This is a genomic window from Aliidongia dinghuensis (assembly GCF_014643535.1).
In the GTDB taxonomy this organism is placed as follows: Bacteria; Pseudomonadota; Alphaproteobacteria; order ATCC43930; family CGMCC-115725; genus Aliidongia; species Aliidongia dinghuensis.
In genome coordinates this window covers 390,852-448,522 of the sequence record NZ_BMJQ01000003.1, presented here as the reverse complement: position 1 = coordinate 448,522, position 57,671 = coordinate 390,852, and the positions used below count along the sequence as shown (strand labels likewise).

General features: G+C 67.6%; 38 protein-coding genes (2 of these 38 cut by a window edge). 11 read left to right on the top strand and 27 right to left on the bottom strand.

The window, feature by feature from the left end; translation table 11 throughout:
• Positions 1 to 10,472: the 3' portion of a two-partner secretion domain-containing protein gene (locus IEY58_RS07950; protein ID WP_189044329.1), read on the top strand. 2,923 nt of this gene lie to the left of the window's left edge; the window shows 10,472 of its 13,395 coding nt (coding positions 2,924–13,395); the start codon falls outside the window, past its left edge; it ends in the stop codon at positions 10,470 to 10,472.
• Entirely contained in the window at positions 10,469 to 13,645 is a 3,177-nt protein-coding gene (locus tag IEY58_RS07945) for a CHAT domain-containing protein (RefSeq protein ID WP_189044327.1), read from the top strand. The genes IEY58_RS07950 and IEY58_RS07945 overlap by 4 nt, the downstream gene beginning before the upstream one ends.
• Before the next feature lie 41 nt (positions 13,646 to 13,686).
• Here IEY58_RS07945 and IEY58_RS07940 read toward each other — a convergent pair whose 3' ends face one another.
• Positions 13,687 to 14,907 carry a tetratricopeptide repeat protein gene (locus tag IEY58_RS07940; RefSeq protein WP_407648382.1) on the bottom strand — a complete coding sequence of 407 codons (1,221 nt, stop codon included), beginning with the start codon at positions 14,905 to 14,907 and terminating at the stop codon, positions 13,687 to 13,689.
• On the opposite strand from IEY58_RS07940, the gene IEY58_RS34320 reads away from it, so the two are divergent.
• The 5 genes from IEY58_RS34320 (at position 14,851) to IEY58_RS07920 (ending at position 18,800) form a co-directional block, all read left to right on the top strand.
• A complete protein-coding gene (locus IEY58_RS34320) occupies positions 14,851 to 15,195 on the top strand; it encodes a hypothetical protein (RefSeq protein WP_229743566.1) in 345 nt (114 codons plus the stop codon). The two genes, IEY58_RS07940 and IEY58_RS34320, sit on opposite strands and share 57 nt — an antisense overlap.
• Before the next feature lie 30 nt (positions 15,196 to 15,225).
• Complete coding sequence (locus IEY58_RS07935; RefSeq protein WP_189044323.1) at positions 15,226 to 17,172, top strand: type VI secretion system Vgr family protein; 1,947 nt, start codon at positions 15,226 to 15,228, stop codon at positions 17,170 to 17,172.
• 37 nt (positions 17,173 to 17,209) lie between these two features.
• Entirely contained in the window at positions 17,210 to 17,794 is a 585-nt protein-coding gene (locus tag IEY58_RS07930; RefSeq protein ID WP_189044322.1) for a DUF6931 family protein, read from the top strand.
• A 17-nt stretch (positions 17,795 to 17,811) separates the two neighbouring features.
• On the top strand, positions 17,812 to 18,102 hold the full coding sequence (locus tag IEY58_RS07925; protein WP_189044320.1) for a PAAR domain-containing protein: 291 nt from the start codon (positions 17,812 to 17,814) through the stop codon (positions 18,100 to 18,102).
• A 125-nt stretch (positions 18,103 to 18,227) separates the two neighbouring features.
• Positions 18,228 to 18,800 carry an OmpA family protein gene (locus IEY58_RS07920; RefSeq protein ID WP_189044318.1) on the top strand — a complete coding sequence of 191 codons (573 nt, stop codon included), beginning with the start codon at positions 18,228 to 18,230 and terminating at the stop codon, positions 18,798 to 18,800.
• Between the two features lie 52 nt (positions 18,801 to 18,852).
• Here the strand turns inward: IEY58_RS07920 and IEY58_RS07915 are convergent, their stop codons facing one another.
• The 11 genes from IEY58_RS07915 to gtdA all read right to left on the bottom strand — a co-directional run bounded on the left by IEY58_RS07915 (position 18,853) and on the right by gtdA (position 31,553).
• On the bottom strand, positions 18,853 to 20,919 hold the full coding sequence (locus IEY58_RS07915; RefSeq protein WP_189044316.1) for a serine/threonine-protein kinase: 2,067 nt from the start codon (positions 20,917 to 20,919) through the stop codon (positions 18,853 to 18,855).
• Positions 20,920 to 21,106: 187 nt separating this feature from the next.
• Positions 21,107 to 21,835: a class II aldolase/adducin family protein gene (locus tag IEY58_RS07910; protein WP_189044314.1), complete on the bottom strand. Its 729-nt coding sequence runs from the start codon at positions 21,833 to 21,835 to the stop codon at positions 21,107 to 21,109.
• A gap of 16 nt (positions 21,836 to 21,851) precedes the next feature.
• Complete coding sequence (locus IEY58_RS07905) at positions 21,852 to 23,480, bottom strand: GMC family oxidoreductase (RefSeq protein ID WP_189044312.1); 1,629 nt, start codon at positions 23,478 to 23,480, stop codon at positions 21,852 to 21,854.
• 6 nt (positions 23,481 to 23,486) lie between these two features.
• A complete protein-coding gene (locus IEY58_RS07900) occupies positions 23,487 to 24,965 on the bottom strand; it encodes an aldehyde dehydrogenase family protein (protein WP_189044310.1) in 1,479 nt (492 codons plus the stop codon).
• A 14-nt stretch (positions 24,966 to 24,979) separates the two neighbouring features.
• Positions 24,980 to 25,987, bottom strand: a complete 1,008-nt coding sequence (locus IEY58_RS07895; RefSeq protein ID WP_189044308.1) for a TRAP transporter substrate-binding protein — start codon at positions 25,985 to 25,987, stop codon at positions 24,980 to 24,982.
• Between the two features lie 29 nt (positions 25,988 to 26,016).
• A complete protein-coding gene (locus tag IEY58_RS07890) occupies positions 26,017 to 27,294 on the bottom strand; it encodes a TRAP transporter large permease (protein ID WP_189044306.1) in 1,278 nt (425 codons plus the stop codon).
• Positions 27,291 to 27,830, bottom strand: a complete 540-nt coding sequence (locus IEY58_RS07885; protein ID WP_189044304.1) for a TRAP transporter small permease — start codon at positions 27,828 to 27,830, stop codon at positions 27,291 to 27,293. The genes IEY58_RS07890 and IEY58_RS07885 overlap by 4 nt, the downstream gene beginning before the upstream one ends.
• A gap of 54 nt (positions 27,831 to 27,884) precedes the next feature.
• Positions 27,885 to 29,069: a 3-hydroxybenzoate 6-monooxygenase gene (locus IEY58_RS07880; protein ID WP_189044302.1), complete on the bottom strand. Its 1,185-nt coding sequence runs from the start codon at positions 29,067 to 29,069 to the stop codon at positions 27,885 to 27,887.
• 41 nt (positions 29,070 to 29,110) lie between these two features.
• Positions 29,111 to 29,755 carry a maleylacetoacetate isomerase gene (maiA, locus tag IEY58_RS07875; protein ID WP_189044300.1) on the bottom strand — a complete coding sequence of 215 codons (645 nt, stop codon included), beginning with the start codon at positions 29,753 to 29,755 and terminating at the stop codon, positions 29,111 to 29,113.
• Positions 29,756 to 29,760: 5 nt separating this feature from the next.
• Positions 29,761 to 30,465: a fumarylacetoacetate hydrolase family protein gene (locus IEY58_RS07870; protein ID WP_189044298.1), complete on the bottom strand. Its 705-nt coding sequence runs from the start codon at positions 30,463 to 30,465 to the stop codon at positions 29,761 to 29,763.
• A gap of 41 nt (positions 30,466 to 30,506) precedes the next feature.
• Entirely contained in the window at positions 30,507 to 31,553 is a 1,047-nt protein-coding gene (gtdA, locus tag IEY58_RS07865; protein ID WP_189044296.1) for a gentisate 1,2-dioxygenase, read from the bottom strand.
• A 134-nt stretch (positions 31,554 to 31,687) separates the two neighbouring features.
• Here gtdA and IEY58_RS07860 point away from each other — a divergent pair, with 134 nt between their 5' ends.
• Together IEY58_RS07860 and IEY58_RS07855 are read left to right on the top strand one after the other, a co-directional pair.
• Positions 31,688 to 32,620 carry a LysR substrate-binding domain-containing protein gene (locus tag IEY58_RS07860; protein ID WP_189044294.1) on the top strand — a complete coding sequence of 311 codons (933 nt, stop codon included), beginning with the start codon at positions 31,688 to 31,690 and terminating at the stop codon, positions 32,618 to 32,620.
• A gap of 66 nt (positions 32,621 to 32,686) precedes the next feature.
• Positions 32,687 to 34,231 (top strand): FAD-dependent oxidoreductase, encoded by a 1,545-nt coding sequence (locus tag IEY58_RS07855; RefSeq protein WP_189044292.1) that lies wholly within the window; start codon positions 32,687 to 32,689, stop codon positions 34,229 to 34,231.
• 40 nt (positions 34,232 to 34,271) lie between these two features.
• Here IEY58_RS07855 and IEY58_RS07850 read toward each other — a convergent pair whose 3' ends face one another.
• Together IEY58_RS07850 and IEY58_RS07845 are read right to left on the bottom strand one after the other, a co-directional pair.
• Entirely contained in the window at positions 34,272 to 36,185 is a 1,914-nt protein-coding gene (locus IEY58_RS07850; RefSeq protein WP_189044290.1) for a PAS domain S-box protein, read from the bottom strand.
• A 493-nt stretch (positions 36,186 to 36,678) separates the two neighbouring features.
• A complete protein-coding gene (locus IEY58_RS07845) occupies positions 36,679 to 37,869 on the bottom strand; it encodes a glycosyltransferase family 4 protein (protein ID WP_189044288.1) in 1,191 nt (396 codons plus the stop codon).
• Positions 37,870 to 38,264: 395 nt separating this feature from the next.
• On the opposite strand from IEY58_RS07845, the gene IEY58_RS07840 reads away from it, so the two are divergent.
• Positions 38,265 to 39,152, top strand: a complete 888-nt coding sequence (locus IEY58_RS07840) for an FkbM family methyltransferase (protein ID WP_189044286.1) — start codon at positions 38,265 to 38,267, stop codon at positions 39,150 to 39,152.
• Positions 39,153 to 39,169: 17 nt separating this feature from the next.
• Here IEY58_RS07840 and IEY58_RS07835 read toward each other — a convergent pair whose 3' ends face one another.
• Positions 39,170 to 40,312 (bottom strand): glycosyltransferase family 4 protein, encoded by a 1,143-nt coding sequence (locus IEY58_RS07835; protein ID WP_189044284.1) that lies wholly within the window; start codon positions 40,310 to 40,312, stop codon positions 39,170 to 39,172.
• A gap of 162 nt (positions 40,313 to 40,474) precedes the next feature.
• Here IEY58_RS07835 and IEY58_RS07830 point away from each other — a divergent pair, with 162 nt between their 5' ends.
• Complete coding sequence (locus IEY58_RS07830) at positions 40,475 to 41,500, top strand: right-handed parallel beta-helix repeat-containing protein (RefSeq protein ID WP_189044282.1); 1,026 nt, start codon at positions 40,475 to 40,477, stop codon at positions 41,498 to 41,500.
• 45 nt (positions 41,501 to 41,545) lie between these two features.
• Here IEY58_RS07830 and IEY58_RS07825 read toward each other — a convergent pair whose 3' ends face one another.
• From IEY58_RS07825 to IEY58_RS07770, 12 genes are all read right to left on the bottom strand, one after another.
• Positions 41,546 to 42,838, bottom strand: a complete 1,293-nt coding sequence (locus IEY58_RS07825; RefSeq protein ID WP_268237554.1) for an acyltransferase family protein — start codon at positions 42,836 to 42,838, stop codon at positions 41,546 to 41,548.
• Positions 42,839 to 42,909: 71 nt separating this feature from the next.
• Positions 42,910 to 44,304, bottom strand: a complete 1,395-nt coding sequence (locus tag IEY58_RS07820; protein ID WP_189044278.1) for a TIGR03013 family XrtA/PEP-CTERM system glycosyltransferase — start codon at positions 44,302 to 44,304, stop codon at positions 42,910 to 42,912.
• Positions 44,305 to 44,767: 463 nt separating this feature from the next.
• The gene (locus IEY58_RS07815) at positions 44,768 to 45,991 is read right to left on the bottom strand and encodes a TIGR03087 family PEP-CTERM/XrtA system glycosyltransferase (protein WP_189044276.1); all 1,224 of its coding nucleotides are present in this window, start codon (positions 45,989 to 45,991) and stop codon (positions 44,768 to 44,770) included.
• Positions 45,992 to 46,015: 24 nt separating this feature from the next.
• The gene (gene prsR / locus IEY58_RS07810; protein ID WP_189044274.1) at positions 46,016 to 47,368 is read right to left on the bottom strand and encodes a PEP-CTERM-box response regulator transcription factor; all 1,353 of its coding nucleotides are present in this window, start codon (positions 47,366 to 47,368) and stop codon (positions 46,016 to 46,018) included.
• 121 nt (positions 47,369 to 47,489) lie between these two features.
• The gene (gene prsK / locus IEY58_RS07805) at positions 47,490 to 49,571 is read right to left on the bottom strand and encodes an XrtA/PEP-CTERM system histidine kinase PrsK (protein WP_189044273.1); all 2,082 of its coding nucleotides are present in this window, start codon (positions 49,569 to 49,571) and stop codon (positions 47,490 to 47,492) included.
• A gap of 106 nt (positions 49,572 to 49,677) precedes the next feature.
• Positions 49,678 to 50,721: a nucleotidyltransferase domain-containing protein gene (locus tag IEY58_RS07800; protein WP_189044271.1), complete on the bottom strand. Its 1,044-nt coding sequence runs from the start codon at positions 50,719 to 50,721 to the stop codon at positions 49,678 to 49,680.
• 47 nt (positions 50,722 to 50,768) lie between these two features.
• The gene (locus IEY58_RS07795; protein ID WP_189044269.1) at positions 50,769 to 51,698 is read right to left on the bottom strand and encodes an HprK-related kinase A; all 930 of its coding nucleotides are present in this window, start codon (positions 51,696 to 51,698) and stop codon (positions 50,769 to 50,771) included.
• A complete protein-coding gene (locus IEY58_RS07790; RefSeq protein WP_189044267.1) occupies positions 51,695 to 51,988 on the bottom strand; it encodes an HPr-rel-A system PqqD family peptide chaperone in 294 nt (97 codons plus the stop codon). Before IEY58_RS07790 ends, IEY58_RS07795 begins: the two co-directional genes overlap by 4 nt.
• 21 nt (positions 51,989 to 52,009) lie before the next feature.
• Positions 52,010 to 52,675 (bottom strand): hypothetical protein, encoded by a 666-nt coding sequence (locus IEY58_RS07785; protein ID WP_189044265.1) that lies wholly within the window; start codon positions 52,673 to 52,675, stop codon positions 52,010 to 52,012.
• Positions 52,676 to 52,814: 139 nt separating this feature from the next.
• Positions 52,815 to 55,628 carry an XrtA/PEP-CTERM system TPR-repeat protein PrsT gene (prsT, locus tag IEY58_RS07780; RefSeq protein ID WP_189044263.1) on the bottom strand — a complete coding sequence of 938 codons (2,814 nt, stop codon included), beginning with the start codon at positions 55,626 to 55,628 and terminating at the stop codon, positions 52,815 to 52,817.
• Positions 55,629 to 55,779: 151 nt separating this feature from the next.
• The gene (locus IEY58_RS07775; RefSeq protein WP_189044261.1) at positions 55,780 to 57,015 is read right to left on the bottom strand and encodes a glycosyltransferase family 4 protein; all 1,236 of its coding nucleotides are present in this window, start codon (positions 57,013 to 57,015) and stop codon (positions 55,780 to 55,782) included.
• 19 nt (positions 57,016 to 57,034) lie between these two features.
• On the bottom strand, positions 57,035 to 57,671 hold the 3' end of the coding sequence (locus IEY58_RS07770; RefSeq protein WP_229743564.1) for a glycosyltransferase family 4 protein. 668 nt of this gene lie beyond the right edge of the window; 637 of the gene's 1,305 nt are visible here — the last part of the coding sequence; its start codon lies off the right edge, out of view — the gene reads right to left on this strand; its stop codon occupies positions 57,035 to 57,037.

Genomic DNA, 57,671 nt, shown 5'->3' with positions numbered 1-57,671 from the left:
CGGTGACCTTGTCGGGCACAATCGCCGGTGCGGGCTTGAGCTTCGGCGCCGTGACGCTCGGTGGCAATACCACGCTCAACGCCGGCAGCGGTGCGCTGAGCTTCGGCACGCTCACGACCGCCGGCCATCTTCTGGCGCTGGCGGGGTCGCATGACCTGACGCTCGGTTCCCTGTCGCTCGGCACCGGGTCGCTCGACGTGTCGGGCATTACCGGCACGGTGACCGTGTCAGGCACGATCGCCGGTGCAGGCCTCACTCTCGGGGCCGTGACGCTCGGCGGCGATACCATCCTCAACGCCGGCTCGGGGGCGCTCACGCTGGGCGCGGTCGCCGGCGGCGGCCACAATCTGACGCTCGAGGGGGCCGGCACTGACGTCGGAGCCACGGTGTCGAACGTCGCGGCGCTGACGCTGACCAAGACCGGTGGCGGCATTACGTTCGGCGGCGCGGTCGACACGACCGGCGCGCTCACGGCCACGGCCGGCGCCTACAATGTCGAGTTCAACGGCGGCGGCACGGTGCAGGGGGCGGCAAGCTTCGCCAACACCGGCACGCTGACGATCCCGATCGGGTTCAATTTCGATGGTGGCGTGACGGCGACGGCGCCGTTGTCGGTGAGCCTCGCCGGCACGATCGCCACGACGAACGCGGCGCTCGACTTCGGCACGGTGACGCTCACGGGCAACACGAGGCTCAGCGCCGGCAGCGGGCTCATCACGCTGGGTGCGGTCGCCGGCACGAGCGACCTGACGCTGCAGGGATCGGGCGGCGCGACCTTGGCGTCGATCACCCTGCCCAGCAATAAGCTCGATGTGTCGGGGCTGACCGGCGGCACCTTGACGGCGAGCGGGTCGTTCACGGTCGGGACGCTGAGCGGCGCGAGCACCGTGCCGAACCTGGCGCTTAACGGCGGTGGCACGATCGGCAATGCGCAGACGCTGACCAACAGCGGCACCGTGACGCTTAACGGCGTGACGTTCACGGGCGGGCTCGACACGACCGGCGTCGGCGGCACGGTGACCTTGTCGGGCACGATCGCCGGCGCCGGGCTCAGCCTCGGGGCGGTGACGCTCGGCGGTGATACGACGCTCAACGCCGGGTCGGGCGCGCTGACGCTGGGTGCGGTCGCGGGCGGCGGGCACAACCTGACGCTCGACGGTTCGGGCACCGATACCGGAACATCGGTCTCGAATGTCGCGGTGCTGACGCTCGGCAAGACGGGCGGCGGCATCACGTTCAGCGGCGCGGTCGGCACGACCGGTGCGCTCACCGCCTCGGCCGGCGCCTACAATGTCGAGTTCGACGGCGGCGGCACGGTGCAGGGGGCGGCGAGCTTCGCCAATACCGGCACGCTCACCATCCCGAGCGGCTTCAATTTCGCCGGCGGCATCACGGCGACGGCGCCGTCGTCGGCGAGCCTCGGCGGCACGATCGCCACGACGAACGCGGCGCTCGATTTCGGCGCCGTGGCGCTCAGCGCCAACACCACGCTCAGCGCCGGCACCGGGCTCATCAGCTTGGGCGCGGTTACCGGCTCCAAAGACCTGACGCTGCAGGGATCGGGCGGCGCGACCTTGGCGTCGATCACCCTGCCCAGCAATAAGCTCGATGTGTCGGGGCTGACCGGCGGCACCTTGACGGCGAGCGGGTCGTTCACCGTCCACAGGCTGAACGGCGCGAGCACCGTGCCGAACCTGGCGCTCGATGGCGGCGGCACGATCGATAACGCGCAGACGCTGACCAACAGCGGCACCGTGACGCTCGACGGCATGACGTTCACGGGCGGCCTCACCACGACCGGCGTCGGCGGCACGGTGACCGTGTCAGGCACGATCGCCGGTGCGGGCTTGAGCTTCGGCGCCGTGACGCTCGGTGGCAATACCACACTCAACGCCGGCAGCGGCGCGCTGAGCTTCGGCACGCTCACGACCGCCGGCCATCTTCTGGCGCTGGCGGGGTCGCATGACCTGACGCTCGGTTCCCTGTCGCTCGGCACCGGGTCGCTCGACGTGTCGGGCATTACCGGCACAGTGACCGTGTCGGGCACCATCTCGGCGACCGGCCTGCACTTCGGCGCGGTGACGCTCGGCAACGATACGACGCTCGATGCCGGCTCGGGCGCGCTGATGCTGGGCGCGGTGACCGGCGGCGGGCACAACTTGACGCTCGATGGTTCGGGCACCGATACCGGAACGTCGATCTCGAACGTTGCGGCGCTGACGCTCTCGAAGACCGGCGGCGGCATCACGTTCAGCGGCGCGGTCGACACGACCGGCGCGCTCACCGCCTCGGCCGGTGAAAGCGCCTACAATGTGGCGTTCAACGGCGGCGGCACGGTGCAGGGCGCGGCGAGCTTCGCCAACACCGGCACGCTCACCATCCCGAGCGGCTTCAATTTCGATGGTGGCGTCACGGCGACGGCGCCGTCGTTGGCGAGCCTCGGCGGCCCGATCACCGCGACGAATGCGGCGCTCTATTTCGGCAGCGTGACCCTGACGAGCAACACCACGCTCAGCGCCGGCAGCGGGCTCATCACGCTGGGATCCGCTACCGGCAACGGCAACTTGACGCTCGTGGGCACCGGCGGGGCGACTGTGAGCGCGGTCGGCCTCACCACAGGCGCGTTCGACGCGACCGGTGTCACCGGCAGCACGGTGACGCTCGCGGGCACGATCTCGGCGACCGGCGTCAGCCTTGGCGCCGTGACGCTCGGCAACGATACAACGCTCAACGCCGGCTCGGGCGCGCTGACGCTGGGGGCGGTGACCGGCGGCGGCCATAACCTGACGCTCGGGGGCTCGGGCACGGATAGTGCAGCGTCGATCTCGAATGTCGCGGCGCTGACGCTCACCAAGACCGGCGGCGGCATCACGTTCAGCGGGGCGGTCGACACGACCGGCGCGCTCACCGCCTTGGCCGGTGCCTACAACGTGGCGCTCGACGGCGGCGGCACGGTGCAGGGGGCGGCGAGCTTCGCCAATACCGGCACGCTCACGATCCCGAGCGGCTTCAATTTCGATGGTGGTGTCACGGCGACGGCGCCGTCGTCGGTGAGCTTCGCCGGCCCGATCGCCACGACGAACGCGGCGCTCGATTTCGGCAACGTGACCCTGACGGGCGACACCAGCCTCAGCGCCGGCAGCGGGCTCATCACGCTCGCGGGCGCCACCGGCAACGGCCACGCGCTGACCTTGGCCGGCACGGGCGGGGCGAGCCTGAGTGCGATCAACCTGGGCTCGATGCCGCTCAGCCTTACCGGCATCACCGGCGGCACGGTCACGCTCGCGGGCACGGTCGCGGCGACCGGGCTCGGCTTCGGCGCCGTGACGCTCGGCAGCGATACGACGCTGAATGCTGGTTCGGGTGCGCTCACGCTCGGTGCGGTCACGGGCGGTGGTCATAACCTGACGCTCGGGGGCTCGGGCGCGGATACAGCGACGTCGATCTCGAACGTCGCGGCGCTGACGCTCTCGAAGACCGGCGGCGGCATCACGTTCAGCGGCGCCGTCAATACGACCGGTGCGCTCACCGCCTCGGCCGGTGCCTACAACGTGGCGCTCAACGGCGGCGGCACGGTGCAGGGGGCGGCGAGCTTCGCCAACACCGGCACGCTGACGATCCCGAGCGGCTTCAATTTCGATGGTGGCGTGACGGCGACGGCGCCGTCGTCGGCGAGCCTCGCCGGCACGATCGCCACGACGAATGCGGCGCTCGATTTCAGCAACGTGACCCTGACGGGCGACACGAGCCTCAGCGCCGGCAGCGGGCTCATCACGCTCGCGGGCGCCACCGGCAACAACCACGCGCTGACCTTGACCGGCACGGGTGGGGCGAGCCTGAGTGCGATCAACCTGGGCTTAATGCCGCTCAGCCTTGCCGGCATCACCGGTGGCACGGTCACGCTCGCGGGCACGATCTCGGCGACCGGGCTCGGCTTCGGCGCCGTGACGCTCGGCAGCGATACGACGCTGAATGCTGGTTCGGGTGCGCTCACGCTGGGCTCGGTCGGTGGCGCCGGCAACCTGACGCTCACGGGCACCGGCGGGGCGACTGTGAGCGCGGTCAGCCTCAGCACGGGCGCATTCGACGCGACCGGCGTCACTGGTGGCACGGTGATGCTCGCGGGCACGATCTCGGCGACCGGCCTCAGCCTTGGCGCCGTGACGCTCGGCAACGATACGACGCTCAACGCCGGCTCGGGGGCGCTGACGCTGGGGGCGGTCTCCGGTGGCGGCCACAACCTGACGCTCGGGGGTTCGGGCACCGATACCGGAACGTCGATCTCGAACGTCGCGGCGCTGACGCTCTCGAAGACCGGCGGCGGCATCACGTTCAGCGGCGCGGTCAATACGACAGGCGCGCTCACCGCCTCGGCGGGTGAGAGCGCCTACAACGTGGCGCTCGACGGTGGCGGCACGGTGCAAGGCGCGGCGAGCTTCGCCAACACTGGCACACTCGCGATCCCGAGCGGCTTCAATTTCATCGGCGGCATCACGGCCACGGCGCCGTCATTGGTCAGCCTCGCCGGCACGATCGCCACGACGAACGCGGCGCTCGACTTCGGCAACGTGACCCTGACGGGCAACACGAACCTCACCGCCGGCTCCGGGCTCATCACGCTCGCGGGCGCCACCGGCAACAATCACGCGCTGACCCTGATCGGCACGGGCGGGGCGAGCCTGAGTGCCGTCGACCTGGGCTCGATGCCGCTCAGCCTTGCCGGCATCACCGGCGGCACGGTGACGCTCGCGGGCACGATCTCGGCGACCGGCATCAACGTTGGCGCGGTAACGCTCGGCGGCGATGCCACGCTCAACGCCGGGTCGGGTGCATTGACGATGGGCGCGGTGACGGGCGCGGGGCACAACCTGACGCTCGAGGGCGCGGGCACCGATACCGGGACATCGGTGTCGAACGTCGCGGCACTGACGCTCACGAAGACCGGCGGCGGCATCACGTTCAGCGGCGCGGTCGGCACGACCGGCGCGCTCACCGCCTCGGCCGGCGCCTACAATGTCGAGTTCGACGGCGGCGGCACGGTGCAGGGCGCGGCGAGCTTCGCCAACACCGGCACGCTCACCATCCCGAGCGGCTTCAATTTCGATGGTGGCGTCACGGCGACGGCGCCGTCGTTGGCGAGCCTCGGCGGCCCGATCACCGCGACGAATGCGGCGCTCTATTTCGGCAGCGTGACCCTGACGAGCAACACCACGCTCAGCGCCGGCAGCGGGCTCATCACGCTGGGATCCGCTACCGGCAACGGCAACTTGACGCTCGTGGGCACCGGCGGGGCGACTGTGAGCGCGGTCGGCCTCACCACAGGCGCGTTCGACGCGACCGGTGTCACCGGCAGCACGGTGACGCTCGCGGGCACGATCTCGGCGACCGGCGTCAGCCTTGGCGCCGTGACGCTCGGCAACGATACAACGCTCAACGCCGGCTCGGGCGCGCTGACGCTGGGGGCGGTGACCGGCGGCGGCCATAACCTGACGCTCGGGGGCTCGGGCACGGATAGTGCAGCGTCGATCTCGAATGTCGCGGCGCTGACGCTCACCAAGACCGGCGGCGGCATCACGTTCAGCGGGGCGGTCGACACGACCGGCGCGCTCACCGCCTTGGCCGGTGCCTACAACGTGGCGCTCGACGGCGGCGGCACGGTGCAGGGGGCGGCGAGCTTCGCCAATACCGGCACGCTCACGATCCCGATCGGCTTCAATTTCGACGGTGGCGTTACGGCGACGGCGCCGTCGTCGGCGAGCCTAGGCGGCCCGATCGCCGCGACGAACGCGGCGCTCGATTTCGGCGCGGTGACGCTCAGCGGCGATGCTACATTCAATGCCGGCTCGGGCGCGTTGACCCTGGGAGCGGTGACGGGTGGCGGCCACAATCTGACGCTCGCGGGTGCTGGCACCGACAACGCCACCTCGGTCTTGGGCGTCGCGACGCTGACGCTCGCCAAGACCGGCGGCGGCATCACGTTCAGCGGCGCGGTCGATCCGACCGTCGGGCTCACGGTCGGCGAAAGCGCCTACAACGTGGCGCTCGACGGCGGCGGCACGGCGCCGGGCGCGACCCTGTTCCACAATACCGGCACGCTCACCATCACCAACGGCTTCACCTTTACCGGCGGCATGACGGCGACGGCGCCGTCGTCGGCGAGCCTCGCCGGCCCGATCACCACGACCAACGCGGCGCTCGACTTCGGCGCCGTCGCACTCAGCAGCGACACTACGCTCGGCGCCGGCACCGGTGCCATCACGCTGGGCGCGGTCAGCGGCAACAGCAGCCTGCACTTGGCGGGTTCGGGCGGCGTCACGATCGCTTCGGCCTCACTTGGCGCCGGCACGCTCGACCTCTTCGGCATCACCGGCGGCACCGTGACCGTCAATGGGACGCTGAGCGCGAACGGGCTCACGACGACGAACGCCGCCTACAACCTGGCGCTCGACAACGGTGGCACGATCGGCAGCGCGGTCACGTTGAATAATGCCGGCACCTTGACGCTCAACGGCGTCTTCACCTTCACCCACGGACTCGATGCGACCGCCGTGGGCGGCACGGTTTCGCTGGACGGTTCGATCCAGGCGACCGACAACCCGCTCCGCTTCGGCGCGGTGACGCTCGCCGGCGGCACGACATTCGATGCGGGCGCCGGTGCGCTGACGCTGGGCGCGGTCACGGGCAACGCCTCGCTCTTCCTCGACGGTTCGGGCGGGGCGACCATCGCGTCCGCCAATCTCGGCGGCGGCACGCTCGACCTCAGGGGCGTGACCGGCGGCGCGATCACCTTGAGCGGTCCACTGGTGGCCCAAGGGCTCCTCACCGCCAACGCGCCCTATGACGTGGCGCTCGACGGCGGCGGCACCATCACCAACGCCGTGGATTTCACGAACGGCGGCTCCGTCACGCTCAACAGCGTCAATTTCCTCGACGGCTTCAGCACGGCGCATCTCGGCGGCAGCCTGTTCCTGCTGGGCACGATCACCGGCCATGGCGGCACCGTGACGATCGGCTCGGCGACGCTTGCGGGGGCGACGATCGTCGACGCTGGCGCCGGGGCGATCTCGCTCGGGCCGATCACGACGACGGGCAGCGGCCAGGACCTGACCCTGCGCGGCACGGGCGGCGCCACGATGGCTTCGGTCGCCCTTGGGACCGGCACGCTCGACCTGGCAGGACTTACGGCGGGCACCGTGACGCTCACCGGCCCCCTCGTGGCACAAGCGCTCAACCTGCCGACAGGGGCAGTCAATCTCGCGCTCGACGGCGGCGGGACCATTGCGGACCCAGTGTCCTTCGCCAATACCGGCACGCTCACGATTACCAACGGCTTCACCTTCACCGGCGGCGCCATCGCGACCACGCCGTCGGCGAAAATCCTGGCCGGCACGATCGCCTCGAGCAACGCGGCGCTGGATTTCGGCACCACCGGGGTGACCCTCGCCGGCGACACGGGGTTCAGCGCCGGCAGCGGAGCGATCACGCTCGGGCCGGTGACGGTCGGTGACAGCAGCCACAGCTTGACGCTCCAAGGCTCGGGCGGCGCGGCGATTGCGTCTGCGGCGCTTGGCTCCGGCACGCTCGATCTGACCAGCATGACCGGCGGCACCGTGACGGTCGCAGGTCCGCTCACGGCCGGCGGGCTCGCCTCCGGCACCGGCGCCTATGCGTTGGCGCTCGACGGCGGCGGCAGCGTGACCAGTGCCGTCACGTTCGCCAATGCCGGCGGCCTTGCGATCGGCGACGGGTTCGGTTTCACCGGCGGCGCCGATACCACGCGCGCCGGCGGCACCGTCAGCCTCGCCGGCACCATCTCGGCAACGAACGGCGCCCTCAATTTCGGCGCGGTGGCCCTTGGCGGCACCACGACGCTCGAGACCGCCGGTCAGTCGGTTGGCTTCGATGCGGTGGGCACGATCGCCGGCAACGGCAGAGGCCTGACGATCTCGACGGGCACCGGCGCGGTCAGCCTGGGTGCTGCCGCGTCGAACCTCGCGGCGCTGACGATCAGCGGCGGTCCGGTCACGCTCGCCTCCGTCGCGACCTCGGGCGCGCTGAACGTGACCTCGAACGGGGCGATCACCGAGAGCGCCGGTAGCGGGATCACGGCCGCCGGCACGACACTTGCCGCCGGCGGGGCGATCACGCTCGCCGGTGCCAGCAATAATCTCACCAACGGTCCGGGGACGATCCTCGTCGCGAGCGGAACGGCGATCACGGTGCAGAACGCCAGTGCGTTGACGTTGGGCAACGTCACCGCCTCGGGAGGCCTGTCGCTGACCGCCGGTGGCGACATCAGCCAGACGGCGGGTGCGAGCGTGAGGGCGGCCGGCGCCACGCTTGCATCGACCGGGGCCATCACCCTCGTCAACGCCGGCAACCATTTCGGCCTCGGCGGCACCGCTCTCGCGGCGAGCGGCACGTTGGTCCAACTGCGCGACAGCGGCGCCTTGACGCTGGGTTCCGTCACGGCGACGAGCGGACTCGTCGTCACGACCGGCGGCGCCCTGTCGGAGGCCGGCGGCACGAGCATTACGACGCCCAGCCTCAGCGTGGCGGCTTCGGGCGGCGTGACACTCGACCAGGCGAACCGGATCGGCCAGCTCGCCGGGCTTACCAATGTCGGCGGCGACGTCGTCCTGACCGACACGACCGGTCTTGCCGTCACCGGGACGGTCGATGCGGGGGCCGGCCATTTGGCGCTCAAGGTCGAGGGCGCCGGCCACGGCCTGACGCTCGGCGCGGCGCTTACGGCCGGCAGCGAAATCACGCTCAACGCCGGCGGCGACGTCACACAGAGCGCAGGCACGCTCACGACCACGCTCCTGATCGGCAGCGCCAATGGAACGGTGACGCTCGATCAGGCGAACCGGGTTGCAAACCTGGCGAACTTCACGAACGCCGGGGCCGGCGGCACGAGCATGACCAACGTCGGGGCCTTGAGCGTCGGAGGTACGGTCGACGGCGGGTCGGGCGGGCTGGCGTTGACGACGGTCGGCACCGGCGGCGACCTGACGCTCGACGCTACGATCCTCGCCGGCAGCACGCTGGCGCTCAATGCGTCCGGCCGAATCGTCCAGACCGGCGGGCTGGTCGATCCGCCGGTCCTGACCGGCTCGGCGGTCGGCGGCGTCGACCTCATCAATGTCGAGGCGGCATCGATCGGCTCGTTCACCAATATCGGCGGCGGCGGGATCACGATCGTCAACAACGGCACGCTCTCCGTGACGGGGGCGATCGACGCCGGCAGCGGCGCGCTCTCGCTGTCCACGATTGGCGCCGGCGGCAATCTCATCCTGGCGGCGAACCTGACGACTGGGTCCGACCTGTCGCTGAGCGCGTCGGGTGCGATCCAGCAGACCGCGGGCCAACTGACGGCGACGACGCTCACCAGTGCCGCCGTGGGTGGCGCCAGCTTTGGCCAGACGAACCAGATCCAGAACCTGGGCGGCGTCACCAACCAGGGCGGCGGCGGTTTCCAGTTCACGACCAGCGGCCCGCTCACCGTCACGGGCGCGATCGACGCGGGCAGCGGCGATCTCGATCTTACGACCGGCGGCGGGCTCACGGTCACCGCAGCGCTGACGAGTGGCGGGACGGTCGCGCTGCGCAGCGGCGGCACCATCACGGTGACCGGCGCGCTCACGGCGGGGCAGCTGATGGCGAGTTCGGCCGGTGGCACGCGCTTCTCGGGCGCCAACCAGATCGGGACGCTCGCCGGCATCGTGAACAGCGGCGGTGGCGCCGTGACCGTCGACGACGGCATCGGTCTCACGGTGATGGGTCAGCTCAGCAACGGCGGCGCCGATATCACCGTCGCGAGCGCTGGCGGCATGCAGTTGAGCAATGTCCAGGCGAATGGCCGGACGCTTGCCTTCATTTCCGGCGGGTCCATGTCTGATCAAGGCGGCACGTACACGGCAACCGACCGGCTGCTCATGAACCTGCGCGGCAATTTCACCCAGACCGGCTTCATGACGGTCCGCTCGCCGTTCATCATCATCGACGCGGCCGGCCTGGCACCGTCGACCGATCTCCAACTGCCGCTCGAACCGCCCAAGCAGCTGGTGCTGACCGTCGGTTCCGGCAACTCGAGCGGCGATGTCAGTCTCGCCAACCTGTCGGCGCCGACCTCCGCGCTGCTGGTCAGCCTCGGCAACGGCAAATTCACCGGAACCGTCGACCTCGACGCGCTTGCGATCAACGGCAGCGCCGGCGTGACCAGCCTGGTCGGCCAACTGCAAGGCATCGGCGGCGAGGCGGCAGCACAGCTCGCGGCCAAGTCGGGCGAACGCGACAACGCCTACCGCCTCAACAATTGCGCGATCGGGAACGCGAGCTGCATCGTGCTGCCGCTCCTGGTCCCGACCGTGCCGCAGCAGATCGAGACTATCCAATTGTCGAAGGAGCGCCGGGATTTCGACGATCCGACCCTGGAGCGCCTCGACTACGGCAACGAGGACGAAGATTGAGCGCCGCCCGCATCCTCGCCAGCGTCGTCCGCGGCGCAACCCTGCCTATGGGCCTGCTGTCCCTGGGCCTGTTGCTCGCGGCATGCGACCGGCTGCCGCCGGACGCCGTCGCGTCGGCCACCAGCGGTTCCCTCAAGGTGACGGCGAAGCCGGTCGGCAAGAATACCGTCGGCGAAGCCTGCAGCTATCAGCCGGGCAATCAAAGCGAGCTCGCCGGTGCGGCGGCCGCCTACGAGGTCCGCTGCGGCACCTGGGTCCAGCCGAGCGGCCACCTGTTCCAGCTCGGCGGCGCGGGGGGAGACCCGGCCGCGCTGGCGGCGGCGGGGCCGTGGCGCACCTATCTCGACCAGCAGCTCGATTGCCAGGCGCCGCAGTCGGCCCGCATTCTCGACGGCATCCAGGCCCAGGTCATGCGCTGCACCCGCCACAACGGCGGCTGGCCCCATGTCGCAATTGCCGCGTCGATCGATGGCGCGCTCTACGCCATGGACGGCGTGCCGTCGGCCGAGCCGGCGCTCGAGGCCACGGTCGCGGCGGTCACCGGCCGGCGCGTGCCTGATCAAGGCGGGGCCCAATCCTCGCGTGAGGGGCTCGCGGCCCTCCTCGGCGGCCAGGCGTTCGGCAGCGGCGATCTCGACCGCTATTACGGCCTGATGCGATTGGCGACCGAGCAGAATGCGGTCGACAATTTCGTCGGTGCCGAGGACGCGCTGCGCGACGCGCTCGCGGTCCAGCAGCGCGTGCTGGGGCCGGACAACCCGGGGCTCGGCGTCACGCAGATCAACCTCGCGCTGCAGCTCAGCAACCAGAACCGGTTCGACGAGGCGGACGGCTGGTTCGCGCAGGCCGCCCGGCTCAACGCCCGCGCACCCAACGCGCTGTTCCAGGCACGTTACGATTTCTACAGGGGCTTGCATCTCCTCAACCAGTCCAAGGCGGAGGAGGCACAGGTGTCGCTCGCGAGAGCGGAGCAGGGCTTTGGCGCCTACGTGCCGGCCGGCCTCAAGGATGCGGCCATCCGCGGGTCGAGCGCGCAGCCGAGCTTGGCCAACCTCGGCGATTCCCTGCTGATCGATCCCGACACCCAATTGGCGATCAGCGGTCTCGCCGCGGTCTGGCGCACCCAGGCGCTGGCGGATTATCAGCAGAACCGGCCGGAATTGGCGGTCGAGCAGGCCCAGCGCAGCCGCAAGCTCGCCGAGCTTGGCGGCAACAGCCAGCCGGGCTTCGTGCCGCGCACGCTCCTGGTCGAGGGCCTCGGGCAATCGGAGGCGGGCCGTGCGGACGACTCGACCGATACGCTCCGCGAATCGGCCCAACTCTTCTCCAAGGCCCTGCCCAACGAGCGGCCGACGGCGATCGCCTATTTCTTGACAGGCCGCACGCTCGCCCGCGCGGGCGATCAGCCAGGCGCGCTCAGGAACTTCCGTGAGGGAGCCCGGATCGTGCGCCAGCGCCACCTGGGCGTGCCCGAACCGCTGGTCGCCCCGTATCTCGACACGCTCTATGAGACCGCGAAGTCGGACCCGGCGAACGCATCGGCGCTCGACGCCGAGATGTTCGAGGCTGCGCAGATGACCCAGAGCAGCCTGACCGCGCAATATATCGCGAAGGCGGCGGCACGCCTCGCCGCGGGCGACCAGAAGGTGTCGGGCGCGCTGCGGCAGCTGCAGCAGATCGATCTGGAGCTGAAGCAGCTGTTCGCCGATCGCGACGCCGTGGCGCAGCAGAAGGGCGGGGATGCCGACGCGGAGGCGAACCTCAAGAAGGCGGACGCGGCGATTGCTGACGCCTTGAAGCGCCGCGCCGACGCGGAATCGACGGCCCAGGCCGCGGCACCGGCCTATGGCCAGCTGCTGCAGACCGGCACGGGGATCAAGACCGTGCAGGAGCTGTTGCGGCCGAAGGAGGCGCTGATCGCCTTCTTCTCCGGCACCGAGCACAGCTATGGCTTCGTCGTGCAGCGGGACAACGTCGGCGCCTTCGAGGTGCCGCTGACGCGCCGGCGGACGCTCGAGCTGGTAACGGCACTGCGCACCAGCGCGCAGCTGGACCTGAGCGGGCCGGACGTCAAGATCCCGCCCTACGACCTGGCCGGCGCCAACACGCTCTATGCCGACCTGCTGAAGCCGGCGGAGCCGATGCTGAAGGATATCCGCAACCTCGTCATCGCGCCGAGCGTGCCGCTCCTGAGCCTGCCGTTCGAGATGCTGGTGACGGCGCCGGGCGTCACGGTCACCGACGGCGACTACGGCAAGGTGCCGTTCCTCGTCCGGCGGTTCGAGGTGAGCTACGTCCCGGCCGTGCAGACTTTCGTCGACCTGCGCCGCATCAAGTCGGGGTCTCACGCCGACCGGCCGTTCCTGGGCTTCGGCGATTTCCGGCCGGCAACGCACGACCAGCTCGCGGCGAGCTTCCCGCCCGACCGCTGCAAGACCGATCTCGAGGGCGTCTCATCGCTCGGCCCCCTGCCGGGCACGCGCGACGAGATCCTGTCGGTCGGCGGGCTGCTGGGCGCGCGGCCCGACGAAATGGTGCTGGGTGCCGACTTCACCAAGGAGAAGTTCCTGGGCTACGACCTCAGGCACTATCGCGTGCTGCATCTCGCGACGCATGCGCTCTTGCCTTCGGAGCTGCATTGCCGGACCGAGCCGTCGATCCTGATGTCCGACCCGCCGTCGGCGCCGGATGCCTCGCCAGCGTTCCTCGGCGTCGACGAGGTGCTGAAGCTGCAGCTCGACGCCGACCTGGTCGTGCTCTCGGCCTGCAACACGGCGGGCCCGAGCGGCAGCGGCGCCGGCGAGAGCCTGTCGGGCCTGGCGCGAGCGTTCTTCTTCGCCGGCACGCGCGGCCTGCTCGTCACCCACTGGTCGGTGGAGGACAATTCGGCGAAGCTGATCGTGACCCACACGATGGCCTCGTTCGCCGGCGGGCGCCGGGCCGGCACGTCGGGGGCGCTCCGGGCCGCGAAGCTCGAAATGCTGGACGGCGACAACGGCCGCTACGGCAAGCTGTTCACGCACCCGTTCGCCTGGGCGCCGTTCGTGCTGATCGGCGACGGTGCCCGCGGCGATATCGACGCGCCGCCGGCGCCGACTGGGCTGATCAGCACCGGGCCGATCAGCACCGGGCCGATCGCCCAGGCCGACGGGACGCCGGCCGCCCTGCCATGACGACCCCCGCCATGGCGCTGGCGGAAACGACGGGCCTCGGGTCAGTCGAGTGGCTTGCGGGCAGCCATGACCCAGCCGTTCACCGGCTTGTGGCGCTCGCTGCGGAGCGCGCCGGCTTCGAGGCTGGCGATGTCGAGCCCGGCCGCGCCCATGGCCTCGACCAGATGGTGGCGGGCATGGGCGAAGCGGCCGTTATAGTGCAGGACGAAGGGCGCGCCCGTCCCGTCGTCATCGAGCTGCTCGACCGTAAAGGCGAACAAGCCGCCCGCGCGAAGCGCGTCGGCCGCTGCCCGGGTGACCAGGCCCAGGTCGCCGAAATAGACGAGCGTGTCGGCAGAAAACACCAGGTCGAACGCGCGTGGATGCGCCGCCAGATAGGCGGTGAGCTCCGCTTCCTCGAGCCGGTCGTAGCCGCGGTTGCGCCGCGCCTGTTCCAGCATGCCGCCCGACAGGTCGACGCCGACGAGCTCGCGGGCGAAGGGCCTGAGGAGCTCGGCCCACCGGCCCGTGCCACAGCCGGCGTCGAGCACGCTCAATTGGCCGCCGGGTGCGCCCAGTGCGCGGCCGACGGCTGCCGCAAGCAGCCGCGGCGCCACGTAGTCGAGGTGCTCCAGATGCTCGTCGAAGCTCGTGGCATACCCGTCGAACAGGCGCTTGATGTAGCGGTCCGACGCGCGCGGCTCGATACCCTCGCCGGTCAGCGCCGACAGGATATGGCGGGCGCCCGCATGGTCGGGATCGCGCGCCAGCCATTCCTTCAGCGTCGCGATCGTGTCCGCCGGGGTCCGGCTGTGGCGGTACTGGGCCTGGATCATCGCCTCGAACGATCGGCTGCGGCCAGGATCGAGCGTGAGCGCCGCCCGGAAGGTGGCGATCGCCCGGGCGAGCGCGCCGCGCCGGCGCAGCAGCAGGCCCAGGTTGTGATGGAAATCGGCCCGGCGTGGCTCGAGGGCGATCGCGCGTTCGAGCGCCGCCTCGGCCTCTTCCGGCCGATCCAGCATGCCCAGCACCAGGCCAAGATTGTTGTGGCCGTCGGCGAAGTCCGGCCGCAAGGCGAGTGCCTTGCGATAGGCCCCCTCGGCGTCGGCGAGTGCGGCCCGTTCGAGATGGATGTTGCCGAGGTTGTTGAGGGCGGCGACGTCGTCGGGCGCGAGCGCCAGGGCACGGCGCATCAGCTCGAGCGCCGCCGCGTCATCGCCTCGTTGATGGCTGAGGACGCCCAGGAAATGAAGCGCGCTGGCGTTTTCCGGATTTTGGGCAATGAGGGCCCGATAAGCGGCTTCGGCCGCATCGAGCTCGCCCGCGCGATGCCGGGCGACCGCCGATCTCAACAGCTCATCCAGATCGGACACTCCCGCACCTCGCGAACTTCTCGACGGACGTTGAAATTTCTGGTGGGCTCACAGCCGAGCGGAATCGATTTCCTGCAAGCAAAGGCGATCAGGATCATAGGGAACCGGCGGCGGGCCGCCAACAGGTCATCCGAACTCGTCGCGGCCGATGCTTCGATCGGCAAGAGCAGGCTCGGCGGCGAGGGACAAATCCGCTAATTTGCAGCGGTGCGAACAGAGGCGAGCGAAATGCCCTTCAGCCAGACGCAACGACAATTCTCCGTATCTTCGCCGCTCGGCGAGGATGTGCTGCTGCTTCACCGAATGAGCGGCATGGAACAGCTGAGCGGCTTGTTCGAATTCACGCTCGACCTGCTGAGCGAGAAGCACACGATCACGTCCAAAGACCTGCTTGGCGAGCGGATGACCATCACGGCCGACCTGCCGGACGACACCAAGCGCTACTTCAACGGCGTCGTAACACAGTTTGCCCATACGGGAGGCGATCTCAGGCTGTCGTCCTACCGGGTGACGCTCCGGCCGTGGCTCTGGTTCCTGACGCGGGTGGCCGATTGCCGGATCTTTCAGGACAAGGCGGCACCGGACATCATCCTGTCCGTGTTTCGTGATCTGGGCTTCTCCGACTTCACCAACTCGCTGTCGAAGACCTATCCGTCGCGCGACTATTGCGTCCAATACCGCGAGACGGACTTCGATTTCGTCAGCCGGCTGATGGAGGCGGAGGGCATCTACTATTACTTCACCCACGAGGACGGCAAGCACACGCTGGTGCTGGCCGACGGCGTCGGCGCGCACAGCACGGCGCCCGGCTATGCGAAGGTGCCCTACTATCCGCCCGATGACGCCGACCGCCGGGAGGCCGACTGCCTCGAGGATTGGTCGGTCTCGACCGAGATCCGCAGCGGCAAATACACTCATACGGACTTCGACTTCACGGCGCCGCGTAGCCGCCTGCTGTCGGAGAAGCCCAGCGCTCTGCCGAAAGCCCGAACCGACCTCGAGATCTATGACTATCCGGGCGGCTACGATGTGGGCCAGGGCGGTGCCAGGCTGGCTGGCGTCCGCATCGAGGAACTGGAGTCGCAGTATGAGCTCTATCACGGGCATGGCGACGTGCGTGGCATCGGCGCCGGCCGGCTCTTCACGCTGACGGGGCATCCGGTTTCCGCCCTTTACGACCAGCAATATCTCATCGTCGCCTCGTCCTATTCGGCGCAGTCCGCCGAATTCGTATCGGGTGCCCCGAGCGGGGACGCGTTCATCTGTTCGATCGTGGCGACCAAATCCAGCCTGCCGTTCCGGCCTGCGCGGGCGACGCCGCGCCCGATCGTGCGCGGGCCGCAGACCGCCATGGTCGTGGGCAAGGCCGGCGAGGAGATCTGGACCGATTCCTATGGCCGGGTGAAGGTCCAGTTCCATTGGGATCGGCTGGGCAAGAAAGACGAGACCAGCTCCTGCTGGCTGCGCGTATCGCAGCTTTGGGCTGGCGAGAAATGGGGGGCGATGTTCCTGCCGCGCATCGGCCAGGAGGTCATCGTCGATTTCCTGGAGGGCGATCCGGATCGTCCGATCGTGACCGGACGGGTCTACAACGGCACCAGCATGCCGCCCTATGCGCTGCCGGCGAACCAGACCCAGTCGACGATCAAGAGCAACTCGAGCAAGGGCGGCGGCGGCTCGAACGAGATCCGCTTCGAGGACAAGAAGGGGTCCGAAGAGGTCTATATGCACGCGCAGAAGGACTTCAACACGGTCGTCGAGAACGACGACACGTTGAAGGTGCTGCACGACCAGACCATCAGTATCAAGAACAACCGGACCGAGACGGTCGAAGAGGGCAACGAGACTGTCACGATCAAGCAGGGCAAGCGGGCGATCACGGTATCGCAGGGTGATAACAGCACGACCGTGTCGCAGGGCAACGAGAGCCTGACCGTCACCGCCGGCAACTATACGATCAGCGTCAACGCCGGGAAGATCTCGGTCACGGCGGCGCAGGCGATCGAGCTCACCGTCGGCGGCAGCTCGGTCAAGATCGAGCCGGCGCAGATCACGCTGTCGAGCGTCATGATCAAGGTCGCGGGCAGCGCCCAGACCCAGGTTTCCGGCGCCATGGTTCAGGTATCCGCCGACGGCATGCTACAGTTGAAGGGCGGGCTCACGATGATCGGCTGACGGCCGACGAGGACGCGACCACAAGAGGAGAGAGGGCTTGTCTCTGCCGTTCAAGAAAGTGACGCTCCCCGTGCCGGACATCTGCCAGGGCCTGGCGCTGACGCCGGAGGCGCAGGCGCTGAACGCGCCCGGCACCGCGGCGCAGACGCTATTCGAGGCGTTGGTGGCACAGGAGCTTTTTGCCGATGCGGTGCGCTTCCTCGCGCGCGGGCTGCCGAAGCGCGAGGCGGTATGGTGGGCCTGTCTCTGCGCCCGCGACCGGTTGCCGCCTGATGCGCGGCCCGAGATCGAGGCGGCGCTCAAGGCTGCCGAGGACTGGGTCTATCGCCCGACCGAGGAGAACCGCCGCGCGGCGATGGCGAAGGCCGAGGCCGCCCAGTTCGACACGCCGTCCAGCTGGGCCGCGGTCGGTGCCTTCTGGTCGGGCGGCAGCCTGTCGCCGGCCGGTAATCCGGTGGTGCCGCCGGCCGAGCATCTGACCGGCCTTGCGGTGTCCGGGTCGATCATGCTGTCGGCTCTGCAGACCGAGCCGCAACAGGCACCGGACCGCTATCGCCAGTTCCTCGCCTACGGCGCCAATATCGCCGGCGGCGGGCGCGGCCGCGACACGGCGCCGGCATAAGCGGGGAGGGCTAAGCCATGGGCCAACCGGCCGCACGCATCAGCGACATGCATGTCTGCCCGATGACCACCGGCCCCGTGCCCCATGTCGGCGGGCCGATCCTGCCGCCGGGCGCGCCGACCGTGCTGATCGGCGGCCTGCCGGCCGCGCGCGTCAGCGACATGTGCACCTGCGTCGGGCCACCTGACGCGATCGCCATGGGCGCGCAGACCGTGCTGATCGGCGGCCTGCCGGCTGCGCGGATGGGCGATTCGACGGCGCACGGCGGCATGATCGTCATCGGCTGCCCGACCGTTCTGGTCGGTTGAGCGAACGGGTGGTGCCGGTTCAGCCGGTGATGGAGATCACCGGTCCGTTCCGGTAAAATGCTGTAGGACTCTCAAGGGTATTGCGGGGGACGTCCCGGCCCGGTCTTGACCAGAGGGGATCGTTCATGACTCCGAATTTTCGCCGGCTGCATTTTAGTCGGCTGCCGGTCATGGTGGCGTTGGGGCTGTTCGTGGCGCTCGGCTGGGACGGCGCCGCCTCGGCCCAGGCCACCAACAGCACGAAATGCGCCGGCTCGCTCAACGCAACGCAGATCGTCGACTGCCTGAAGGCCTCGCCGCCGGTGACGCGCGGCCTGCGTGTCAGCAACGCGCCGCCGGCCCCGCCGGCTGCCTCGGCCGGGGCCAACCTCAAGGTCGAGTTCGGCTTCAATTCCGCCGCGCTCACCGGCCCGGCCACCAAGGCGCTCGATAATCTCGGCCATGCGCTGACCGATCCCTCGCTCAAGGACGCGAGCTTCCAGATCGCCGGCCATACGGACGCGGTCGGCTCCGACGAGGCCAATCTCGCGCTGTCGGAGCGCCGGGCGGCGGCGGTCAAGGATTACCTCGTGGCGAAGTACGGCATCGACCAGAACCGGCTCAAGACCGTCGGCTACGGCAAGACCCAGCTGCTCGACCCGGCCAACCCGACGAGCGGGGTCAATCGCCGCGTCCAAGTCACGATCGCGGGCGAGTAGCGATCCGGCAAGCTCCCGGCCTTTATAGCCGGGAGCTTGGGGCCGGGAGCGCCTACTTGTGCGTCTCGAACAGGCTGTAGCTCGAGATGACGCCGGGACCGGTGCGCCGGAGTGCTGCGTCGAGCGCGTCGCCGTATTGATCGAACGATTCCTGCTCCGGCCGGCTCTTGTCGAACAGCGGCTTCGGCGAGACGAAGGTCACGATCATGTTCGCGCCGAACGGCTCGCTTACTTCGTAGATCTTCTCGTTGGGCTTCGGCGTCGGCGACGCGGTGCCGAGCGTCACGCGGGTCCCGGCCTTGATGAGAGCTGCGGGTTTGCCCGGCAGCGGCAGCATGTGGACCACGCTGCCGGTATTGTCGATGTAGTCGACATAGAGATAGCCGTCGCGGTCGCCGGTCCGCGCGTTCAGCACCAGCTTGTCGCCGTCGTGATAGATCTTGGTCGAGCGGTTGAACTCGACCGCCGGGGCGTCTTCCGTCGTGTTCGTGTCGAGCAGCTGAGCCACGGTGCAGAACGGCCGTTCCAGCACCTGGACGCCGCTCGCCGCAATCTCGGCGCCGCGCACGCCGACCAGGTTCGCCCGCAGGCTCGAGAGGTCGAGCTGGCTCGCGACATAGCCCGACACGGTGCCTTTGAGGTCGTCGCCGAGCGAGACGGTGAGATGCGCGCATTGGTAGCCCGCCGTCACCTGCTGGGCCGCGGCGAGCACGTCCTCGCGCTGCGGCGCCGGACCGGGAGCGGTTGCGGTCTGGGTCGGCGTCGTTTGGCTTGGCGGCGTCTGGGGCTGCTGCTGGACCTGGGGCTGGGTCGCATCAGTCTGGGCGGTCGGCGTGACCGGCCTGGCAATCGGCGGAGCAGCCGGGGGCGTCGGGCGCAGGAAGTACCAGCCGGCGCCGGCGATCGCTGCGACGGCGACGACGGCGGCGCCTGCGACCGGAGCCATCGAGCGGCGCTTGGCGGGCGCTGCCTCTACCGGACGCGGGGGCGGCAGTGCCGTCTCGTGCTTGGCCGGTTCCGCCGGCGCCAGGAAGTCGAAATCGGGCGGCGGCTCCTGCTTCACCTGCGGCGGCGCGCTGCGCGCGGGCGCCGGGACGCCGGCAAGCAAGTCGCGCATGGACTGCGGCCGGTCCGCCGGGTTCGGCTCCAGCAGCGGGGCGATCACGGCGCGCAGTTCCTCGGGCACGGCACTGAGGTCCGGCACCCCACGGCGCGCCTCGATGACCGAGATCGGCGAATTGCCCATCGGCAGCGGCCGGCCGATCGCGGCGGCGGCCAGCACCAGGCCCAGGCTGTAGATGTCGGACCGGCCGTCGACCGTGCCGCCGTAGAGGCCGAGCTGTTCCGGCGAGACCCAGGAATATTTGCCGGCGAAATCCTGGCCGACCACGGTGCGGTCGCCGGGCTCGGTCGACTTGGCGATGCCGAAGTCGATGATCTTCGCCTGGTCGGTCCGATCCTCGACCAGGATGATGTTGTCCGGCGAGATGTCGCGGTGATAGATGCCCTTCTCGTGCGCTGCGGCCAGGCCGCGCGCGACCCGGTCGCGCAGCTGCAGGATCTCGGTCGTCGAGAAGCGCCGCGTGGCCATGACGTGGGCGAGCGACGGTCCGTCGACGAATTCCATGACCAGGTAGCGCAGGCCGTTCTCGTCGAGGAACAGACCCTCGTAACCCACGACCGCGTCGTCGCGCACGCGCCGCAGCTTGCGGGCCTCCTCCTGGAACAGCGAGATGAAGCGCGCCTCGCTCGCGAGCTGCGGCAGGATCACCTTGATCGCGTGCTGGGAGCCGAGCTCCGTATGGCGCGCCCGATAGACCTCGCCCATGCCGCCGCGCGCCAGCAGCGCCTCGATCTCGTAGGTATGGGCCAGAATGGCGCCGGTCGTGATCGAGGCCAGGCTCGGCACCACCTTGGGCCCGGAGGTCGAGCCGGTCGGCGTGGCGGGGTCGGTCGATGGAGCGGGATCGGCGGCGGCCGGTGGTGAGGTCGGCGCCACCGTCTCGCCGCCGGCTGCGGCGAGCTTGGCGGGTTGCGGCGCGAAGATCGTCGCCTCGTTGTCGTCGGCACTCTTGGAGGCGGGCAGGTCGTTTCCGGGAGGGTTGGTCAGACCTGACATGAAGGCTCGCTAACGACGGAGGCGGAAACCAGCCGGAAGGTGCATGGAAAGGATCGGCCGCCGCCCAGAACGAAGACGACGCCCACCCTCGGGGGCATCTTTCCGATGCGCCCGAGTATAGGGACTTCGCGCCACTTTCGATAGTGGTGGCGCCCACATGCGGCGATAGTGGACGCCGATTTTCGGCTTATCTGGCGCGGGCTTCGCGTGCCGCCGCCTTCCAGAACTGCCACGGCCGCTCGATCTCCTTTTCGATCGCGAGCGCTGTTACCGCTTCCTCGGGCGAGAGATATTCCACCGGGCCGAGTTTGAGCGCTTCCGACACCAGCTTGGCGTTCACCTCGGTATAGACCGCACGGTAGACCGCCTGCTTCAGCGTCGGGCCGACCACGGTCGAGCCGTGGCCGCGCATGAGCACGGCGTTCGACGCGCCCAGCGTGTCGGCGAGCGCCTTGCCCAGATGCCGGTCGCGGATCAGCAGGTCGGTCGCCGGCCCGCCGGCGTCGCGGATCTCGAAGATGTCGGCGCCGTGGCCGAGGAACCCGCACATATGGCAGGCCGGCTTGAAGCGCACGCTCTTCACGATGCTGAACGGCACGACCGACGGCGAATGGCTGTGCACGACCGCCATCACGTCCGGCCGGGCGCGATAGATCTCGCCATGGATGAAACGCTCCAGATAGACGCGCCGGGTCTCGCCGTTGAGCGGCGTGCCGTCCAGGTCGAACTCGACGATGTCGCTGGATTCGACCGAGCCCGGCGCCATGTTGCGCGCGAGCAGGAAACGGTCCGGATGCTTGTCGTGGCGCACGCTGACATGGCCGAAGGCATCGACCACGCCTTCGGTGAACAGGATGTGGTTGGCGTCGACCAGGTCTTCGAGCAGCTGGGCGTCGACGTTGGGCAAGACGGTCATCTACGGAACTCCGGGATCAATGGGGAGGCAGGTTGGAGCGGCCGCGCAGGTCGTCGGCAATCTTTTCGGCCATCATCAGGATCGGCGCGTTGGTCGGGCCACGGACGACGCGGGGCAGGGCGGAGCCGTCGACGACGCGCAGGCCCTCGATCCCGCGCACCCGCATGCGGCCGTCGAGCACGGCATCATCGTCGCCGTCGGCGCCCATGCGGCAGGTCCCGACCGGATGGTGCAGCGTGATTGCCGTGCGGCGCACGAAGGCATCGATCTCCGCATCGGTCGTCTGGCCGGCACCGGGCGCCAGTTCCTCGGCGATGAAGGGCTGGAGCGGCGCCTGGGCGCCGATCTCGCGCATGCGCCGCACCATGGCGCGGATGGTCTGCCGGTCGCCCTCGGTCGCGAGGAAATTCTGCCGGATGACGGCCGGCACCGTGGGATCAGCCGAGGCGAGCTGGACCGTGCCGTGGCTCTCCGGCTGCAGCATCACGCCCTTGATGCCGAAGGCGTCCGTATAGGCCTTGAGAAACGGTTCGAGATGCGGCGCCGCATTCATCGGCCCGGCGGCCAGGATGAACTGGGCGTCGGGCAACGCGACGTCGGGCTGGCTGCGCACCAGCCCGACGGCAGCGGCCGGGATGCGGCTCGCCAAGCCCGTGCCGAACAGGAAGGCGCGCATGAGGTCGATGCCGATCCGGTCGAGCCTCAAGCCGCGATGCAGCGGCCCCGGCGTACGCCGCCGCCAGCGCACGTCGCACACGACATGGTCCTGCAGGTTGCGGCCGACACCGGACAGCGCCGCCCTGACCGCGATGCCGTGGCGTCGGAGCTCGGCCGGGTCGCCGATGCCGGACAGCATGAGCAGCTGCGGCGAGTTGATGACCCCGCCGCACAGCAGCACGCCGCGCTCGGCGCGGATCTCATGCGTCGCGCCGCCGCGGCGATAGGCGAGGCCGGCTGCCCGTGCGCCCTCGAACAGCACCTGGGTCGCGAGCGCCCCGGTGCGGAGCGTAATATTGCCGCGCGCGAGCGCCGGCCTCAGATAGGCGACGGCGGCGCTGCAGCGCAGGCCCCGGCGCAAGGTCGCCTGCATCGGGCCGAAGCCGTCCGAGCGGGCGCCGTTATAATCGTCGGTCCGGCCGTGGCCGGCGCGGTCGGTCGCGTTGAGGAACGCCTCGACCAGCGGGTCCTCGAAGCGCAGGGTCTCGACGGTCAGCGGCCCGCTGCCGCCGCGCAATTCGCTTTCGCCCGCCTCCCAGGATTCCGAGTGCTTGAAATAGGGCAGCACCCGGTCATAGGACCAGTCCTTGAGGCCCAAATCGTTCGCCCAATGGTCGTAGTCTTCCGGAATGCCGCGGGCATAGGCCATGCCGTTGATGGACGTGCAGCCGCCCACGACCTTGCCGCGCGCGCATTCGATGCGCCGGCCGTCCATGCCTGGCTCGGGCTCGGTGAAATAGCCCCAGTCGAACATGCGGTGCTTGAGGATCAGGCCCCAGGTGAGCGGGATCTTGATGATCGGCGAGCGGTCGGCGCCGCCCGCCTCGAGCACCAGGATGCGGACGTCCGGATCCTCGCCCAAGCGATGGGCCAGCACACAGCCGGCCGAGCCCGCGCCGACGATAATATAGTCGAAGCTTTCGACCATTTCGGGTCAGGCGGCCGCGAGCTTGACGTTGATGTTCTTGACCTGGGTGAACTCCAGGAGCTCCTCGAAACACTCCTCGCGGCCGATGCCGGACTGCTTCACGCCGCCGAACGGTGCCCCCAGGAAATGCTGGCTCGTGTTGTTGATCCAGACGTAGCCGGTCTCGATGCGCGATGCCGCCCGATGGGCGGTCGCGAGGTCGCGGGTCCAGATTGAGCCGGTGAGCCCATAGTCGACCGCGTTCACCTCAGCGAAGAGCCGATCCTCGTCGTCCCAGCGGAACACCGACATGATGGGTCCGAATACTTCTTCGCGGGCGAGCCGCATGTCGGGGCGCATGTCGGCGAACACGGTCGCCTCGTAGAAGAAGCCATTGGCGAGCGCCGGATCGGCCGGCCGCTTGCCGCCACACACGAGCCGCGCTCCCTCGTCGAGCGCCGAGCGGACGAAGCCCTCGACCTTGTCGCGCTGCGCCTCACTCACGAGCGAGCCCATCGTCGTCTTCGGATCGGTCGGCAGGCCCGGCTTGTGCCGTTCGGGAATGAGCCGCGCCACTGCCTCCAGCACGCGGTCGTGGATCGAGGCATGCAGGAACACCCGGCTGGTCGAGCCGCAGGACTGGCCGGCCCAGGTGAAGTTCATGCCCTGGACGAGGCCCTGGACCAAGGCCTCGAAGTCGGCGTCGGGATAGGCCACGAGGGCATTCTTGCCGCCGAGTTCCAAGAGCACGGGCTTGAGCGTGTCCGCAGCACTCCGCATCACGGCCTTGCCCGTCGGCACGCCGCCGATGAGCGTGATCTTGCGCACCAGCGGATGCTGGGTCAGCGCTTCGCCGCACGCCCGGCCGCCGGCGAGGAAATTGACCACGCCTGCCGGGAAGATGTCGCCGATCAGCTCGGCGAGGCGCAAAAGCGACAGCGGTGCCTGGTCCGGCGCCTTGACCACGACCGTGTTGCCGGCTGCAAGCGGGGCGGCGATGCGCAAGGCGGCGAACATCAGCGGGTGGTTGTATGCCACGATGCGCGCGATGACGCCCATCGGCTCGCGCACCGTGTAGTTGAGGTTGCCGTCGCCCATCGGGATGGTCTCGCCCTTGAGCTCGGTCGCAAGCCCGGCGAAATAGTCGAGCCCGTTCGCGGCGAAACGGGCATCGCCAGCCAGCATGGTCATCGGGTTGCCGGTGTCGAGCGCGTCGAGCAGCGCCAGCTCGTCGGCATGGGCGCGCAGCACCTCGGCCGCCCGGCGCAGGAGCCGGCCGCGTTCGGCCGGCAGCATGCGGCGCCAGCCGCCGAACGCCGCATGGGCAGCGTGCACCGCGGCGTCGACGTCGTCCGCCTCGGCGACCGGCGCCGCGGCGATCGGCTGGCCGGTCGCGGGCGCGGCACTCGTGATGTAGCGGCCGGCTGCCGGCGTGTGCCAGGCGCCGCCGTAATAGAGGTCCCGGTGCTCGGGCAGTACGCCCGCAGGGATCGTGAATGCCGTCATGACGGGCTCCCCGCTCACGCGTATTTCGCCGAGGTCGCTTTCAGCACTTCGTAGTCTGCCTTCGCGTCGGCGCTCAGGTTCTTGACGGCGGTCGGCACGACGATGTCGAGATATTGCTTGGCGTCGGCGTCGCCGAGCGTCAGGGTCTGGCCGCCATTCTTCTCCCACGCGGCGCGCGCGTTAGCGACATCCTGCTCGCCCCAGGGGGCGCCGGCGGCATCCGCCTTGCGCGCCTCGTCGCGCACGGTCTTCGCGAGCGGGCCCAACTGCTCGAGGAAGTCGCCGTTGATCAGGCCCAGCATGACGATGAAGGTGCCGGGCAGCAGCGTCATGTTCTTCGAGATGTCGTAGTACTTGAGCGCCGAGAAGATCGTCGTGCCGGCATAGACGCCGTCGATCGTGCCGTTCTGGAACGCCGGCAGCACTTCGCCCAGCGACATGGCGATGGGCGAGGCGCCCAATTGCTTCAGCTGCTCGATCAGCAGCGCCGAGCCCGGCACGCGGATCTTCATGCCGTTGAAGTCGGCGAGCGTCTTGATCGGCTTGCGCGAGACGATGCCGACCGGCGAATGCATCATCGCCGTGATGACCTCGACGCCCTTGCCCTTGGCGATCGCGTTCAGGCGGTCGCGCACCGCCGGATCGGCATAGACCTTGGCACCCTGCGCCATGCTGGTGACGACGCCGGGCACCGCCAGCACGGCGAAGCGCGGCTCCAGCCCCTCGTAAACGCCGGACGCATTGAGCGCGACCTCGACCGTGCCCATGGTCACGCCCTCGATCGTCGTCTCGGCCGAGCCCAGCTGGCTCGCCGGATAGACGTTCGCCTTGATCTTGCCGCCGCTCGAGCTCTCGACGCCCTGCTTCAGCAGCGTCAGCCACTCCGTGTCGAGGTCGTTCGACGCGGTGGTGGTGAGCTTCATGGTGAAATCCTCGGCCCAGGCTCGGCGCGAGAGGCCGAGACTGGCGAGGCAGGCGAGACCCGAGGCGCTCCTCATGAGGGCGCGACGCGAGATTTCCATGACCAGATCCTCCCCAGATTCTTGGTTTTTCAATGGATGAGCCAGTGCACGCCGGCGAGCGACACGGCCGGCACGTAGGTGATGATCGCGAGCCCGACCAGATACACGAACACGAAGGGCACGATGCCGCGGTAGATCATGTTGAGCGGCAGCCGGAGCACGGTCTGCGCCACGAAGATGTTGATGCCGAACGGCGGGTGGAACAGGCCGATGCCGAGGTTGACGGCGAAGATGATGCCGAAATGCACGGGATCGACGCCGACCGCCTTCATGAGCGGCACCAAGAGCGGCGTCAGCAGCAGGATGGCCGAGATGCCGTCCATGAACGAGCCGACGAGCAGCAAGAGAATATTGATCGCGAGCAGCAGGCTCCAGACCGGCAGGTGCATGCCGGTCAGCCAGTGGGTGAGTTCCGCCGGGATCTGGTTCACCGTCAGCACCCAGCCGAACAGCACGGCGCAGGCGACGATGACCAGGATCTGGCCGGTGAAGACGGCGGTCGTCTCAGCGCAGTCGAACACGTCGCGCCAGCCGAGCTCGCGATAGATCAGCATCGGCACGCCCGCGGCATAGACGCAGGCGACGGCCGCAGCCTCGGTCGGCGTGAACACGCCGCCATAGATGCCGCCGAAGATGATGACCGGCGCGCCGAGCGCGGTCACGCCGCGCGCGGCGGCGCGGCCGAGTTCGCTCAGCACGAAGTCCTTGTCGCCGCCGATGCCGTTCCTCCAGCAGTACCAGACGACATAGGCGCAGAGCAGGAAGGTCAGCAGCAGCGCCGGAATGATGCCGGCGGCATAGAGGCGCGGCACCGATTCCTGCGCCGCCGTACCATAGACCAGAAGCGGGATGCTGGGCGGGATCACGACGTCGATGGCGCCCATCGAGGTCAAGAGCCCGGCCGAGAAGCGCATGGGATAGCCCGCCTTCATCAGTGCCGGCAGCATGGCCCGGCCGATCGTCGCGACCGAGGCGGCGCTCAAGCCCGACATGGCGCCGAACAGGGCCGAGGAGCAGACGGTCGTGACGCCGAGCCCGCCGGGCACGCGCCCGACGCCGGCATTGACGAAATTGACCAGCCGCTGCGCCACCGAACCGCGGCCCATGAGCTCGCCGGTGAAGATGAAGAACGGCACGGCGAGGAGCGTGTAGGCGTTGACCGCGCCGAACAGCGTCTGGTGCAGGATCGAGAGCGGCGTGTGCATGAACAGGAGCAGGGTCGCGATGACCGCCGTCAGCAGCACGAGGAAGATTGGGAAGCCCAGAAGCAGCAGCGCCACGGGCAGCACGCCCAGGACGAGGCTCATGGCGCTGCCTCCGGCAGCACGTCTTCGACCGGGCGTGGCGCCGGGGCGGCCTCGATCTCCGCGCGTACGAACAGCCGGACCAGCCCGACCAAGGTCATGAGCGTGAACGCGATGGCCAGCACGCTGTGCGGAATCCACATCGGGATGTGGGCATTCTCGCTATGGCTGCCGATGCGGAACATCTTGATCGTGTAGTTCCACGAGATCCAGGTCATGAGACTGCAGACCGCGACGCCGACCAGCGCCTCGGCGCCGTTCACCAGGCGGGCGAGCCCGGGCGGGAAGTGGCGCGTCAGCACGTCCATGCGCAGGTGCCGGCGGCGGATATGGGCGACGAGGCCACCGAGGAACGCCATCGAGATCATGAGGTAGATCTGGAACTCGTCGGCGCCGGTGATCGCGTGGTTGAAGCCGTAACGGCCGATGACATTCACCACGTTGACGATCACCGCCACGATGAGGGCGGCGCCCAGCAATCGGCTGAACAGCGTGGCGATGCCGTTCAGGGCACCTGGCGGCGGCGGTGTTCCCAACATGCTTCTTCGTTCCTCCCTTGTATCGTTTTTCTTTTGTTGTCTTGTGCCCCGGCTTCAGTCGAGACAGCGCTCGGCGCTCCAGCCGTAGAGCCATTGCAGGGCATCGTAGAATTGCGCCTGGGTCCGGCCGACCCAGAGCTGGTTGCGCACGAGCCGCTCCACCCCCTTGGCGTGATAGACCCGGCCCATCTCGCGCGCCGAATAGAGGACGCGCGCCGTGCGCGGGATCCGGACGGTCTCGTAGCGACGGAATGCCGCCTCGAAATCGAAATCGGCCTCGGCGATGGCGGCGCCGAGCGTCACCGCGTCCTCGAGCGCCATGCAGGCGCCTTGGGCGATGTATTGCGTCATCGGATGGGCGGCATCGCCCAGCACGGTGGCGCGGCCTTGGCTCCAGGCCGGCACTGGGTCGCGGTCGGCGGTCGCCCAGCGCCGCCAGGATTTCGGCCGATCGAGCATCTGGTGCGGGCGTGGGTGGATGCCTTCGAAATAGCTGAGCACCTCTTCCTTGCTGCCATCGCGCACGCCCCAGACTTCCTGCCCGCGGCTGTGGAAGGTCACGACCAGGTTGTACTGCTGGCCGCCGCGCAGCGGGTAATGGACCAGATGGCAGTTCGGCCCGGCCCAGACCACCGGCGCGTTGATCTGCAGCTCCTTCGGCATCTCGGCGATGTCGACGACCGCGCGATAGACGACATGGCCCGTGACCTTGGCCTCGTCGCCGATCAGGGTCTGGCGGATGACCGACTTGACGCCGTCGCAGCCGATGACCGCGTCGGCGCGATAGCGCTCGCCGCGCTGGTCGGTGACGGTGGCGCCGGTATCGTCGAGCTCGAGCTTTTCGACCAGGGTCGAGGTGCGGAAACGGATCAGCGGGTGGTCCCTGACCGCCTCGAGGATCGACAGGTGGATGTCGGCGCGATGGATGACGCCGTAGGGGTTGCCGAAACGCTCGCGGAAGGTGGGGCCGACGTCGATCGAGGCGACCTCGTGCGCGTCGACCGCGTCCATCAGGGTGAGGCGATCGATGAACACGGCGCGCGAGCGTGCGGCGGCGCCGACCCCGAGGCCGTCCAAGGCGGCAAACGCGTTGGGGCCGAGCTGGATGCCGGCGCCGATCTCGCCGATCGTCTCGCTGCGCTCCAGAAGCTCGACCGAAATGCCGAGCCGGGCCAGGACCAGGGCTGCGGCGAGACCGCCGATGCCGCCGCCGACCACGATGACTTTCCGTTCACTCATGAGGTCCTCCCTCACTCGGCCCTTGTTCTAGTCGTCTTGTTTTACTGGACGAAGTCCGGCTGTCGCTTCGGCGCCGCGGCGGCGAAGGCCGGCAATGCCATCGCGTGGCGATAGGCCGCCATCGTCTTCGGATAATCGTCGAAATTGCAGCCCATGCGCTCCGCGTTGGCGATCTGCGGCACGAGGCAGCAGTCGGCGAGCGTCGGTGCCGCGCCGAAGCAGAAGGGGCCGCTGCCGTAGCGCGCGAGCAGCCGTTCGACCGCCGCGAGGCCTTCGGCCACCCAATGCTTGTACCACGCGTCCTTCTCTTCGGCCGTGACGCCGAGCTTGTCCTGGAGATACTTCAGGATGCGCAGATTGTTGACGGGATGGATGTCGCAGGCGATGAGCGACGCAAGCTCCAGCACCCGGGCGCGCTCTGCCGGATCCTCTGGAATGAGCCGGGGCTCCGGGTGGTGCGCGTCCAGATAGTCGATGATCGCCAGCGACTGGCCGAGCGTGACGCCGTCGTCCGTGACGATCGCCGGCACGACGGCCGAGGGGTTGACCTCGGCGACATAGGCCGGGTCGCGATGGCCCCCGACACGGATATTGACCGGCCGGTAGTCGTAGTCGAGGCCCTTCAAGGCCAGCACGATGCGGACCCGGTAGGAGGTCGAGCTGTTGAAGAAGCTGTAGAGCTGCATGTGCGTCAGCCCTGGACCACGCGCGCCTGGATCGTGCCGAGACCGTCGATGCCGGTCTCGATCAGGTCGCCCGGGACGACGGCGCCGACGCCTTCCGGCGTGCCGGTATAGATGAGATCGCCCGGTTCCAGCCGGAAATAGCGCGACAGATCGGCGATCGTCTCCGGCACCGACCAGATCAGGTGGCCGATGGTGCTGTCCTGCTTCTTCGTGCCGTTGACGGTGAGCCAGATGTTGGCCTGCTGCACGCCCGGCACGGCGGCGGCCGGATAGAGTGGCCCGATCGGCGCCGAGGCATCGAACGCCTTGCCGATCTCCCACGGCCGGCCCTTTTCGCGCATGGCGATCTGCAGGTCGCGCCGGGTCATGTCGAGCCCGATCGCATAGCCCCAGACGTGGTCCAGCGCCGCCCCAAGCGGGATGTCGGCGCCGCCCTTGCCGATCGCGACGACCAACTCGGCCTCGTAATGATAATTGCTGGTCAGGCTCGGATAGGGCAGTTCCAGAATCTTGCCATGGGCGATCGGCAAGATCGTGTCGGCCGGCTTCGCAAAATAGAACGGCGGATCACGATCGGGGTCGAAGCCCATCTCGCGGGCGTGGGCGGCGTAGTTGCGGCCGACGCAATAGACCCGGCGCACCGGAAAACGGTCGGCGGTGCCGGCGATCGGCAGGAAGACGGGGGCGGGCGCAGGAACGACGAGCGACATGTTGGATCCGATGACAGAATGGAAAGGGGCGGCGCCAGCGCTCAGCTGCGCTCTTCGCGGAGCAGGTTGAGTGCCGCCTGCACCGGGCGGTCGGAGAAGCTGAACAGCACCGCGTCGTCGGAGGCCGCGAGCTGGACCGGTGCCCAGGACGGCACGACGAAGATGTCGCGCGGGCCGAACGGGAATTGCGCCTCGCCGATGCGCGCGGTGCCGCGGCCTTCGACGGCGCAGAACACGGTCGCGTCGGTCGAGCGATAGGTCCGGCCGCGGAAGCCGGCCGGCAGCAGCTGCATGAAGGTTGCCATCGTCGGCATCGGCCAGCCGCCGGTCGTCGGATTGACGTAGCGCAGCTTGACGCCGTCCCAGGCGTCGATCTCGCCGTGGCGATAGAGCCGGTCGAGCGCTTCGCGCGTGCGATCGTAGGGATAGCAGAAGATCGGCGAGGTCGGGTTCTCGACCCGGTGGCGCACCGGCGCCATGTTGTGGCCGAAGCGCGCGAAACTGTCACCCTCGGGCTTGGTCAGCGGCTGGACCGCTTCCGGGTAATTCTCGGCGAAGCCCACGTCGAGGCTGCGGATCAGCGGGATGTCGAGCCCGTCCAGCCAGACGACCGGCTCACCGCCCTCGGCCTCGACCGCGTTGCCGTGATCGTGCCAAGTCCAGGACGGCGTGATGATGAAGTCGCCGGGGTGCATCGGCGTGCGCTCGCCGTCGACCGCGGTCCAGGCGCTGTTGCCCTCGATGACGAAGCGCAGCGCCGACTGGGTGTGGCGATGGCTGGGCGCGATCTCGCCGGGCAGGATCAGCTGCAGCCCGGCATAGAGCGTCGACGTGATGCTGGAAGCACCCGCGAGGCCGGGGTTCTCCAAGACCAGCACCCGGCGCACGGCCTCTTCGGCGCTGATGATCTCGCCCGCCTGCATCACGAGCGGACGGACCTCGCCATAGTGCCAGATCGCCGGCACGGAGCGCGGCTGCGGCGCCTTCGGCACCAGGTTGTGCAAGGATTCCCAGAGCGGCGCCAGGTGATTGTGGCCGATCCGCTCGTAATAGCTCGCGCGCTCCTGGCGCACCGCGGCTCCGCTCATGCTGATCCTCCCTTTGGATAGGGTGCGGCGCCCTGGGCGCCTCCTGTTGCGGTCACCTTCGGCTCTCAGGCATGCTATGGAAAATGATTATTCGATCTAATCCATATATTTTTTCATATATCTAGGGAGGGTCGATGGACTGGACCGCACGGCTCAAGCTCCGGAACCTGCAGATGCTGCTGAGCCTCGCCCAGACGCAGAACATCAGCCGGTCGGCTGCGGCGCTTCACACGACCCAGCCGGGCCTGTCGAAATGGCTGAAAGAGCTCGAGGCCGACATCGGCCTGCCGCTGTTCGAACGCCATGCGCGCGGCCTGAAGCCGACGCCCTACGGCGAGGCGCTGATCGCGCATGCCCGGCGCATCGAGGCGCATCTCGACGGGGCGCGCGACGATCTGGCGGCGATGCGCAACGGCGGCAGCGGCCGGGTCGTGATGGGTGCCTCGGGCGCCTCCGCCTCCGACACGGTGCCGCTCGCGACGTTCAAGCTGATGCAGCGGCTGCCCCAGGCCTCGATCAAGCTGGTCGAGAGCACGACCGACCGGCTCCTGGGACTCTTGGGCGACGGCGAACTCGACGTCGTCGTCGGCCGGTCGAGTCGCAACCTGCCGGTGCTCGAGATCCGGACGGAGACGCTCTATGTCGAGCCGATCCATTTCGTCGCCCGGCCGCGCCATCCGCTGTTCGGCAAGGCGACGGTCGACTGGGACGATCTCTTCGCCTATCGCTGGCTCGTCTGGCCCAAGGGCACGCCGATCCGCGATTCGCTCGACGATGCGCTCGCGGCGGCGGGCCGGACCCTGCCGGCGCCCTACGTCGAATCGAACTCGGTCACGCTCAACCTGACGCTGCTCAACAACAGCGACATGATCGGGCTCGCCTCCCATCGCGCGGCGACGCGCTTCGCGCATATGAACGCGATGCGCATCGTGCCGCTCCGGCTGTCGGGCTTCGGCACCGTGACCATGTACTGGCGCGAGGATGCGGCGGGACGGGCGGCGGTCGCGGCAGCCCTCGACTGCCTGCGCGAGGTCGTGGCTGAGCAGTCGGGCCGCAAGGAGCGATAGCCCTTACGTAGTCCGAACTTGAGAGCAACCGGCTTCCCGGGCGTTGACCCCTTGAAGGAGGTCGATATGAAGCGGAGCGATGTTCTGATCGTCGGCGCCGGTCCCACGGGCCTGGTGCTGGCGCTCTGGCTGACCAAGCTCGGCGTCCGGGTCCGCATCGTCGACAAGACCGACGCGCCGGGCACGACGTCGCGTGCGCTCGCGGTCCAGGCCCGCACGCTCGAGCTCTATCGCCAGCTTGACCTCGGCGACGCGGTGTTCCAGCGCGCCCACAAGACGCCCGCGGTCAATCTCTGGGTCCGAGGCGCCCGCGCCGCCCGCGTCCCGTTCGAGAAGGTCGGGGCGGACCTGACGCCTTATCCATTCCTGCTGATCTTTCCCCAGGACGAGCACGAGCGGCTGCTGGTCGAGCGGCTCGCGGCCCAGGGTGTGACGGTCGAACGGGGCACCACGCTTGTGCATTTCGAGGCGCGGAACGGCACGGTCGACGCGCGCCTGCGCCATGCCGACGGCGGCGAGGAGGTCTGCAAGGCAAGCTATCTCGCCGGCTGCGACGGCGCGCGGTCGTTGGTGCGCGAGACGCTCGGCGTGGGATTTCCCGGCGGCACCTATCGCCAGCTGTTCTATGTCGCCGACATCGAGGCCGGCGGGCCTGCGCTCAATGGCGAGCTGCATATCGACCTCGACGAGGCGGATTTCCTCGCCGTCTTCCCGCTCGCCGCCGGGCGAGCCCGGCTGATCGGCACCGTACGGGACGAACGGGCCGACGATCCGGCGGCGCTCAGGTTCGAAGACGTGAGCGACCGCGCGATCCGCCACATGAAGGTCGACGTCCACCGGGTCAATTGGTTCTCGACCTATCATGTCCACCACCGGGTAGCCGAGCATTTCCGCAAGGGTCGAGCCTTCCTGCTGGGCGATGCGGCGCATATCCACAGCCCGGCCGGCGGCCAGGGCATGAACACGGGCATCGGCGACGCGATCAATCTCGCCTGGAAGCTTGCGGCGGTGCTGGGCGGGCGGGCGCAGGACGGTCTGCTCGACACCTATGAGGCGGAGCGGATCGGCTTCGCCCGGCGGCTCGTCGCCACGACTGACCGGGTGTTCAGCTTCGCCACCGCCGAAGGCGCGCTTGCCGACAAGCTGCGCACGCGCGTGGCCCCGCTGCTGATCCCGACAGTCGCCGGGTTCGAGGCCGCGCGCGACTATCTGTTCCGCACCGTGGCCCAGATCACGCTCAGCTATCGCGGCAGTCCGCTCAGCGCCGGCACCGCAGGGCATGTCCATGGCGGCGACCGCCCGCCCTGGGTGAGGGTCGATGGCATCGACAATTTCGCCGCGCAGCCCGCGATGCGCTGGCAGGCCCAGGTCTACGGCACGGCAGCGCCCGGTCTCGCCGACTGGTGCGCCGCCCATGACGTGCCGTTGCAGCAATTCGACTGGCGGTCGCAGTACGAGGCGGCCGGCCTCGAGCGCGGCGCGCTCTACCTGCTGCGCCCGGACAGCTACGTCGCCCTCGCCGAGCCGTCAGGCAACGGCAAGGCGCTCGAACGCTATGCCGCCGAGCGGAACCTCATCCTGGGCTCGCTGGACGCACGTCATCCGATCTGACGGCGGCGAGCGCGACAGCTCATTCCGATTTCGAAACAATTCAGGCGCTGAGGCGCACCGCCCGGTCCGTGGGAAAGGTCACGACGACCTTGGTGCCGGTGCCGACCTGGCTCGAGATCTCGACCGTGCCGTCGTGCATCTCGGTCAGCGCACGCACCAGCGGCAATCCCAGGCCAGTGCCGTCCGCCTTGCGGTTGCGGGCGTTGTCGGCCTGCCAGAACGCCTCGAACACATGGGGCAGATCGGCCTCGTCGATGCCGCAGCCATTGTCCTCGACGGTGATGACGAAGCCGCCGTCAGCGGCGGTCGCGGCAGAGAGTGCCACCGCGCCGCCGGGTGCTGTGAACTTGATGGCATTCGACAGCAGGTTCAGCAGAATCTGCTTGAGCCGCGTCGGGTCGGCACGCAGATAGGGCATGTCGGCGGCGACTGCCGTCTCGAGGGCGACCTTGCCCAGGAGCGCCTTGGCTTCAATGATGCCGGCGGCGGCACGGAATTCGGCGACGAGGTCGAGCGGCTCCTCATGCAGCACCAGGACGCCGGCCTCGACCTTGGCATAGTCCAGGATGTCGTTGATAAGATTGAGCAGATGGTGGCCGCCTTCCTCGATCCGGGCGGCGAATTCCTTGTACTTCGGGTTGCCGAGCGGGCCGAGCGCGCCGGCCCGCATCATTTCCGAATAGCCGATGATGGCGTTCAGCGGCGTGCGCAACTCGTGGCTCATGTTCGAGAAGAACGCAGTGCGCGCCTGGTTGGCGCGCTCGGCCTCGGCCCGCGCGGCTTCGAGCCGTTCCTCGATCGCCTTCTGCGGGGTGAAGTCGCGGATGGTCGTGACGATCTCGCGCGGGGCCTCCGCGCTGCCGCTGCGCAGATGCTGCATGACCAGATGCAGCCAGAGATAGACGCCGTCCCTGCGGCGGGCGCGATAGATGACGGAGGCGGTGGCCGCCCCCGAGCCGAGCCGGCGGAAGGCGTCGTCGACGAGATGCCGGTCTTCCGGATGGGCGAGTTCGCCGATCGGTTGCCCGATCAGCTCGTCGGGTGCATAGCCCAGGATCGGCAGGCAGGCGGGCGAGATATAGGTCGGGCGTCCCGCGAGATCGAGGCGGCCGATCATGTCGGTCGCATTATCGGCGAGCAGCCGGTAGCGCTCCTCGCTCGCATGCAGGTCGCGATAGGCCCGCTCGCGATCTTCGACGTCGCGGACCACGGCGTGCATCAGCAGCACCTGCCCGGTCGCCGGATCGATGATCGGGCTGCGCCGGACCTCGACCCAGCGATAGTTGCCGTCCCTGTGGCGCGTCCGATAGGTGCTCTGCGTCTTCAGGCCATGCTTGACGGTGCCGTCCCGCTCGCGGGCGACGCGCTCCGCGTCGTCGGGGTGGACGCACTCGGCGAAGCGATTGCTGAGATATTCCTCGACCGTGTAGCCGGTCAGCGCCAGGCACGAGGGCGAGACATAGTGGCGGCGGCCCTCGACGACGTTGAAGACGAGGATCATGTCGGTCGAATTGTCGGCGAGCAGCCGGTAGCGCTCCTCGCTCGCATGCAGGTCGTGATAGGCCCGCTCGCGGTCATCGACATCGCGCACGATCGAATGGACCAGCCGGACTCGACCGGTCTCGGGATTGAAGATCGGGTTGCGTCGGACGTCGACCCAACGATAGCTGCCGTCCTTCCGCTGCAGGCGATAGGTGCTGCGCGTCGCGGCTCCATTCTCGATCGTTTCCGCACGCTCGCGGGCGACGCGGTCGAAATCGTCGGGATGGACGCTTTCGACGAATCCGCCGTCCAGATACTCCTCTGGCGTGTACCCGGTCAGCGCGAAACAGGCCGGCGAGATATATTGGCGCCGCCCTTCCTCGACATTGTCGACGAGAATCATGTCGATCGAGCTGTCGGCCAGCAACCGATATTGTTCTTCACTCTCGCGCGCGACTGCTTCCGGTGCCATCCGAGCCTCAATACATTTCATAAGAAGGAGCTTGTTCACCACAGGTCGGGCAACATGACGGACACTTATGCGGCGTTGCGTCATGAACTGGCGTAGATCTATTTGCGCGTGTGCTGTTCGCTATATGCCTGGGGCGGGAAGTGCGATACAGCCGAGACGCGAGCTCTCAATTTATATGATAAAAATTTTACGAGGAGTAGGGCTGCTGCGCGCCCGGCTCGCCGGAAACAAGAATTTTGGTCATCTTGATTGCCAAGACAAAGCAATGGCTCGAGGAGATGCCGAACGGTTGCTCCGGGCGAGTCTTTCGAAGTGACGGCTCCCTCGGCGCCGGCAAGGCAACCGTCGGCCCGAGCATTGTGCGCTCGGTGGTTTTCGAGGCCGTCGGCCGCTGCGTTGCCAACCCGCAGCGGTCGGCCTCGCGCAACGCTCGGCTGTGCCCTTACGGCCGGAGGTGCTTAGGCCGCAGGCTCCTCCTCAGCGCCCGGGCTCCTCAGCGTCCCAGGCTCGTCTCGGCCGCGGCATTCCCTTGCTCCATCCGCTGGTCGAGCAGGGCCACGACCTGGCGCGCGTTGTTGTCCCAGGTGCGGTTGAGCTCAGCGATGGTCGCGCGCGCGGCATTGCCCAGACGCTCGCGGAGCGCCGGCTCCCGGCACAGGCGCAGGATCGCCTCGCCGAACGCTGCCGGCTCGGCCAGGTCGAACAGCAGCGCGTTCCGGTCGTGGGTCAGAATCTCGCGGATGTTGGACTGGTCCGGGGCAACGATGGCACGTCCGGCTTGGAGATATTCGAACAGCTTCAGCGGCGAGGCGTATTCCGTTGCCGCCGGCTGCAGCGCGATGTCGAAGGCGGCGAGATAGGCCGGCACGTCGCCATGGGGCAGGAAGCCGGTGATGGTCAGGCGGTCCGCCACGCCGAGCGCCTGGGCCTGGGCCTCGATCGCGGCGCGCGCCGGCCCGTCGCCGACGAGCAGCAGATGAACGTCCGCCGGTGCGGCCGGATGGGCCAAGAGCTCGACCACCCGGTCGAGCCCGTGCCATTCGCGCATGAAGCCGATGAAGCCCAGCACGGTCTTGCCCTCGAGCCCGAGCGGCAGTTTCGGCCGAGCCCCCTCGACCGGTTCCGGAATGTGCGACAGGTTGATGCCGTTCGGGATCACGACGATCCGCTCGTCGGGCACCCCCTTGGCCTGGACGTGGCGCGCGAGCGCGCGCGTCACCGGCAGGACGTAGTCGGCCGAGCGCCACGACAGGCGTTCGGTCCAATCGGCGAGCGCGGTCAGCGCCAGGCCGCCGTGCTCGCTGCGCTCCGCCACCATCGGGGAGTTCACTTCGAGCAGCACCGGCAGGCGCGTCAGCGCCGCGAGCCACACGCCGGTCGGCGTATAGAGATTATACCGCTCATAGAGCGCATCCGGCCGGAACCGCCGGTAGGCCGCGTAGAGCCGCGCGAACGCATAGAGGGAATAGCCGAACTCGAGGAGTTCGGCGCAGGCGCGCGGCAGCTTCTGCCGAAGCCAGGGGACCCAGCCCGTCCCCTTGCTCTCGCTGGGCTCGACCCGCGATTGCCGCGGCGCCACGACCAGCACCTCGTGGCCGAGCCCGCGCAGGGACGCGATCATTTCCTCGATATGCACGCGACAGCCATCGGCGGCCCGGGTGCGATGATGGTACAGAATTTTCATCGGATGACGACTTGCGCGCTCGGCATTCGGGAAAACGTCAATGGGACCGGAGTGGGCCACGGCCCTGTCGGCGCCGCCGTGCGGCAGGGGCGTAGTGTTACTTTGAAGCCGCGGTAACCGCAACGCACAAACATGTTCGTGCCCATCGATATTCTGTCGCCGTCCCCATCGCACAGGCTGTGATTCTGTTCACGATACCTGCGGCAGCTTGCCTGCCACCTTAAGCTTAAATTCACGTTGAGATGGTGAATTTGCCACAGTGATATCGTAAGCGTTGGAATGGGTGCAGTATTAGCGCCTTGCCTGCCTGTAAGATCTCCTGCGTCCGAACGAAGAAACGCGAACGGTGAGATGGCGTGATGATCGATGCGATGATCCGGCGAGTGCCACTTTCCATGTATAGGCCGTTTCGGCAGGCATGCCTGGATCTGCCGCGCCGGCATCCGGTCCGGGTCGCGGCGATCCTGCTGCTCAAGCGCGCGGCGCGCGCCCATGCCCGGCAACTGGCCGGACAGCTCGATGAAATCCGCCCGCTCGACGTGCCGGCCATCTCGTTCGAGGCGGTCGACTCGATGGTGATGGATGCGGTGTTCTGGTTCGGCGTGCGCGGCTACGAGGGCACCGTTCCCAGGGTCTGGACCTCGCTCTGCGAAGAGGCGCGCTCGGTACTGGAGATCGGCGGCAATGTCGGCCTGTTCACGGTGCTGGGCGCGCGGGCGACCACCGGAACCTACACCGTCGTCGAGCCTATTCCGGCGATCGCCGAGACGTTGCGGGCCAATCTGGCGCGCAACGGCCTCGCCAAGGTCGAGATGTTGCAGGCAGCGGCGATTGCCGGCGACGACACCCATGATGTCGTGCTCAATCTGCCCGACGAGGGGCGGCAGATGCCGGTCGGCGCGCATCTCATCGACGATGTCGAGGTCGCCGGCCGCAGCACCAAGGCCCATATCACCGTGCAGGGCCTGCCGATGCGCCGCCTGGCCCAAGGCCGGGACTTGATCAAGATCGACGCCGAGGGGATCGAGATGGCGTTGCTGTCCGATATCCATGGGCTGTTGGTCGAGACGCGTCCCACCCTGCTGATCGAGGTGCTGCCCGAGGCAAAACGGCTGGGCGAGTTGCTGGCGTCGCTGGCCCGTGAAGCCGGCTACCGCATCCATGTGCTGCCCGAATACGGTTCGGACGAGATCGTGTCCGTGCCGGCGGAGGATTTCACGTCGGACCTGCCGCGCCGCTACCATTCCAAGGACGTGGTGCTGTCTCGCGCGGCGCTTGCCTAGGCTCTGTCGTCGCGCACTTATCGTGCCTTGTCCTTGCGGGCATAGCGCCGCAACAGGGCGCCGAAGCGGTCTGAGAAGGCCCGCTCGGAACAACGCTCTTCCATGAAGCGTCGGGCTGCGGCGCCCAGGCGGGCGCAGGTCTCCGGTTCATCGATCAGCTGGCGGATCGCGGCCGCCAGGGCGTTGCGGTCGCCGCACGGCACGGTCAGGCAAGTTTCGCCCGGCACGATGTAATCGCGCATGGCCTCGGTTTCGCTAACCACCAGAGCTCGGCCCATGGCGCCGGCCTCGAGGATCGTGCTGACGCCGCTCGCATTCAGCGTCTCGCCGACCAACGGCACGACGACGAAGCGGCTTTGCGCATAGAGATCACGGAAGGCCGGGTAGTCGATGCGTTCGCGCATGATCTTCACGTTCGGCGGTACCGCGGCGCCGGGCGCGATGCGCTTGGTCTTGAGGACGAACTCCGCGGGCAAGCCGGCCGCCACGTCGAGGAGGCTATCGAAGTCGCGGCCGATGTCCTCGCCGACCGACAGGATGAAGCCGTCGGGCGAGGCCGGTACCGGCGTATAGAATGCCGTGTCGGTCCGGTGGCCGATCATCTCGACGCCTTCGGTCCGGCCCCAGCGGCTGGCGATGTAGGCCTTCTGGTTCGTCGACAATACGAACAAGCCGGCGACGCGCGGGATCACACGGTTGAGCACGAACTCGCGAAGCTTCCAGGTGTCGCTGAGCGCCACGTCCCAGATCACGACCGGCACGCGGAAGAAGAACAGCGCGCGCAGCAGCTCGAGCGGCAGCGCGCCGCCTTCAAACACGACAATGGCGATATCGGCTTCGCGCCAGGCCGTCAACACGTGCAACGCCCGGAGCGGGTCCAGCGTCTGCAGCAGCGGATGCTTGCCGCCGAAGGGGTTGAGCGGCCTCTTCCCGGGATCGAGCAGGATCAGGTCGATGCCTTGCGCGGCAAGCTGCCGGTCCAGCTCCATCGGATCCGGTCCGCTGCCGTTCCGCCACCGGTCACGCTCGGGCTTCCAAGGGAAGGGCGGCATCAGCAGTGCCCGCAACCGCCGGCCGTTTGACCGCTCCCGATCGAGCGGCATCGGGGTTTGTTCCATCTCGTTCGGCATCTTGCTCTTCACTGCGGTACGTTCGCTCATTTCGGAGTCCGCAAAATCTGTAACAGCCTTAGATCTGCGGATTTTAGTGGGGCGTCTCTTTCGAAATCTTAATATGCACGGTATTGTTTCGAGAAATTTTCAGGTCATCGCAATTCTCAAATCTGATTTTATGGTGGGGCTATGCGTGCGTCATCATTCTTCGTGCAGAAGCTCAAGGGGCATTTTGCCGGATCGAAGTATTTCTTTATCTTGATGATCGCGGTAATCGAGACGAGCGGCAGCGCCGAGGCGAGGATACTGGCCGTTGGTCCCGACGCGGAGTTCAAGCGGCCGAGCGATGCGGTCGCCGTCGCCGCCGACGGGGATGTCATCGAGGTGGCGCCCGGCGAATATTTCGATTGTGCGATCATTCGGCAAAATCAGCTGGTGATTGAGGGCGCCGGAGCCGGTGTCGTGCTGACGGACAGGACCTGCGAGGGCAAGGCGCTGCTGATTGCGCGCGGCGGCGATCTTACGATCCGCAACCTGACCTTTGCACGGGCCCGGGTGCCAGGCGGGAACGGCGCCGGCATTCGCGTGGAGCGCGGCAATCTCGCGGTCGAGCACTCCCGCTTCATCGACAACGAGACCGGGATCCTGGTCGACGATCTGCCGCGGAACGCGATCCGCGTGTCCGACAGCGTGTTTGAAAAGAACGGGCGGTGCGAGGCGACCTGCGCCCACGGCATCAATGTCGGCCAGGTGGCGCTGCTCAGCATCGACAGCACGCGGATCGCCGGCACGCGCGGCGGGCACCACATCAAGTCGGGCGCACTGCGCACGGAACTCATCGCCGACGACATCGAGGACGGGCCGGAGGGCACCGCCAGCTTTCTGGTCGAGTTGCCGAACGGCGGCGATCTGCTGATGGAAAAGAACAGGCTGCAGAAGGGGCCGCGCAGCACCAACCCACAGGCCGCTGTGGTGATCGATGATGGGGAGACCCAGTTGAAGACGAAAAATCTCGTCTTTCTCGACAACAAGTTCGCAAACGAGACCGGCGGGCACACCGTATTCCTGCGGAATTTCAGCGACCTCGATCCGATCTTCAACGGCAATGTGATGAGCGGCGATACGACCGGCATCTCGAGCCGGGGCTACCTGCTGCACAAGGTGCGCGAGGTTATGTGGGAGACCAAGGGCTATATGCGGTCTCTGGTTCAGCGGGTGCGCGCCCTGGTGAAATGACTGGAACGGCGGAGGGCGGATCGCACGCTTGATCGCCGCCGGGTTTCACGACGCCTGGCCAGCCGTCGCTATCCGGTCATTCTTACGCCGTAGCCGAAGCAATCGCCTGCCCATGCGAATCATCGGGTCTTCGACGGTATGGAAGGTGATGGCCGATAGCCCATAGGTCGTCGAAACGGTCGCGAGCCAGAGCGCGAAGCATGAGAAGATGGCCCGCCAGCCGGTAGCATCAGTATCGAATAGAATTGGAAGCAGCCGCGGCAGCTCGTGAAGCACTGCAAAGTGGAAAAGGTATGCGCTGAAGCTGACCTTTCCGAGTTCGCAGGCGAAACGGTTGACGAAAGGGCTTCGCGGGCTGGTCGCCATCGCTGCGACGATCACGACAAAGATCAGCGACGCGACGAGAAAGGTCGGTATCAGCAGTGGGAACGAGAACGGAAGCCGCTCAGGAAAGGGCAGGGCCGTGGAGATGGCGCACGCTCCGAGGCACGCGCATATGATGGCCGCGCTGTGGCGGCGCAGCGCTGCCGAAATCCAGCTCAGCGGGTTCGCCTGCACCCACAGAAGGATGAAATACAGCACCGTTCCCAAAGCGAAAACGGAGATCTGGTTGGGAAACCAGAAGTACAGGAAATTTTGGACCGCCGTTGTGCTGTAATTGTCGCGCAACGCTTGTTCCATGACCGGGTTGACCACGCATCCGGCCAGGACCGCCAATCCGCAGAACAGCAACGCGGCGCGCATCGAACGGACCAGCGCGGCCATCAAGGGAAACATGAAGTAGAACATGAACTCGACGCTGATGCTCCAGCCGCCGGGAACAACATTCCAGCGATCCAGAACCGTCGGCGCCAGGGCCGGGTGCCACGCGTTGACGAATGCTAATGCCGCCAGCAGCTGTTTCAGATCAAAGCCGGTTGGCGGCGGCTCGACCAAGAAGTAAAAGAGCGCCGCCAGATAGTACATTGGCGAAATACGAAACATTCGGCGGACGTAAAAATCCAGTGCGCTGGCGCGGCCATCGGTCTCTTCCGAGCGCCAGGACATGAGCAGCGTGACGCAACTCATCAAGAAGAACAGCTGAACACCGTTCCAGCCGAAATTTGTCAGTCTTTTGAGCGGGTAGGGCAACTCCGCGAACGCCGTGCCCGTGTGAGCGGTGATCACGAATAGAACGGCGTACCCTCGGAGTGCATTAATAAATGCGAATCTCCTGGTCCGCGGCACCGCTCGTTCTCTCGGAACGTCCCCCGTCGTTTCTTGGGGGGTGATCGATGGCTGGCCTTGGTGCAATGGCGACCCGGCGTCAGCGACGAACGATGGGGCACCGTCCTTCATCGCGCTTCAGGCCTGGGCCCGGCAGCGCATCTCCAAATCCGATGCTGCCGGGGCCGCCTGTGGGGCGCGTCTCACCGCGCGCCCGTGTTCCAGATGACGACGCGCAGCGTCTGCAGCAGGATCAGCGCATCGCGGATGATGCTGTAGTTCTTAATATAGTAGAGGTCGTATTCGAGCTTCTTGCGCGAATCCTCGACCGAGGCGCCGTACGGATAATTGATCTGGGCCCAGCCGGTGAGGCCGGCGCGCACGGAATGGCGCAGGTCGTAGAGCGAGATGGCTTTCGACAGCTGCGCCGTGAACACCGGGCGCTCCGGCCGCGGCCCGACCAGCGACATGTCACCCAGGATGACGTTGAACAGCTGCGGGATCTCGTCGATGCGCGACTTGCGCAGGAACGCGCCGACCTTGGTGACGCGGCTGTCGTTGACGCTCGCCCATTGCGCGCCGGCCTTCTCGGCGTCCTGACGCATCGAGCGCAGCTTGATCAGGCGGAAGGCGCGGCCGAAGCTCGTCACCCGCTCCTGCCGGTAGAAGATCGGCGCGCCGCTTTCGATATAAACCGCGAGCATCGCGGCCAGCAGGACCGGGCAGGTCACCGCCAGGATGAAGAGGCTGAGCGTGATGTCGAATACGCGCTTGATGGCGATGTCGAGCGCACGCCGCTGGAAGCCGTGGGAATAGACGAGCCAGGAGAGCTCGAGCCAGCGCAAATCGACACGGCCGGTCTCACGCTCGATGAAGGTCGCGAACTCGGTAACCGGGATGCCGGCGGCCTTGCACGCCAAGAGCCGCTTGATCGACAGGCCGCGCCGCTCGTCGACCGCGACGACGATCTCGTCGACGCCGAGCTCCTCGGCCAGTTCCTCGATCGACTTGTTGCCAACGGCGATGATCGCGGTGCTGGACACGGTCTCGGCCGGGCTCGAGATGGAATCCGCGATACCAAGCACGCTCTGCGGCACGAACATCAGGTTCGACACCGCCTTGTGGGTCGCCTGGTTCATGAGCGACTGGAGGTAGGCGCCCCGCTGGCCGGTGCCGATCACGAGGATGCGTCGCCGGAACCAATGGCGGCGGATCATGAAGTAGAACAGCATCCGGCTGGCGCTCGCGGCACCGAACGAGATGCCGGTCGTGGTCAGCACGATAATCGCGCAGGCGCTGATGCTGCGGAACACCGCGGCGTTCGAATAGACCGCGGCGAGACCGTAGTGCAGATAGAAGAACAGCAGCCCGCCGGTAAAGATCAGCGCGACGGGGACGCGCGACATCGAGCCGATAGGATTGATCAGCGTGTCCTGCCGGAAGCAGCCGACGGCATAGAGGAACAGGATGTTGGTCAGGATATAGGGCGTCAGGAATGCTCCCGCCTGCCACGCAGAGGCGAGTTGGAGCCGCTCGTAGACCTCGCCGAATATCAGCGCTTGGGCGAGGACGAGTGCCGCGAAGTCCAAAAGCGCCAAAACGAAACTGGAATTCGGTATATATCGCTGGTTGACAAACATTTTCTTGATCCACCGTGCTTATCGAAGCGGCGTCGACAAAGCGTTTTCAGCGCGAAATCCGCCACCCCTGAAGCGGAGTGAGCGTGAGAAAGGCATGTTCGTTATGGCCCAACACTTATCATAAAAAGCCTTCAAATTATGTTAATTTCGTGGGCGGCTTCAAAAGGTCTCGACAACGTCAGCAGGCTTCGATTCTGCGCCGCATCGCCGCGGCGCAAAAGATGCGGCCACGAGCGTTGCCGTGATGCCAAATATTTGTAAAAATTTTGCGTCAAAATCGCTGTGACCGAATTCACTCGACTATTATGTCCATTGCGTCTGCTGCATGGGACGAGGCCGGCCTCTTGGCGCGACGGGGCATGCCCTCGATATTTTCGCCTACGCAACGGTGCCGTGTGACGCCCATGAGCGCGACGGCCGACTAGTTTCCACCACCGTTTGCAAAAATATGCCGATCCAGGCGGTCGAGCGTGCTGTCCCAGGAAAAGCGCTCGAGCACGAATGCCCGGGCGGCGGCGGCGATCGGATGACTGGTCGCCGGGTCGAGGGCGGCGAGCGTTCGGGCGAGGAAGGCCGCCGGCTCCCGCTCGGCCGTGAGCACCTCGCGGCCATCGGCCGCGGCAATGCCTTCAAGCCCCTCGGGCGAGACGACGACCGGCCGGGCCATTGCCATCGCCTCGAGGATCTTGTTCTGGATGCCGCGCGCGATGCCCATGGGGGCCACGACCGCATCGGCGCCGGCCAGATACGGCCGGACGTCGGGCACGCGCCCGGTCACCTCGATGCCGGGCCGTCCGGCGAGCTCCTGGACCCGCTTGTCGGGGTTGAGGCCCACGATCTGGAAGCGCGCCTCGGGATGCCGCGCCTGCACGCCGGGCAGGATATGATCGGCGAACCAGACGACGGCTTCGACGTTGGGCCAATAGTCCATGGCGCCGGTGAAGACCAGGCGCGGGCGAGGGGACGACGCCGTCGCGTCCGCCGAGCCGACCTGGCCTGGGTCGAAATAGGCTGAATCGACCCCGTTGGAAAGGGCGTGGACCCGGCCGGCGCTTTCCGGCGCCAGGCCGCGGAACAGCTCGGCCTCACGGTCCGAAACGAACAGGCTGATGTCGGCGCGTTCGGCCACCCGGCGGTCATGGGCCAAGAGCTTCCGCGCCTCGCGCCGATAGATCCAGCCGGCGGCACCGTGCTTGGTCTCGGCATAGGCAGCCCATTTCATCGCGTCGACGTCGACGAAATCCATGGCGAAGCGGCGCGGCCGCATCGGTCCTTCGGGGACGTACTGCGCCATGGCGGACGAGAACACGAAGACCGCATCCGCCGGCGTCCGGGCGAGTGTGCGCGCGACCCAGGCGGCGAGCCGCCGGTCACGGTAGAACGGCACGGACAGCGGCAGATCGTCGATCAGCCCGCTGGCGCTCCGGAGCGTCGCCCAACGCCGCGTGAGCGGCGCCAGGAACAGCTCCGCACAGTGGGCCTTGAGCGGCTCGGCATATTGCCAGTCCGCCGGATCGTCGACGAAGCTGCCGACGCGCACGGTATGGCGCTCCGCCAAGTGCCGCAGGATGTTGAACGAGCGGATCTTGTCGCCCTTGTTCGGCGGAAACGGAATCCGCTGGCACAGGAACAGCACTTCGGCCATGTCGATGGACCTGTCGGCCTCGGGTCAGGTGCGGATCGACAGCGAGTTCATCAGCTCGTAGAGCGTCGGGCGACTGATGCCGAGCAGCTTGGCCGCGGCCGAGACATTGTCGCCGGCGAGCGCCAGCGCGCTTGTCACCGCCTCGCGGTCGGCCCGCTCGCGCAACTCGCGCAGCGACGGGAAATGCCCGGCGCTGATGCCGAGGTCGGCCGCGGTGATGAGGTCGCCGGCCGCCAGCACGAGCGCCCGCTTCACCCGGTTCTCGAGCTCGCGCACATTGCCCGGCCATTGATAAGCCGACATGGCCGCAAGCGCGTCGGGTGCGAAGCCTTTGACGGCGCGGCCGAGCGTGCTGTTGAAGCGCTCGAAGAAATAGCGGGCGAGCAGCACCGGGTCGCCCATGCGGTCGCGCAGCGGCGGGATATGCAGTTCGATCTCGCTCAGGCGATAGAACAGGTCCTCGCGGAACGCACCGGCCGTGATCATCTCAGCCAGGTTCCGGTTGGTCGCGGCGATGACGCGCACGTCGACCGCGATCGAATTGCGCCCGCCGACCCGCTCGACCACGCGCTCCTGCAGGAAGCGCAGGAGCTTGCTCTGCAGCGCCATCGGCATGTCGCCGATCTCGTCCAGGAACAGGGTCCCGCCGTTCGCCTGCTCGAACTTGCCGATGGTCGTCTTGACGGCGCCGGTGAAGGCGCCCTTCTCGTGACCGAACAGCTCGCTTTCGAGCAGGTTCTCCGGCACCGCCGCGCAATTGATCGCGATGAACTTGCCGGCCGCGCGCGCACTGTTGTCGTGAAGCGCGCGCGCCAGCACTTCCTTGCCGGTTCCGCTCTCGCCGGTCAGCAGCACCCGGACGTCGGCCGGCGCCACGCGCTCGACGACCCGGCAGACCTCGAGCATCGCCTGGCTGCCGGCAATGACGCCGGGCAGCGCGCCGCGCGCCTGGATCTGGGCCAGGCGCTGATTTTCCAGCTCGAGCGCATGGAGATGCACGGCACGCTGGGCGATCAGGCGCAGAACGTCGATGTCGACCGGCTTCGGATAGAAGTCGTAGGCGCCGATACGGATCGCTTCCAGCGCGTGGCGCCGCTCGCCGTTGCCGCTCGACACGATCACCTTGGTCGTGGGGCGGAACGACAGGATCTCTTCAAGGATCGCGAGCCCCTCGGACGCGCCGTTCGGATCGGGCGGCAAACCCAGGTCCAGGATCGCGACCGCCGGCTCCGACCGCCGCACGATCGTCATGGCATTCGCCCGGTCGCCGGCGACCTCGACCTCGTAATGGTCCGAGAGGGCCCATTTCAGCTGTTTCTGGATGCCGAGATCGTCCTCGACGATCAGCAGGGAAGGGAGCTTGTCCGCGCGACTCATTGCATTTGAACCGTAATGTTTTCGATCTGGCCGTGTCTATAGCAGACCGCTCGTCCGGGACGCGTGACGAGACGGAGACTATTGGCGTCGGGCCCGACGGGATGAGAGCTGGCGTGCATCGTCACGCCTCGGTTGCCGATGCGTGCTCAGGCTGCGCACGCAGGTAGATCTTGAAGCAGGTTCCAGCGCCCGGCGTGCTCTCGACCTCGAGCCGGCCGCCCATGGCGCGCACCAGCTCCCGGCATTGGAAGGCGCCGAGGCCGTAGCCGTCGGACTTGCCGGAGACGAGCGGGCGGAACAGCTGCTCGCGGATGAATTCTTCCGACATGCCGGGCCCGTCGTCTGCGACCGAGATGACCGCCCGATCCTCCTCGGCGGCGATCGCGAGCGTGATGCGCCCGTCGGGGCCGGCCGCCTCGACGGCGTTCTGCAGCAGATGGTCGAGCACCGCCCCGAGGTCGGTCGGCGACAGCGCTGCCTGCAAAGTTTCGGCCGCGGCGATATCCGTCACCAGGCCGGAATGCTGCCGCGCCCAACGCCGCGCGACGGGGATCATCACTTGGGCCAGGTCGTGCGTCGCCGGCAGCTGAGGCGCCTCGGTGGCCGGGTGCGGCTGGGCCGCCGGTTCGGGCTGGGTGTCGGCCTTGATCTGCTGCAGCAGCGTGGTGAGGTTGGCGACCGAGTTCGCGACGGTCTCGAGCATGTCCTTCTGGAATTCGGGATTGCCGGCGAACCGCTCCGCGTTGCGCAGCATGAGCGCCATCTGGCTGACGACATTCTTGATGTCGTGAATGATGAAGGCGAAGCGGCGGTTGAACGCCTCGAGGCGCCGAGCGTCCGACAGGTCGTTCAGCACCTTCTCTTCGGTCATGTAGCCGGCGGCGTGATGGCCGACGGTCTTCAGGATGTCGTAGTCCTCCCAGATCAGCGACCGCTGGGCCCGGGGCTCGCCGAGCACGACGAAGCCGCTCATCCGCTCGCGGCTGCGCAGCGGAACGATGAGCCAGGCGCGCGGATGGCTCGCGAGCCAGTCCGGGAGCTCGAGATTGGGATAGCGCTCGGGCTTCGCTTGATATTCGTAGAGGTCGATGATCGCGCCCGTCTGCTCGAGATAGGCGACGAGCGAGGCTGCGAGCGGCACCGCCGGCAGGCGCTGCGCCCCCATGTTCCAGGCCTCGGACAAGAGGAACGCGCGGTCCTCGTCGCTGCGCTGCCAGAGGGCGCCGCAGGTCGCCTCGACGATGTCCGCGATGCCCTTGATGATGCGCAGATGCAGGTTCGTCTCGGTCACGTCGTGGGCGACCGTCTGGATGAAGCGCAGCCACTCCTCGCGATAGTCGTAGCGCAGCGAGAAGAAATTCTTGGCGATGAAGACCTTGAGCTTGGCGCGCGCGGAGGCGGACGCGAGGAGCATCGGCAGCAGGATGAGCGCCGCAAAGCCGAACGCGACTTGCGGCAGTTCGCCCCATGCCGCGCCCAACTGGCGGATCGCATAGCCGGCGAGCGCCATCGTCATGAAATAAAGGCCGACGAGGATCAGGGCCGCCGAATGGAACACGCCCTGGCGCGACAGGCGGATCCGCCGCCGGAAGCCGCGCAGGCGCGCCGTCGAGATCATCAGCAGCGGGGCGCACAGCGCATAGACGAAGAAGCGGACGTGTGCCAGCGTCGGGTTGAGCTGCCGCAGCAGCAGACCTTCGGCATAGAAATAGAGGTTGAGCCCCAGGATCGCGCCGATCCCGATCGCGGCATGCTTGATGGCCCAGGAATCCTCGCTGGACGCCGTCCGGATGATCTGTTCGAGCTCGACCAGGCCGACCACGAGGATCCAGATGAGGGCGATCACGGCAAAGAGGTTCGGGTCCGGTCCGACGAGCCAGCCGATGCCGATCGAAAGGATCACCGGCGGCGCCAGCTTGAGGGCGAGCAGGCGATAGCCGCTGTTCTGCGTCAGGTTGCAGCGGAACAGGCCGAGCAGGCCGACCCAGGCCGCGAGATGGGCGACTTCCGCGGTCCAGACGACCGCCGGCGTGGCGCCGAGCCAAGGGGCCGCCATCCGCAGAAGCGTCAGCAGCGGCGGCACGCCGGCCGCCATGCGCTCGATGCGCGAGCGCTTCTTGGGCATCGCCATCTGCAGCGTCAGCCCCAGGAACAGGAGCCCGCTCAGGACGTTGCTGATGATCTCGTACGACGGTTGAGGCAACGAGACTCCTCCGATCGCCTCCGGGCGCGGCGGTCGGCCGCGACGGTTGCGGTGGGCACGGGCGAACGCCTCGGCGTCCGCAAGATGCTTGTTATACCGGCTCGGGTTATACCGGCTCGGGGCGCTCAGATCCGCGTTGTCGCGGAACCAGGCTCACGAGCTTGTGGGTCAGATGCGCCGCCAGAACCGGCGGCGGCATGTCGAGGAGGTAGCCGCGCGCGAACAGCAGGCCGCGGGCGACCGCTTCGGCCATGGACGTGGCGACACTCGCCGGCGGCAGCGCGGCTGAGATCAGGCGGTCGAGCAGGCGATGCTCGCCGCGGCCGGCCGCCTCGAGCGCACCCGCGAGCACCGCCGGCGGGACCGGTGTGCCGAGCATGCGTCGAGCATGGAGCATGGCCATGGCGAGCGGCGAGACGAGGCCGAAGCGCCGGCTGCGGTCGACCAGGTCGCGCCACCAGCCGTCGCTGGTGCCGAACTCGCGCAGCAAGAGGTCGATATCCGACAAGTCCCTGAGGCCGTTGCGAAAATCCATGGCGCAAAACAGATGGGTCGCGCTGTGGATGATCATGTCCATGGGCGAGGGGATATAGAGCCCGAGCTCCGTCGGGCGGGCCTCCCGGAACAGGTCGGACGTATCGACCTTGCCGGGCGCGATCGGCGGACGCAGCGCGTGATGCAGGTCGATCACGGATTCGCGGACCGGATGGCGCATCGGCGGCAGCTGATGCGTCCATTGCCGGTAGTAGCGGATATCGTAGGCCGATTGCTTGTCGCAGAACCAGCCACCCAGCATCAGCAGATGCTCCGCCTCGTCGAGCTGGGCACGCGGCACGATAATGTCGATATCGCCGAACAGGCGCCCGAGATGCGCCGAGACGCCGCTTGCGACATAGGAAGCTCCCTTGAGCAGGACCGCCGGTCCCGGCAGAGGAGCGAGGCTGCGCGCGACATGCACGACTTCCCAGCGGATGTCGCGCCGATGCTTCTCCGCGATGGCGCGCGCCGCTTCAAGGTGATGGGCCGGGCTTTCCGGGATGCGGTCGAAGACGCCGTCGCGCCGGGCGAGCTCGCCCAAGCGCGCCAGCAGGCCGGCATGCCGGGCGACGGCGACGACGCTCGTCCATTCCGCGGGCGTGAGCGCTGCCATCGAGGTCGGCTCGCGCAGGACCCGCAACAGACGGCGGTAGCCGGATCTCATGTTGTTGTCAGAGGCGCCGACCAGAGTGAGGATCCTTCAATAAGGGCAATGGCCGCGTCGAGGTCGCTGTACCGGATCTCGGCCGCGGGCGCGCGTTCCATGAGATCGGCCAGCAGCGCGAAGTCGCGTTTGCCGTGAATGCCGTAATTGAAGGTACTATCAAAGGTCTTAACAAATGACTGGCCTGGCGTGATGGCGAGGCCCTCCGCTGGCGTGTTCGCATCGTAGAGCGGGAACAGGATGCGGGTGATGCGCGCACGGCGATCCTCTTCGGCGACGCTCGCGGCCGGCGGCCTGAGCAGCGCCACCTCGCCCTTGCGCGTTTCCGTGACGCGGGAGCCGATATGGACTTCGGGCGCGAAGCGCTGGATCGTCGCGATCGATCGGTTCTTCAGGCTGATCGGCCGCGGCATCGGATAGACCAGCTTTTGTTCCAGGTCGATCAACGCCAGCTCGTCCGACAGCAGCCGCCAGCCGCGATAGCAGAGTGCCGTCGTGAGCGTGCTCTTCCCCGAGCCGGAGGCGCCCGGCATCATCAGCGCCTCATCGCCGCGCGCCACGATGCCGGCATGCACCATGACGAAGCGGTGCGACTGGGTCGTGACGCACCAGTTGAGCCCCCACTCGAACAGCGGCATGGCCTGGCCGAGCGGCAGGGGGGTCAACGGTGCGTCGCCGTTGACCTCGAAGCGCGCGACGCGGCCGCGCGGGAAGACCCAGGACCACCCGGCCTTCATCCGGATGTCGAAGTCGATGAATTCCTCGGCCTCAACTAGCCGGTGATGGGGGTAGAGATCGACGAACTGGCGGCAGAAGCGCCGGATGCGAGAGGTGACACGGACGCGGAACGGCCCCATGCGGAGCGCCAGTCCGGGGCCTTGCAGGCGTCGCATCGCCTCGTCGTGCGGCAGGTCGCTTAGTCTCATTCTGCGGCGTCGCCGATCAGCACGAAGCTCTTGAGGGTGTCGACGGCCTCGCGGACGGCCATGCGCAGATCGTCGTCGAGCGGCAGGTTGGCCGCCGCGGCCAATTCGTTCGTGAGCCGCTCCATATCGATCGGCTGTCGTTCCGCGATGAGTTCGAATACGGCGCCGGCCCAGCCGTGCAGCAGGCGCGTCTCGCCGGAGAGTTCGTCGAAGAAGACGAACTCGCCGTCCCAGTGGCGCCACGAGAACCGATCCGGGCTTTCGAGGCGGAGAAGAGGCTTCTCGCCCATGTCAGCCCTTATCCCTCGCAATCAGAAGGCCAGGTTAAACCCTTGGCGGGCCGTGCTGTCATCATACAGGCTCTGGATATAGGCGATACATTCCGCCCGCGTCCAGGTGTGGCCGTTGGTCACGTACTTGCCGTTGTACATCCTGCTGATATCGCTCGTGCTGAGCGGATAACGCGAGATGTTGCAGTACGTCCCCATGTTGTTGTTGATCGCCGACAGATAGGCCGCGCAGAAATGCCAGTCGTCCGTGGCGGAATACTGGTGCAGCACCGAGCCGAAGCAGACGCTCGGCGCACCGGCATTGTTCACGCACGTGCGCCAGGTCGTGGTGTTCGACGGCAGGTTGTTGCAATTGTTCCTCGTCTTGCTCCAGGACGAGGTGCTCTTGAAGAACTGGGACCAATAGCTGGGTGAGCAGCCGGTGCCGCAACTGCCTTTCGTGCCCGCGTCCTGCGAGAGGTGAATGCCCTTTTTGGATGCGATCTGTGTCGAACACCAGGCGGACGGCACGACGGGCGTGCAGGCCCAGGCCGGGCGGTTGCTCATCGCGACCACAACGGGTGCCGCGGTTGCTGCCAGCTTGACAATCTTGCGGCGAGAAGGCCGTCGATCACTCGCCTCGTTCGGCGTCGCCTGAGGCGACGCAACCGGCGCGCTCGTCGGAGCGTTGTCTCGATCAAGGTTCACTTCAAACTCCTGCCCGGAGAGAAATTCCTTCGCCGGTTGCCCGGCACAAAAATGGCGAACTAGAAAACGCCGCTACATAAGCATACCACCGCTCGAAGCGCCATCATTTATTCAACCTGAGGGATGGTTCGATTCAACCTCAGTTCTTGATGCTGGCGAGAAGAGCTTTGGCTTCGTCGGCATCGGGGCCAGCTTTGGCAGTCGCGACCACGGCCTTGAGCGTGTCTTGTGCTTCCTTGGGCTTGCCCGACGCGATGAGCGCCTTGGCCAGATGGATGCGGATGGTCGGGCTCGGCGTGCCGTTGAGCGTCGCGAGCTTGAGGACGTCGACCGCATGAGACGCATCGCCCCGCGCGAGCGCGATCTGACCCTGGGTGTCGAGCACGTCGGGCTGCGATCCGGCAAGCTTCTGGGCGCTATCGATCTGCGCCTGCGCGCCGGCCAGATCGCCCTGGGTCATCAGCACCCACGCCAGGTTGTTTTGGGCGACCCAGTTGTTGGGGTGGGCGTCGATCTCGGCGGCGAGCGTCTTGTGCGCGTCGTCGTAGTGCTTGATCTCAATCTGGCGCGTGGCGAGCGTCATGCGTGCCTGGGCGTCGTCCGGATGGGCATCGGCCCAGCCCGCGATGCCGTGGATCGACTTGTCCTTGTCGCCGGCATCCCACTGGGCGCTGCTCAGCAGGAATACGAGATTGCGCGACGGTGTCTTCTCGGTCGCCAGGTATTTCTGCAGGATGTCGATCGCGGCCTTGGGACCGCTGTTGAGGTTCGCGGCCCGCGCCTGCAGCTCGATCACGTCCGGATCATCCGGCTGCTGCTTCGCGAGATCGGCGATCATGGTATTGGCCCGGTCGAGGCTGTCCTTGTGGTCCAGCAGGAGACGCGCCAGCAGCATGCGGCCGGGCCGGAAGTCCGGCGCCTTCTGCACCAGCGTTTCCAACGTATCGCGCAGCCGGGCCTCGTCGTGCAGGTCGAGATAGGCCCGGGCCAGGAGATAGTAATTGTCGGCGTCGGGCTTGGCCGTGATCAGCTCGCGCAGGCTCTGCACTGCCTTGTCGGGCTGGTTGGCCGCGAGATAGGCCTGGGCAGTCGCCTTGAGCAGGAGCGGGTCGCCCGGCGTCAACTGCAGGCCGGTGAGCCCGATCGACGCAGCCTTCTGCGGCTCCTTCTTCTCGACGAGGACCTGGATCAGGTCGGCCCGCGCGGCCGACGCCTTCGGATCGATGTCCAGATTGCGCTCAAGCCAGGTCTGCACGCCATCGAGATTCTTGGCGGCGGCTTCGACCTTGGCGCCCATGGCGCAGATCGATGCCTCCTTGGGCGTGCGCTTGAAGCCGTCCTCGACCGTGCTGCGCGCCAGATCGACCCGGCCCTGCTGCAGATAGACCGCGGCCAGATCGTTGACCGCGTCCGAGGCGGTCGGCTCGATGCTGAGCGCCTTCGTGAAATTGGTAATCGCGTCGTCGTACTTGGTCTGGAAGGCCGCAATCATGCCGGCCATCGTCCATCCTTCCGCCTTGTCCGGATGGAGGCTCTGTTCCTTCTGGGCGAGTTCCTGCGCCTTGTCGAACTGCTTGCTCCGGAGCAGGCTGCCGAACAGCGTCGCGAGGTTCCTTTGGTTGTCCGGCGCGGCCTCGATCGCCTTGTCCAGGTTGGCCGGGTCGCCGGAGGTGTCGCCGAGATCGAGCTTCACGGCGACGAGCGCCGTCAGGAGATCGGTATTCTTCGGATCGGCCGCGAGCGCCCGCTGGTAGTAGTCCCGGCTCTTCGGCAGGTCGCCGTTCGCCTGGGCCGCCGCCGCCGCGAGCTTCAGAAAGAACGCATCATTCTCGTGCTTGGGCTCGAGCGTCTTCACCAGCGCATAGGCTTCCTGGCGCCGATTGAGCTGCATGAGGTCGGCCGCGCGAACCAAGCTCGCCTCGTCGGACATTTCGCCCGAGGCATTGAGCCCGTTCAGCAGATGCTCCGACTGGACATATTGGCCGAGCGGGTACTTCGCCAGGCCGTCGATGAACTGGGCGGCGCGCAGGTTGGGTGCCGCCGAGAGCACGGTCGTCTCAAGCTCGTCCGCTTCCTTGTACTTGCCGTTGCGATAGAGCATGACGGCGCGCAGATGATTGGCCAGCGGATGGTTCGGTATCCGCTTCAGCACAACGTCCAGCAGCTTGTCCGCCTCGTCGAACTTGCGGTTGGCGACGAGCGCCTGGGCCAGCATCAGCTGATAGAACGGGTTGTCCGGCTTGTCGGCGGCGGCCCTGCGGAGGTCGGCCTCAAGGGCAGCCGAATCGCCGTTGGCGCCGTCCAGCCGGGCCTGAAGCTGGTCGATCTCCGGGCTCGACGGGGCCGCGGCCTTCGCCTTCTTCAGCCAGTCCGCCGCCTTGTCGAACGAGCGGCCGGCGAGCTCGACCTGGGCCATGCCGAGCATGCCGTCGATATCCTGGGCGTTCAGCGCCAGCGCATCGGTGAACGACTTCCGGGCGTCGTCGACCTTGTTCTCGGACAGGGAGATGTCGCCGACGAAAGCCTTCGCTTGCGCCTGGATCGTGGGCGAGGTGTCCTTGTTCTGGTTCACGAGCTCGCGCAGCTTCACGAAATTCTGCTGCAGCAACAGCGAATGAGCGAGCGGGCTGAACCAGTCGCTGGGCGGCAGGCCAGCGGCGCTCGCCTGGCGCAGCTCGTCTTCGGCGCCCCAGATGTCGCCGCGATCGGCGAGCAGCTGGCCGCGCAGCAAATGGGCCTGGCCGTTATGGGGATCGGCCTGCAGCGCGTTCTTCGTCTCGATGAGCGCCGCGGCGATGTCGCCCTTTGCCCGATATTCGGCAGCTTTCTCAAGGGAACCGGTGCTGCTTTGTTTCTTGTCCGGGTTGTCGCAGCCGCCGAGTGCGGCGATGAGGACGAAGCCGGAAGCGGCGGTCAACAGGCGCAAGCGCGCCGACGAAAACACGGTCCCCATATGCAACTCCTGACCCTCCGACGAGGGGAAAAAAGCCGGGCGGACTATCGCCCGGATAATCCTAATTTTTCTCTAATTTGCCCTGGCCCCCGCTGCGGCCTGTGTGGCTGATGTCATAGCAAGACCGCCGGACCGGTTCAACGAGACCGGTTCAACGAGACCGGGCGGTCGGCGCCGCATGTCGCAGCTTCTCGAAAATCGCGATCTGCCCGGCCGTGGTCTCGTCCCAGCTGAATCGCTCCGCATAACGGCGGGTGTCGGCCCGATCCGGCCGGGCGGCGAGCAGGTCCGTGACGGCGCGGGCCACGCCGACGGCACTCAGTTCCGGCATCAGGCGGCCCGCTTCCGGGGCCGCAACCACTTCGGGTGTGCCCCAGATGTCGGACGCCACGACCGGCGTGCCGCAGGCCATCGCCTCCAGCAGCACATTGGCCCAGCCCTCGCGGGACGACGCGAGTACCAGCGCATCGGCGGCACTATAGAGCTGGGCCAGTTCCTGGTGCGGCACGTGGCCGAGGAAGCGCACCCGGTCGCCGACGCCGAGCCGCTGGGCCAGCGCCTCGAGTGCCGCCCGTTCCGGGCCTGTGCCGGCAACCACGAGTCGCGCTTGCGGCAGGTCCGCAAGGGCGCCGATGACATGGTGATGGCCTTTGCGCTCGATCAGGTGCCCGACCGAGGCCAGCAGCAGGCCGCCCGGCGCCTCGCCCAGCCGGGTTCGGGCCTGGCCGGGATCGATCGGGTGGAAATTCCTGAGATCGACGCCGTTGCGCAACACCGTGATGCGGTCGGCCGGCGCGTCGAGCTCTGAGAGCGCGGTTTTGAGGGCGGCGCAGACAGTGATCATGGCCGAGGCGCGGCCCGCGGCCCATTGAATCAGGCGGCGCGGCACGTCGTATTGCGGGATGAGGTTGATGTCGGTGCCGCGCGCAGTGATGACCAGCGGCTTGCCCAGCGCCTGGGCGAGCAGGGCGGCCGCGACGCCGTCCGGATAGAAATAATGGGCGTCGATGACGTCGAAGTCGTAGCCGTCCCGGCGCAGCCGATCGACCGCGCGGCGGGCGCCCCAGTAGAGCAGGAGCGGTGCCGGCACCATGCCGATCTTCGGCGGCAGGAAGTAGCGCGGATGATCGATCGCGATGCCGTGCCGCTCTTCGTGCCGCGGTACGCGCGCATAGCTTCCATAAGTGCCAAAGCGCTCAGCGGTGAGCGGGAACCAGGGAACCGGCGCCACGACCCGGGTCTCCGCGGCGCCGCTCGCCAGCAGATGACGCAGCCGGTTTTCGACGAACACGCCGTGCTGCGGCTGTTCCGGGTTGGGATAGAGCGTCGTGAAGGTGAGCAGGCGGATCGGCCGCCGATCGGCTGCGGGAGAGGCGTGGAGGGTCATGTATTTGTCATTCGGTCAGTCATGGCCGACCAGTCATGGCGCTGGCAAAAAGCCGGTCATAGACCTCGACCATGTTCCGTTCGGTGAACCGGGCGGTTGCGGCGGCCCGGTTGGCGGCACCAATCCGGGCGCGTTCGGTCGGATTGTCCAGCAGTGCTGCGAGCGACTGCGCCAAGTTTTCGGCGTCGCGCCCCTGGATGAAACGGCCGTTCTCGGATGCCACCATGTCGGCGACGTCGCCAACGTCGACGCTCGCAACCGGCAGCCCCGTGGCCATGGCCTCGACGAGGCTGATCGGCATCTGCTCCGTATCGGACGAGATCGCGTAGATCGAGAAGGCGCCCAACAGCCGCTCGGGGCCAGTGAGCGCGCCGGTGAAGATCACTCTGCCGGCGAGCCCTAGACGATGGGTTTGCGCTTCGAGATCGTGACGCAGGGGGCCGTCGCCAATGACCACCAGGCGCGCTGCGCGCCCCTGTTGAACGATCCGGGCGAACGCATCGACGAGGCGGCCGACATTCTTTTCCCGGCGCAGCCCCGCGATCGTCCCGATCACCGGCTCCGCTCCGGTCAGGTCGAGCTGGGCAAGCAGTGCCGGATCCGGCGGCTGGTGGAAACGGGCGACGTCCACGCCGTTGGGGATATAGCGCACGATC

What these genes read in the sequence shown, in the direction of transcription:
- IEY58_RS07910 (WP_189044314.1), bottom strand. Translation starts at nt 21,835, where the DNA reads ATGACCGTCTTGCCCAACGTCGACGCCCAGCTGCTCGAAGACCTGGTC.
- IEY58_RS07895 (WP_189044308.1), bottom strand. Translation starts at nt 25,987, where the DNA reads ATGGAAATCTCGCGTCGCGCCCTCATGAGGAGCGCCTCGGGTCTCGCC.
- IEY58_RS07935 (WP_189044323.1), top strand. Translation starts at nt 15,226, where the DNA reads ATGCCCTTCAGCCAGACGCAACGACAATTCTCCGTATCTTCGCCGCTC.
- IEY58_RS07815 (WP_189044276.1), bottom strand. Translation starts at nt 45,991, where the DNA reads ATGGCCGAAGTGCTGTTCCTGTGCCAGCGGATTCCGTTTCCGCCGAAC.
- IEY58_RS07890 (WP_189044306.1), bottom strand. Translation starts at nt 27,294, where the DNA reads ATGAGCCTCGTCCTGGGCGTGCTGCCCGTGGCGCTGCTGCTTCTGGGC.
- IEY58_RS07775 (WP_189044261.1), bottom strand. Translation starts at nt 57,015, where the DNA reads ATGACCCTCCACGCCTCTCCCGCAGCCGATCGGCGGCCGATCCGCCTG.
- IEY58_RS07885 (WP_189044304.1), bottom strand. Translation starts at nt 27,830, where the DNA reads ATGTTGGGAACACCGCCGCCGCCAGGTGCCCTGAACGGCATCGCCACG.
- IEY58_RS07795 (WP_189044269.1), bottom strand. Translation starts at nt 51,698, where the DNA reads ATGAGACTAAGCGACCTGCCGCACGACGAGGCGATGCGACGCCTGCAA.
- IEY58_RS07915 (WP_189044316.1), bottom strand. Translation starts at nt 20,919, where the DNA reads ATGTCAGGTCTGACCAACCCTCCCGGAAACGACCTGCCCGCCTCCAAG.
- IEY58_RS07835 (WP_189044284.1), bottom strand. Translation starts at nt 40,312, where the DNA reads ATGAGCGAACGTACCGCAGTGAAGAGCAAGATGCCGAACGAGATGGAA.
- IEY58_RS07800 (WP_189044271.1), bottom strand. Translation starts at nt 50,721, where the DNA reads ATGGCAGCGCTCACGCCCGCGGAATGGACGAGCGTCGTCGCCGTCGCC.
- maiA (WP_189044300.1), bottom strand. Translation starts at nt 29,755, where the DNA reads ATGCAGCTCTACAGCTTCTTCAACAGCTCGACCTCCTACCGGGTCCGC.
- IEY58_RS07905 (WP_189044312.1), bottom strand. Translation starts at nt 23,480, where the DNA reads ATGGTCGAAAGCTTCGACTATATTATCGTCGGCGCGGGCTCGGCCGGC.
- IEY58_RS07790 (WP_189044267.1), bottom strand. Translation starts at nt 51,988, where the DNA reads ATGGGCGAGAAGCCTCTTCTCCGCCTCGAAAGCCCGGATCGGTTCTCG.
- IEY58_RS07850 (WP_189044290.1), bottom strand. Translation starts at nt 36,185, where the DNA reads ATGGCACCGGAAGCAGTCGCGCGCGAGAGTGAAGAACAATATCGGTTG.
- IEY58_RS07825 (WP_268237554.1), bottom strand. Translation starts at nt 42,838, where the DNA reads ATGAAGGACGGTGCCCCATCGTTCGTCGCTGACGCCGGGTCGCCATTG.
- IEY58_RS34320 (WP_229743566.1), top strand. Translation starts at nt 14,851, where the DNA reads ATGGCTGAGGACGCCCAGGAAATGAAGCGCGCTGGCGTTTTCCGGATT.
- IEY58_RS07855 (WP_189044292.1), top strand. Translation starts at nt 32,687, where the DNA reads ATGAAGCGGAGCGATGTTCTGATCGTCGGCGCCGGTCCCACGGGCCTG.
- IEY58_RS07840 (WP_189044286.1), top strand. Translation starts at nt 38,265, where the DNA reads ATGTATAGGCCGTTTCGGCAGGCATGCCTGGATCTGCCGCGCCGGCAT.
- IEY58_RS07870 (WP_189044298.1), bottom strand. Translation starts at nt 30,465, where the DNA reads ATGTCGCTCGTCGTTCCTGCGCCCGCCCCCGTCTTCCTGCCGATCGCC.
- IEY58_RS07880 (WP_189044302.1), bottom strand. Translation starts at nt 29,069, where the DNA reads ATGAGTGAACGGAAAGTCATCGTGGTCGGCGGCGGCATCGGCGGTCTC.
- IEY58_RS07860 (WP_189044294.1), top strand. Translation starts at nt 31,688, where the DNA reads ATGGACTGGACCGCACGGCTCAAGCTCCGGAACCTGCAGATGCTGCTG.
- prsT (WP_189044263.1), bottom strand. Translation starts at nt 55,628, where the DNA reads ATGGGGACCGTGTTTTCGTCGGCGCGCTTGCGCCTGTTGACCGCCGCT.
- gtdA (WP_189044296.1), bottom strand. Translation starts at nt 31,553, where the DNA reads ATGAGCGGAGCCGCGGTGCGCCAGGAGCGCGCGAGCTATTACGAGCGG.
- IEY58_RS07925 (WP_189044320.1), top strand. Translation starts at nt 17,812, where the DNA reads ATGGGCCAACCGGCCGCACGCATCAGCGACATGCATGTCTGCCCGATG.
- IEY58_RS07845 (WP_189044288.1), bottom strand. Translation starts at nt 37,869, where the DNA reads ATGAAAATTCTGTACCATCATCGCACCCGGGCCGCCGATGGCTGTCGC.
- prsR (WP_189044274.1), bottom strand. Translation starts at nt 47,368, where the DNA reads ATGAGTCGCGCGGACAAGCTCCCTTCCCTGCTGATCGTCGAGGACGAT.
- IEY58_RS07900 (WP_189044310.1), bottom strand. Translation starts at nt 24,965, where the DNA reads ATGACGGCATTCACGATCCCTGCGGGCGTACTGCCCGAGCACCGGGAC.
- IEY58_RS07920 (WP_189044318.1), top strand. Translation starts at nt 18,228, where the DNA reads ATGACTCCGAATTTTCGCCGGCTGCATTTTAGTCGGCTGCCGGTCATG.